The organism is Streptomyces sp. NPDC051976 (assembly GCF_040680795.1).
Taxonomy (GTDB): domain Bacteria; phylum Actinomycetota; class Actinomycetes; order Streptomycetales; family Streptomycetaceae; genus Actinacidiphila.
In genome coordinates this window covers 54,322-97,895 of record NZ_JBFAXL010000034.1, presented here as the reverse complement: position 1 = coordinate 97,895, position 43,574 = coordinate 54,322, and the positions used below count along the sequence as shown (strand labels likewise).

At 69.8% G+C, this 43,574-nt stretch carries 41 protein-coding genes and 3 pseudogenes (1 of these 44 running past the window's edge); 23 read left to right on the top strand and 21 right to left on the bottom strand.

All coding sequences use genetic code 11. The annotated features are described in order from the left end of the window. Positions 1-126: 126 nt before the first annotated feature. Entirely contained in the window at positions 127-1,578 is a 1,452-nt protein-coding gene (locus AB0M29_RS28835; protein ID WP_365387769.1) for an RICIN domain-containing protein, read from the bottom strand. A gap of 565 nt (positions 1,579-2,143) precedes the next feature. Here AB0M29_RS28835 and AB0M29_RS28830 point away from each other — a divergent pair. Together AB0M29_RS28830 and AB0M29_RS28825 are read left to right on the top strand one after the other, a co-directional pair. Further along, a complete protein-coding gene (locus tag AB0M29_RS28830) occupies positions 2,144-4,264 on the top strand; it encodes a ricin-type beta-trefoil lectin domain protein (protein WP_365387777.1) in 2,121 nt (706 codons plus the stop codon). A gap of 401 nt (positions 4,265-4,665) precedes the next feature. After that, positions 4,666-6,096, top strand: coding sequence for a glycosyl hydrolase family 28 protein (locus tag AB0M29_RS28825; protein ID WP_365387766.1), 1,431 nt, complete (start codon positions 4,666-4,668; stop codon positions 6,094-6,096). 107 nt (positions 6,097-6,203) lie between these two features. Here AB0M29_RS28825 and AB0M29_RS28820 read toward each other — a convergent pair whose 3' ends face one another. From AB0M29_RS28820 to AB0M29_RS28800, 5 genes and pseudogenes are all read right to left on the bottom strand, one after another. After that, positions 6,204-6,629: a hypothetical protein gene (locus tag AB0M29_RS28820; RefSeq protein WP_365387764.1), complete on the bottom strand. Its 426-nt coding sequence runs from the start codon at positions 6,627-6,629 to the stop codon at positions 6,204-6,206. Then, positions 6,613-7,101 (bottom strand): RNA polymerase sigma factor, encoded by a 489-nt coding sequence (locus tag AB0M29_RS28815; RefSeq protein ID WP_365387761.1) that lies wholly within the window; start codon positions 7,099-7,101, stop codon positions 6,613-6,615. The genes AB0M29_RS28820 and AB0M29_RS28815 overlap by 17 nt, the downstream gene beginning before the upstream one ends. Before the next feature lie 103 nt (positions 7,102-7,204). Further along, entirely contained in the window at positions 7,205-7,816 is a 612-nt protein-coding gene (locus AB0M29_RS28810; protein ID WP_365387758.1) for a class F sortase, read from the bottom strand. Next, positions 7,813-8,172, bottom strand: a complete 360-nt coding sequence (locus tag AB0M29_RS28805; protein WP_365387756.1) for a sortase-dependent protein — start codon at positions 8,170-8,172, stop codon at positions 7,813-7,815. The genes AB0M29_RS28810 and AB0M29_RS28805 overlap by 4 nt, the downstream gene beginning before the upstream one ends. A 398-nt stretch (positions 8,173-8,570) precedes the next feature. Beyond that, positions 8,571-8,797, bottom strand: a pseudogene (locus AB0M29_RS28800) (transposase); the annotation flags it as partial. Between the two features lie 124 nt (positions 8,798-8,921). On the opposite strand from AB0M29_RS28800, the pseudogene AB0M29_RS28795 reads away from it, so the two are divergent. Together AB0M29_RS28795 and AB0M29_RS28790 are read left to right on the top strand one after the other, a co-directional pair. Further along, a pseudogene (locus AB0M29_RS28795) lies at positions 8,922-9,344 on the top strand (ABC transporter substrate-binding protein); the annotation flags it as partial. Positions 9,345-9,641: 297 nt separating this feature from the next. Then, positions 9,642-9,920, top strand: a complete 279-nt coding sequence (locus AB0M29_RS28790; protein WP_365387753.1) for a hypothetical protein — start codon at positions 9,642-9,644, stop codon at positions 9,918-9,920. A gap of 181 nt (positions 9,921-10,101) precedes the next feature. Here AB0M29_RS28790 and AB0M29_RS28785 read toward each other — a convergent pair whose 3' ends face one another. Further along, a complete protein-coding gene (locus AB0M29_RS28785; protein WP_365387775.1) occupies positions 10,102-10,767 on the bottom strand; it encodes a TetR/AcrR family transcriptional regulator in 666 nt (221 codons plus the stop codon). 107 nt (positions 10,768-10,874) lie between these two features. On the opposite strand from AB0M29_RS28785, the gene AB0M29_RS28780 reads away from it, so the two are divergent. Next, on the top strand, positions 10,875-11,828 hold the full coding sequence (locus AB0M29_RS28780; RefSeq protein WP_365387750.1) for an SDR family NAD(P)-dependent oxidoreductase: 954 nt from the start codon (positions 10,875-10,877) through the stop codon (positions 11,826-11,828). A gap of 400 nt (positions 11,829-12,228) precedes the next feature. After that, complete coding sequence (locus AB0M29_RS28775; RefSeq protein ID WP_365387748.1) at positions 12,229-13,392, top strand: AAA family ATPase; 1,164 nt, start codon at positions 12,229-12,231, stop codon at positions 13,390-13,392. A 312-nt stretch (positions 13,393-13,704) separates the two neighbouring features. Here the strand turns inward: AB0M29_RS28775 and AB0M29_RS28770 are convergent, their stop codons facing one another. Further along, entirely contained in the window at positions 13,705-14,814 is a 1,110-nt protein-coding gene (locus AB0M29_RS28770; RefSeq protein WP_365387746.1) for an NAD(P)/FAD-dependent oxidoreductase, read from the bottom strand. A gap of 124 nt (positions 14,815-14,938) precedes the next feature. Between AB0M29_RS28770 and AB0M29_RS28765 the strand changes: the two genes are divergently transcribed. Continuing rightward, positions 14,939-15,532: a helix-turn-helix domain-containing protein gene (locus tag AB0M29_RS28765; RefSeq protein ID WP_365387744.1), complete on the top strand. Its 594-nt coding sequence runs from the start codon at positions 14,939-14,941 to the stop codon at positions 15,530-15,532. A gap of 322 nt (positions 15,533-15,854) precedes the next feature. Here the strand turns inward: AB0M29_RS28765 and AB0M29_RS28760 are convergent, their stop codons facing one another. After that, positions 15,855-16,640, bottom strand: coding sequence for a GNAT family N-acetyltransferase (locus tag AB0M29_RS28760; RefSeq protein ID WP_365387742.1), 786 nt, complete (start codon positions 16,638-16,640; stop codon positions 15,855-15,857). After that, entirely contained in the window at positions 16,637-17,065 is a 429-nt protein-coding gene (locus tag AB0M29_RS28755) for a hypothetical protein (RefSeq protein WP_365387740.1), read from the bottom strand. Before AB0M29_RS28755 ends, AB0M29_RS28760 begins: the two co-directional genes overlap by 4 nt. Before the next feature lie 872 nt (positions 17,066-17,937). Between AB0M29_RS28755 and AB0M29_RS28750 the strand changes: the two genes are divergently transcribed. From AB0M29_RS28750 to ugpC, 4 genes are all read left to right on the top strand, one after another. After that, positions 17,938-19,101 carry an ABC transporter substrate-binding protein gene (locus tag AB0M29_RS28750; protein ID WP_365387738.1) on the top strand — a complete coding sequence of 388 codons (1,164 nt, stop codon included), beginning with the start codon at positions 17,938-17,940 and terminating at the stop codon, positions 19,099-19,101. A gap of 68 nt (positions 19,102-19,169) precedes the next feature. Then, positions 19,170-20,051, top strand: a complete 882-nt coding sequence (locus AB0M29_RS28745; protein WP_365387773.1) for a sugar ABC transporter permease — start codon at positions 19,170-19,172, stop codon at positions 20,049-20,051. Beyond that, on the top strand, positions 20,051-20,884 hold the full coding sequence (locus tag AB0M29_RS28740; RefSeq protein ID WP_365387736.1) for a carbohydrate ABC transporter permease: 834 nt from the start codon (positions 20,051-20,053) through the stop codon (positions 20,882-20,884). Before AB0M29_RS28745 ends, AB0M29_RS28740 begins: the two co-directional genes overlap by 1 nt. A gap of 40 nt (positions 20,885-20,924) precedes the next feature. Further along, positions 20,925-22,115: a sn-glycerol-3-phosphate ABC transporter ATP-binding protein UgpC gene (ugpC, locus tag AB0M29_RS28735; RefSeq protein WP_365387733.1), complete on the top strand. Its 1,191-nt coding sequence runs from the start codon at positions 20,925-20,927 to the stop codon at positions 22,113-22,115. A 68-nt stretch (positions 22,116-22,183) separates the two neighbouring features. Here the strand turns inward: ugpC and AB0M29_RS28730 are convergent, their stop codons facing one another. Next, positions 22,184-22,621 (bottom strand): Fur family transcriptional regulator, encoded by a 438-nt coding sequence (locus AB0M29_RS28730; protein ID WP_365387730.1) that lies wholly within the window; start codon positions 22,619-22,621, stop codon positions 22,184-22,186. Positions 22,622-22,627: 6 nt separating this feature from the next. Beyond that, positions 22,628-23,089 (bottom strand): ATP-binding protein, encoded by a 462-nt coding sequence (locus tag AB0M29_RS28725; protein ID WP_365387728.1) that lies wholly within the window; start codon positions 23,087-23,089, stop codon positions 22,628-22,630. Positions 23,090-23,403: 314 nt separating this feature from the next. Here AB0M29_RS28725 and AB0M29_RS28720 point away from each other — a divergent pair, with 314 nt between their 5' ends. Then, positions 23,404-24,081, top strand: coding sequence for a carbohydrate-binding protein (locus AB0M29_RS28720; protein WP_365387726.1), 678 nt, complete (start codon positions 23,404-23,406; stop codon positions 24,079-24,081). Positions 24,082-24,511: 430 nt separating this feature from the next. Here AB0M29_RS28720 and AB0M29_RS28715 read toward each other — a convergent pair whose 3' ends face one another. Then, positions 24,512-25,765 carry a hypothetical protein gene (locus tag AB0M29_RS28715; protein ID WP_365387724.1) on the bottom strand — a complete coding sequence of 418 codons (1,254 nt, stop codon included), beginning with the start codon at positions 25,763-25,765 and terminating at the stop codon, positions 24,512-24,514. Positions 25,766-25,956: 191 nt separating this feature from the next. Here AB0M29_RS28715 and AB0M29_RS28710 point away from each other — a divergent pair, with 191 nt between their 5' ends. Both AB0M29_RS28710 and AB0M29_RS28705 read left to right on the top strand, forming a co-directional pair. Next, on the top strand, positions 25,957-26,301 hold the full coding sequence (locus tag AB0M29_RS28710; protein WP_365387722.1) for a hypothetical protein: 345 nt from the start codon (positions 25,957-25,959) through the stop codon (positions 26,299-26,301). 704 nt (positions 26,302-27,005) lie between these two features. Then, on the top strand, positions 27,006-28,214 hold the full coding sequence (locus AB0M29_RS28705) for an ATP-binding protein (RefSeq protein WP_365387720.1): 1,209 nt from the start codon (positions 27,006-27,008) through the stop codon (positions 28,212-28,214). 145 nt (positions 28,215-28,359) lie between these two features. On the opposite strand, the pseudogene AB0M29_RS28700 reads toward AB0M29_RS28705, so the two are convergent. From AB0M29_RS28700 to AB0M29_RS28690, 3 genes and pseudogenes are all read right to left on the bottom strand, one after another. After that, positions 28,360-28,587, bottom strand: a pseudogene (locus tag AB0M29_RS28700) (glyceraldehyde 3-phosphate dehydrogenase NAD-binding domain-containing protein); the annotation flags it as partial. An 84-nt stretch (positions 28,588-28,671) separates the two neighbouring features. After that, positions 28,672-29,283, bottom strand: a complete 612-nt coding sequence (locus AB0M29_RS28695; RefSeq protein ID WP_365387718.1) for a hypothetical protein — start codon at positions 29,281-29,283, stop codon at positions 28,672-28,674. Positions 29,284-29,437: 154 nt separating this feature from the next. After that, positions 29,438-30,277, bottom strand: coding sequence for a universal stress protein (locus AB0M29_RS28690; protein WP_365387715.1), 840 nt, complete (start codon positions 30,275-30,277; stop codon positions 29,438-29,440). Positions 30,278-30,478: 201 nt separating this feature from the next. On the opposite strand from AB0M29_RS28690, the gene AB0M29_RS28685 reads away from it, so the two are divergent. After that, positions 30,479-31,036 carry a hypothetical protein gene (locus AB0M29_RS28685; protein ID WP_365387713.1) on the top strand — a complete coding sequence of 186 codons (558 nt, stop codon included), beginning with the start codon at positions 30,479-30,481 and terminating at the stop codon, positions 31,034-31,036. A 95-nt stretch (positions 31,037-31,131) separates the two neighbouring features. Then, positions 31,132-31,704 (top strand): hypothetical protein, encoded by a 573-nt coding sequence (locus tag AB0M29_RS28680; protein WP_365387711.1) that lies wholly within the window; start codon positions 31,132-31,134, stop codon positions 31,702-31,704. Between the two features lie 28 nt (positions 31,705-31,732). Here AB0M29_RS28680 and AB0M29_RS28675 read toward each other — a convergent pair whose 3' ends face one another. After that, positions 31,733-32,278, bottom strand: coding sequence for a universal stress protein (locus tag AB0M29_RS28675; RefSeq protein ID WP_365387708.1), 546 nt, complete (start codon positions 32,276-32,278; stop codon positions 31,733-31,735). 25 nt (positions 32,279-32,303) lie between these two features. After that, complete coding sequence (locus AB0M29_RS28670) at positions 32,304-32,594, bottom strand: universal stress protein (protein WP_365387705.1); 291 nt, start codon at positions 32,592-32,594, stop codon at positions 32,304-32,306. A gap of 277 nt (positions 32,595-32,871) precedes the next feature. Here AB0M29_RS28670 and AB0M29_RS28665 point away from each other — a divergent pair, with 277 nt between their 5' ends. The 6 genes from AB0M29_RS28665 to AB0M29_RS28640 all read left to right on the top strand — a co-directional run bounded on the left by AB0M29_RS28665 (position 32,872) and on the right by AB0M29_RS28640 (position 39,450). Beyond that, positions 32,872-35,568, top strand: coding sequence for a GNAT family N-acetyltransferase (locus tag AB0M29_RS28665; RefSeq protein WP_365387703.1), 2,697 nt, complete (start codon positions 32,872-32,874; stop codon positions 35,566-35,568). A 28-nt stretch (positions 35,569-35,596) separates the two neighbouring features. After that, the gene (locus tag AB0M29_RS28660; protein ID WP_365387701.1) at positions 35,597-36,316 is read left to right on the top strand and encodes a CBS domain-containing protein; all 720 of its coding nucleotides are present in this window, start codon (positions 35,597-35,599) and stop codon (positions 36,314-36,316) included. A gap of 10 nt (positions 36,317-36,326) precedes the next feature. Beyond that, positions 36,327-36,791, top strand: coding sequence for a cyclic nucleotide-binding domain-containing protein (locus AB0M29_RS28655; protein WP_365387699.1), 465 nt, complete (start codon positions 36,327-36,329; stop codon positions 36,789-36,791). A 55-nt stretch (positions 36,792-36,846) separates the two neighbouring features. Further along, complete coding sequence (locus AB0M29_RS28650; RefSeq protein ID WP_365387696.1) at positions 36,847-37,533, top strand: CBS domain-containing protein; 687 nt, start codon at positions 36,847-36,849, stop codon at positions 37,531-37,533. 136 nt (positions 37,534-37,669) lie between these two features. Continuing rightward, a complete protein-coding gene (locus AB0M29_RS28645; RefSeq protein ID WP_365387693.1) occupies positions 37,670-38,365 on the top strand; it encodes a response regulator transcription factor in 696 nt (231 codons plus the stop codon). Positions 38,366-38,460: 95 nt separating this feature from the next. Continuing rightward, the gene (locus AB0M29_RS28640; protein WP_365387691.1) at positions 38,461-39,450 is read left to right on the top strand and encodes a nitroreductase family protein; all 990 of its coding nucleotides are present in this window, start codon (positions 38,461-38,463) and stop codon (positions 39,448-39,450) included. A 19-nt stretch (positions 39,451-39,469) separates the two neighbouring features. Here the strand turns inward: AB0M29_RS28640 and AB0M29_RS28635 are convergent, their stop codons facing one another. From AB0M29_RS28635 to AB0M29_RS28625, 3 genes are all read right to left on the bottom strand, one after another. Beyond that, entirely contained in the window at positions 39,470-41,182 is a 1,713-nt protein-coding gene (locus AB0M29_RS28635) for a GAF domain-containing protein (protein WP_365387688.1), read from the bottom strand. A gap of 81 nt (positions 41,183-41,263) precedes the next feature. Beyond that, positions 41,264-41,917: a CBS domain-containing protein gene (locus AB0M29_RS28630; RefSeq protein WP_365387686.1), complete on the bottom strand. Its 654-nt coding sequence runs from the start codon at positions 41,915-41,917 to the stop codon at positions 41,264-41,266. Between the two features lie 309 nt (positions 41,918-42,226). Continuing rightward, positions 42,227-42,922 carry a CBS domain-containing protein gene (locus tag AB0M29_RS28625; protein ID WP_365387771.1) on the bottom strand — a complete coding sequence of 232 codons (696 nt, stop codon included), beginning with the start codon at positions 42,920-42,922 and terminating at the stop codon, positions 42,227-42,229. Between the two features lie 178 nt (positions 42,923-43,100). Here AB0M29_RS28625 and pflB point away from each other — a divergent pair, with 178 nt between their 5' ends. After that, positions 43,101-43,574, top strand: partial view of a formate C-acetyltransferase gene (gene pflB, locus AB0M29_RS28620; RefSeq protein ID WP_365387683.1) — the 5' portion only. 1,788 nt of this gene lie beyond the right edge of the window; the window shows 474 of its 2,262 coding nt (coding positions 1-474); it begins with the start codon at positions 43,101-43,103; its stop codon lies beyond the right edge, outside the window.

Below are 43,574 nucleotides of genomic sequence, written 5' to 3'. Positions count from 1 at the left end.
CCTCTCCCCCCCCCCCCACAGCGCCCTCCGGCCCCCCCCCCCCGGCGGCCGCCCGCCCCATCACCGGGGCGGCGCCCGCCCCGGGGGGGCCCCGCGGCTCCCCCCCGCCGCTCTCCACCGCCTTCGTCACTGCGTCGCGAAGGCCTGGTTGGTGCCGGCCGCGGCGGACTTGCAGGTCCACTGCTCGAACTGGATGCCGTACGTGGTGGAGTTACCGGTCATGTCCAGGCACAGGCCGCTCTTGTTGTTCTTGAACTGCCACGTGCCGTCGGACAGGGCGATCGGCTGCCACAGGCTGTTGGAGGTGCCGTTCTGCGTGTATTGGATCACCTGTGCGCCCGCGGACGTCGAGGCGCCCAGCACCGCCAGGTCCGAGCCGCTGTTCTGGTTCTGCAGCTCGCCGTACCCGCCCGAGACCGGGTTGAACCGGAACTCCTGGTTGGCCTGACCCGACCCACACCCCCACTGGATCACCGCAGCACCATTGCTCACGCTCGCACCGGAGACATCCACACACAACTTGCTGTTCTGCACGACCAACTGGTGGTACCCACCCGGGAAACTCCCGCCACTGGACGAACCCCCAGTGAACGGCTGGAAGGCCGAAGTGAAGGCGCCGGCGTTCTGGCTCACGCCGCTGCACGTCGACGACGCGGTGGCCTGGCCCGCGCATCCGCCGTTGTCGCGACCCTCCGACCAGAAGGAGAGCTCGGCGATGCCCTCGGCCATCGCGTGGGACTCGACGGTGGACGCGTCGGACAAGGTGAAGATCTCGCCCGCGCTGTCGTTCTGCCCGATCATCGGCGTCACACCCAGCATCGCGTAGCCCTGGGCCAGGCTCTTGCCGTATGCCGAGGCGACCTGGCTCGCGGCGGCGTCCATTGCCTGGTTGGCGGCGCTTCCCATCTCGGTACCGGAGGTGCCGTAGTCCATCGCCATGACGTTGACGACGTTCGGGGTGAAGCCCGCGCTCTTGCCGCTGTTGAGCACGTACTGGCCGTCAGAGCTGAGACCGGTGGGGAACGCCGGCAGCGTATACGAGATCGACAGTGAGCGTCCTGCCCCCGCCGCCCACGAGCGCACCTGAGCGAGTGCCTGGTTGGTGCGGTCGACGTCGACGTGGTTGCTCAGCGCGACCGCCTCGATGTCGAAGTCGATGTGGGTGAGGTCGAACGTGGTCACCACGTTCTCGATCTGCGCCGCGGCGGCGCCGGCCGACGAGCAGGTGTTGCCCAGGTCGGTGCCACCGTTGTCGGTGGTCCAGCCGCCGAAGGAGATCGACACATCGCCGCCGGCAGCGCGCAGGTTGGCGATCTGTGTCTGCCAGCTGGAGGTGTTGTACATCGACCAGGAACAGTTCGCACCGTCGACGAACGCCAACGTGAAGAACTTGTCGCCGTAGTTGCTCGCGACCGTCGTCAGAGTCGTGTTGCTCAACCCGGCGTCCACGTACGGCGCCATGACGTGCGCGGGCCAGGAAGTGGCTGCGGATGCCGGCGCAGCGGTGGCGACGCCGAGGCCGACGGCACCGAACGCCAGGACGGCGGAAGAGGAGATCAGACGTGCAGCTCGGGGCATGAGGCATCGCCTTCCAAGGGGGGTCCGGACCGGGAATCCACGGCGGTCACGCCGGTGTGTCAACCCGTCCCGGTGATGCGCGGGGCCCCAGAATTGGCCTACACCAATCGATGTGTCAATGGTCTAGACCGACATTTATTAACAATAAGCCTAACTATCCACCACTGCACACCTGCACCGCCAGCCGCGGCACCTTCGCCCCCGCGCGCCAGTGACCTGTGGCGGCCAGGCCAAGATGTCCGCCCCCGTGTACGCGAACACCCCGCACCCACCGTGGGGCTGCGGGGGCGACCGGAGCACACCCCTGTCGGGGATCGTCTCCGACCGCCCCGACGCCGGGCGTTGAGGAATGGTCGGATGTGTTTTGTTCTTGACAGGTTGCCATCATGCGGCCACATTGGCCTACGCCATTTGAGAGCGCTCTCCGGAGTGGCCGTACTGCCACGACGCCCTCGCTCCGCTGCGATCACCGGTGCCAACAGCTGTGTCACGGAGGACTGCGATGACAAAGATGCATCCAGCGACACCAGGGCGTCATTGGTCGGTCCTCGCGCCGTTGATCGCTGTGGCCCTGCTGCTGGCCGCCGCGCTCATCGCGGTCCCGCTCACCGCGGCGCCGACGGCACGCGCCCAGGACAACGGCCTGGCCCAGAAGCCCCCGCAGGGCTGGAGCAGTTGGAGCTTCCTGCGCAGGAACCCCACGGCCTCAGCGTTCGAGGCCCAGGCCGCGGCGATGAAGAACAGCGGTCTGAGCGAGCTCGGTTACTCCTACGTCAACCTCGACGACTTCTGGTACCAGTGTCCTGGCGGCCAGGGCCCGAACGTCGACGCCTACGGGCGGTGGGTGACCGACACCTCCCGTTTCCCGGCCTCCGGCTCCACCGACGGCATCCAGGCCGTCGCGGACTACGTGCACTCTCTCGGCTTGAAGTTCGGCCTCTACGTCACGCCGGGCATCTCCCACCAGGCCGTCGCCCGCAACACGCAGATCCTGGGCACGAGTTACCACGCCGCGGACATCGCCACCAGCGCGAACGAGCGCAACTACAACTGCGGCGGCATGGTCGGCATCGACTATGCCAAACCGGGCGCGCAGCCCTTCGTCAACTCCTGGGCGAACCAGTTCGCGGGGTGGGGCGTGGACTACGTGAAGATCGACGGCGTCGGCGCCGACGACATCGGGGACGTACAGGCGTGGTCCCAGGCCTTGCGGCAGACCGGACGCCCGATCCACCTCGAACTCTCCAACCAGCTGGCCCAGTCGCAGGCCGCCACCTGGGCGCAGTACGCCAACGGCTGGCGCACCGGCGACGACGTCGAGTGCTACTGCGGCGCGAACAGCAGCAGCTTCCCGCTCACCGACTGGAACCACATCAAGCTCCGCTTCGACCAGGCTGCCTCCTGGCAGCCCTACGGCCGGCCCGGCGGCTGGAACGACTACGACTCCATCGAGGTCGGCAACGGCTCCAACGACGGCCTGACCGCACCCGAGCGGCAGACCCAGCTCAGCCTGTGGTCGCTGGCCGCTTCCCCGCTGCTGCTGGGTACCGACCTCACCGCGCTGGACCCAACCGATATGGGCTACCTCAAGAACTCCTCGGTGCTGGCCGTCGACCAGGACGGTGTCGACGCCGTACGCATCAGCGCAACCGCGACCAGCCAGGTCTTCGCCAAACGGGAGGCCAGCGGCGCGTTCGTCATCGGCCTGTTCAACACCGACACCTCGGCCGCCCACAACGTGAGCGCCGACCTTCTGCAACTGGGGCTGTACGGCAGTGTCGGCCTCACCGACCTGTGGACGGGCGCCTCGCTCGGCTCGCCCAGCGGCAGCTACACCGCCGCGAGTGTGCCACCCGGCGGCGTCGCCCTGATCCGCGCCGTCCCGACCGCGGGCACCGGCGGCACCGCCGCGCTGACCGGCGCCGCCTCCGGCAAGTGCCTTGACGTGTACGACAACCAGACCGCGCCCGGCACGAAGGTCGAGCTGTGGGGCTGCAACGGTGGGGCCAACCAGCAGTGGACCCCCACCTCGGCGGGCGAGCTGCGGGCAAACGGCGCCACCGAGTGCCTCGACGTCGTCGGCCGGGCGACCACCGATGGCACAGCTGTCGATCTGTGGCCCTGCCACGGCGGGGCCAACCAGAAATGGTCGGTCCGCTCCGATGGCACCGTCCGCGCCACCCAGTCGGATCTGTGCCTGGACACCGCCGGGTCCGGGACGTCGGACGGCACCGCCATCGCCGTGCGCACCTGCAACGGCCAGTCCTCCCAGCACTGGTCGGGCCCGCCCGTCAGCACGACCGCGGTCTACGAGGCCGAGTCCGCGGCGAACACCGACACCGGCGGTGCGGGACCGGCGGACTGCGCCGACTGCTCGGGCGGCCGGAAGGTCGGCTTCGTGGGCTCGGGCGGCACCCTCGCCTTCAACGGAGTCCAGGCCGTGACCACCGGCAGCCACCAGATCGTCGTCGCCTACTGCGACGGTGACACCACCACCGGGCGGCAGGCGTACGTGTCGGTCAACGGCGCCGCACCCCAACTGGTGTCCTTCCGGCCGACCCCCGGCTGGACCACCCCCGGCTACGCCACCGTCAGCGTGCAACTGTCCGCGGGGACCAACCAGATCACCTTCTCCAACCCCACCGCGTACGCACCGGACATCGACCGGATCGACGTCGTCGGCTGACGCGGGTCGTGCGGGCCGCCGCTGACGCCCGGGCGTGCCGTCGTCCCCGGCAGCGGGACCGGTGCGGCGCTTGAATCGTCCATCGACCACCGGTCCCCACACCAGTGGTCCGGCCGGAAGGACAAGGACTTCAGATGACGCGAACGACTGGGACGGCGCGAGGGACCCGCACGACCAGCCTGGTGTGGCCGTCGCGGTCTACGGCGCCGGCCGCCCGGGCTCGGGGCCGCGGCACGACCCGTCTCCTGGCCTCGACGTTGGCCGGCCTCCTCCTGGGTGTCGCGGCGCTCCTGGGAATCCCTCATACCGCCCAGGCCGCTTCGGCGCCCGTGGGGGCGTATCCGGTCGCGTCGATCTATCCAGCCTCGACGGACTACACGCTCACCGTCAACGGAACGTCCGTGCCCGTCACCAAGTACACCGGGTACGACATCGCGCAGTTCGCCCTGGGGACGGGCACCGCCACCATGGCGGTGACCAAGACCAACAACACCGGCATCGGCTCGTACAGCATCAGTCCGCAGAAGCTGGGCATCACCGGATCTGTCAGCGGCTCGACGCTGACCTTCACCGTGCAGAAGGACGCGTACCTGATCGTCAAGCTCGACGGCCGCCCCAACCTGGTCATCGCGGCCGACCCTGCGGAGTCCGACCGGCCGGCGTCCGGCGGGACGGGGATCTTCAACGTGCAGAGCCCGCCCTACTCGGCCCAGCCGAACACCGGCGCCTACACGACCACCGCCTTCCAGAACGCTCTCAACGACGCCGCCGCGTACGGATCAGCGAACAGAACCCAGGGCATCGCCTACGTGCCGGCCGGCGTCTACACGCTGGGCAATCTCTTTCTGCGCAGCAACCTCGCCTTGTATCTCGCCCCCGGCGCGGTGCTCCGCTACACGGGTGACCGCAGCCACTACGTGGTGACCGGGCACAAGACCTCGCAGGGACGGGACCTCACCTGGTTCCTCTCCACCCGGTACTCCTCGTCGAACATCAAGATCTACGGTCGGGGCATCATCGACGGAAACGGCCAGGCCGCACTCGCACCTTCCAACCTCGGTGTGAACCTCCTGGCCCCCGTCTACACCAACGGATTCACGGTGGACGGCATCACCTTCCGTGAGTCGAGCAGTTGGGCGGTCATTCCCCTGCGGTCGTCCAACATGACCTTCCGCAACATCAAGATGTTCAACAGGTTCGACATGGGCGAGAACGACGGCATCGACGTCATGGAATCCACACACGTCACCGTCACCCACGCGATCGGCATCGGGCTCGACGACCCCTTCAGCGCCAAGACCTGGGGCGATGTCACCGACCTCTACAGCTCCGTCCCCGGCACCGCTCGCCCGCTCGGTGACGTGACCTTCGACGACCTGCTCTCGTGGACCTACTGCTACGGCGTCAAGGTGGGCCAGGGCGTCGTCCAGCCACAGGACGGCGTCACCTTCCGGCACGTCGTCGTCTACGACGCCGCCGTGGGCATCGGCGTCCACCACAAGTACGGAACGGCCAGCGCGACGAACCTCACGTTCGACGACATCGACATCGAGCGCCTGGACTTCACCAACGACGGCAACCGCACCTGGCTGGCCATGATGACCGGAGACACCCAGGGTGTCGGCCCGGTCACCGGCGTCACGGTCTCCAACGTCCGGGTCCGCAACGCCGGCACGACCGCCGCCCGTATCAACGGCCTTCCCGGCGCCCCCATTTCGGGGGTCACCCTGAGCCACATCGTGATGCCCGGGAGCACCACCGGGGCGACCACCCTCGGGCAGATGAATCTCACCAACCTCTCGGATAACGGTCCCATCACCATCAAGCAATAGGCGAACACACGCAGCGCAGCCCGGGCAGGAGCATGCCAGCCCACGGCCGACGTCGTGCGATGGGCGGCACAACGCGCCGACGCACGGCGGGCACTGGCGCTCGTGGGTTATGGGCGGATGGGTGTGGGCGTCGGGCGGGTTCCGTTCGGCGCCGTCGATGGTTTGGCGGCTTGCGTGGCCGGAGTCATCGTCTTGGTGGGGGTGGGGGTGGGGCGGGGGCTGACGGGTTCGGGTGACGCCGGTGCGGTGTGTACGGCTGGAGTGCTGCTCGCCGGCGGCGGCGCGAGGGGGACGGTCGGGGATGCGGGGGCTTGGGCCGACTTCAGGTGGACCGGCAGCGCGATGATCGCGGCGACGGCGCACGACACGCCGATCCCGGCTGCCGTACGCAGCAGTCGACGGCGAGCTGCCCTGCGGCGGAGCGTTGAGTATCTGCCGTCGGGTGCGCTGGCGTATTCGGGGGTGGGGCGCAGGAGGACGGTGAGGGGGTCGTCGGGGTCGAAGCCCGGATCGTTGTCAGGGTGTGCGATCAAGGCTTCTCCTCAGGTGGGCGCGCAGCAGTTCGCGGGCTGTGTGGAGGTCGGACATGACCGTTCCTTCCTTGCGCCCGGTCAGCAGGGACACCTCACGGATGGGCATGTCAGCGTAGTAGTAGAGCAGGATCGGGACGCGTAGTCGTTCGGGCAGCGACTGCACGAGCATCCGTACGGTCGGGTCGGGCTGTTCGGTCTGCGGGCGGCCGACGGTTTCGGCGGTGACACGGCGGATCGTTTTCCGTTCGCGCTCCTGCTTGCGCCAGTGGTCCCGGACGAGGTTGGCCGCGGTGACGAAGAGGAAGCCCTGGGGCTCGGTCACGGTTGTCCAGCGCGCCCAGAGCCGGGTGAACGCCTCCGAGGCGATCTCGTGCGCCGTCTCGTCGTCGACGAGACGGCGGCACCAGCCGGCGAGGCGCGGGTAGACGGCGGCGAACAGTTCGGACGCTGCCTTCTCGCGGGACCCTTTCAATGCTCTCCATAGTCGTGTCTGCACGCGCAGAACTGGTGGGGACAGATCCCGGGCCGCCGGCGTACGCCCGTCGGCCCGGGATCCGGCAGTGGTCGACGACCGGTCAGGGCGTTGTCGCGCTCAGTGTGGCGAAGACGATCACGTTGTCGAGGTATCCGTCACCTGTACGAGGGCCACCGCATGTGATGAGCCGCAGTTCAGGACGGTCGACGCTCCCGTAGACCGAGTCGGTCGGGAAGTGTGCCTTGGTGACCGTACGTACCGCGTTGACGGTGAAGACCGCCGCTGTTCCGTTCTCCAGGCGCGCCACGATCCGGTCGTCCCGGTGCAGCTGCGCGAGGTGGCGGAAGACCCCGTTCCCGTAGCGGCCGACTGTGACGTGGGCGAGGATGACCGCAGGGCCGATCTGGCCCGGCGTCGGCGAGTACCGGTACCAACCTGCCTGGTCGTGCGCGCTGACCGGGGGGACCTGCACGCTGCCGTCCGGGGCCAGCCCCAGTTGCATGACCGGGGTGTCGACCCCGATGGCCGGGATCTGCAACCTCACCGGGACCGAACGCCCCAGGGCAGATGCCGCCTTCGCGGAGGGCCGCACGGACGGTGCCGTGCTCCGGGTGGGTGCGGCCGTGGCTTGTCCGGCCCGGTGGCCGCCGCAACTCACCAGCGACAGTGCGATGACGGCGGTGGCCAATGCGCGCCTGGAGGGCCAGGTCATGCCTGGGCCGACCGCCTGCGACGTACGACGAAGAACGCCGCGCCGCCGACGGCGATCACCGCGGCAGCGCTTCCGCCGATCAGCCCGCCACCGGCTCCGGCCTTCTCCGCCCGCGGCGCTACGCCGGTGTCCGGCGCTCCCTTCGGTACGACGGCGACCCCGCCCTTCACCGGGGTGGGGACCGGTGACGCCGCACGGGCCGTTGCACTCGTCGGAGTCGGGACCGGTGACGCCGCCTGGGCCGATGTGCTCGTCGGAGTCGGGGTCGGGGCCGCTCCGTCCGCGAACGCAGGCACGGTGCCCGCCAATACAGCTGTGCACGCCAGTGCCATGACGCTGGGGATGATTCGGCGCATGCTGCGCTCTCCTTCTTCGCTCCGCCCGCGCACTTGCTCAGCGGGCTCGGGGGCTTCGTGGTGGATCGAAGGAAGAGACGGGGCCGCGGACGAGCGGATTGTAAAGGAATGGCAAATCAGGGGCAGGCTGTCCGGCGGCTTGGCGACGACGTGCAAACGCTCCTGGCTGTGGATGGCCCGAGGGCAGGCTTCAGGAGCCGCCGCGGGCCGCCACCACCTTGGTGCGCGTGGGGCCAAAGTTGGCCCTCCCAGGCGGCGGACCGACAGTTCGTCATGGTGCCGCTGACGGCGGCCAGCAGGGTTCAGGCGCTGAGGGTGCCATAGCGGGCGGGGGCCCCGTTGCTATCAGCAGTGCACCAAACATGATCAGGCCCCCTCCGGACACGCCATGCCGCTATCCCCTCAGCGCGCTTGCGGTCGTAGTACGCCCGTGACGCTGGACACGAGCGCAGACTGGCCATGGAGGAGAGGTAGAAAGCCAGCAGGAGACTGCGGTGGTAGCGGCGGGGTCCGGCGCATGTTGCCGCTGACGCGGCCGGAGTCACGCGGTACCGGGGGGACCCGCGAACGCGGCCAGCAGGTCGGCAGTCCCGAAGACTTCCAGATCGCCGCCTGTGGCGGCGACGGTAGGGGGCCTGGGGGACGTTGGCGTACTGTGACAGCCCGCCGTTGCAGGCGTTGGCGTCCCGGGTCCTCTCCCAGAAGGCCACAGCTCTACTTCAACCAGGTCAACACCTGCCGGCGGCGTCTGCGGCCGGCAGGTCAAGCTCCTGGTCCGCGACCACGGCTACGACGTGCAGCACGCCGTCACCGGATACACCCAGATCCAGCCGCAGATCGCGGCGATGGCCCAACTGCTCGGCTCCGGCCAGACATCCGCGCTTCTCGACTCCATCGAGCGCGACAAGCTGCTGCCCTTCGTCGGCGGCGACTCCGCCTCCCTGCTCGGTCAGCCGCACGTGCAGCTGGTCGGCTCCCCGTACGGCATCGAGATGGTCAACGGCGGGCCCTTCCTCGGCACCGCCGCCCACCTCAAGCCCCGGGACAGGGTCGGCATGGTCTACCAGGCCGGCGACTACGGCGGCAATGCCCTCACCGGAGCCCGCTACGCCGCCAAGAGGCCGGGATCGAAATCGTCGAACAGACCATCAAGCGCACCGACACCGACATGACCGCCGCCGTGACCGCCCTGCACGCCGCCGGCGTCAAGACCATCCTGTTCAGCGGCACCCCCGCACAGACAGAAGAGGGCGTCCCGACATCGAGGCCCAGGTCCTGCGCCATGCCCAGAGCAGCGACGAGCTGTGGTCGGAGTGGGAGATGCGAGGCACCGCCCCGACCGGGGCGACGGTCGTGCTGCGTGGCCCGGGGGTGCTGACCACCCACGACGGACGGATCGCACGGGCCTCCTGCGGCAGGCCAAAGCCTCCCACCCGGTCGACGCCGTCGGCGGCATCTTCGTCACGGCGATGCACAACGAGGAGATGGGCGACTACCGGATCGAGAACCACGTCGTGGCCTTCACCGAGAACCGGGTCATCGCCTGGGTGCCCCGCCGACCCGGCCAGCGCCCGGCTGGTGACCGCTTCACCTGGAAGCTCACCCCGATCGACGACGTCCACACCGAGGTGACCCAGACCTACGACTGGGCGGCGGTCACCCACCCGGCAGAAGTGCCTCGCCTGCCGGTCGTCTCCGCCGAAGAACTCGACGCGTCGTTGACCCGCCTGGCCGCGGCGGTGGCGTAAGGCCGCCGAAGGACCCGGGCGCAGTCCCTTTACCGCATTCCGGTGTGGGGGTCGCACCCTCGTGTGGTCCCGTGACGGGCGCCCGCCCCTGACGAGCGCACGGGCGGGTGGGCAGGTGAGAGACGCTCGGACGATCGGCCCTCGGGCATTCGAAACAGCCCGAGCATGCCTGATGACCAAGTCAGCGCCGGGGTAGCGCGCCCAGGAGCGTTGCGGTCAGGGCCAGCTTCAAGGAATCCTTCAGCTCCAAGTGGAAGCGGGCCAGGTCGGGCTCGGCCTGGTAGACCGCCTGCAGGCTGGGTGGGGGGGTGCTGTACGCCGACAGCGCGCCGGCCATGACCATGGTTTGCAGGCTGAACAGTGTTGCGTTTTCGCCCAGCTCCGGCAGGTACTTCAGGATCAGGGCGGTCATGGTTGTCAGGCGGTCCAGGGAGGCGCGCTTGTAGCGGGCTACGACCTCGATGGAGACGTTGCGTTCCAGGACGCTGCCCTGTGCGCCGAAGAGGTCGCACAGCACCACGCGGCTGGAGAGTGAGCGACTGACGATCTCGGCCACCCCTGCCGCTCGTTCGGCCATGGGCGAATTTTCGTCGATGCCGGCCGCCAACTCGTCTGCCAGTTCCGTCAGCCACTCCTGCAGGAAGTGGTCCAGCAGTTCCAGCAGCACCGCCTCGCGAGACTCGAAGTAGCGCAGCACGTTCGGCTTCGCCAGGCCTACCCGACGGCTGAGCTCGTTCAGGGTGACCGCCGCCACAGGCATCTCGTCGAGCATCGCCGACGCCGTGTCCAGGATCGCCCGTCGACGCATCTCCCGCTGCTCTTCGGTTCGCGCCCGCTGGAAAGTCACGATCACCAGCCTAACTTAGGTACCTGCGGTACGTTGACAACGTACCGAAAGTACTTTAACGTCGTACACAAGATACCTTCGGTACGTTAGATAGTTGGGAGCCTGGCATGAGCGAGAAGTGGACGACGGCGAACATTCCGGACCAGCGCGGGCGGGTGGCCGTGGTGACCGGAGCCAACACCGGACTGGGGTACGAGACCGCCAAGGCGCTCGCCGAGCGCGGGGCGTCCGTGGTGCTCGCCGTGCGCAACGTAGAGAAGGGCGAACAGGCCGCGGCCCGCATGACCGGCGACGTGACCGTGCAGGCGCTGGACCTGACCTCGCTCGACTCCGTCCGGACCGCGGCGGCGGCGCTGCGGTCCCGGCTCGACCGGATCGACCTGCTGATCAACAACGCCGGCGTGATGTACACCCCGAAACAGACCACCCGGGACGGCTTTGAGATGCAGTTCGGCACCAACCACCTCGGCCACTTCGCGCTCACGGGGCTGCTGCTAGACCTGATGCTGACGGTGCCCGACTCCCGCGTGGTGACGGTCAGCAGCACCGGCCACCGCATCCGGGCCGCGATCCACTTCGACGACCTGCATTGGGAGCGTTCGTACAGCCGGGCCGCGGCCTATGGTCAGTCCAAGCTGGCCAACCTGATGTTCACGTACGAGCTGCAGCGTCGGCTGGCCGCGCACGGCACCACCGTCGCGGTGGCCGCCCACCCCGGCATGTCCAGCACCGAGCTCGCCCGCAACATCCCCGCGGCCTTCCGCCTTCCGCTCACCTGGCTCGCACCGCTGATCACCCAGAAGCCGGTGATGGGCGCGCTGCCGACCCTCCGGGCCGCCACCGACCCCGCCGCGCTCGGCGGCCAGTACTACGGTCCCGGCGGACGCAACGAGATCAAGGGTTACCCCCGGCTGGTCACCTCCAGCCCGGAGTCGTACGAGGTGGCCGTCCAGCAGCGGCTGTGGGCCGTCTCCGAAGACCTCACCGGGGTGAAGTTCCCCATCGCTGAGTCCAGGCAGAGCTCGTTTCCCTCCGGATCGGCCACCACCTCGCGTGAGTAGCAGGCGCCGGCTCGTCGCGACGCAAGCGGGCGGCGCCAAGACCGACGAGGCGCCCGCACGCCGCTTCGGGGCCGCCATCCGCTCGTTGCCATGCAGGCCGGGTGCAGCGCGTACGCCCAAGTGGGCGGTACTCGGCGGTCTCGCCCTCCGGAACCTGTTGAAGGGACATCTGCATCAGATGATCGGCGAGAAGCGGCCTACTGAGGATCAACTCGTGGAGTCGTAGGGGCGCCTCCGCGGCATCCCGTACCGCAGCAACCTGATCGACGGCTGCCTCACCGAGACAGGCCTGACCATCAATCCCCCATGACGACATGACAAGTTCAGCCTCAGTAGGTTGGACCGCATGGACCTTTTGTCGTCTCCTTACAGTTCTGCTCCCGGAGCTCCGCCTCCCCTGATGGCGGGGCGCGAACGCGAGCTCGGCCGGTTCGAGACGACCTTGAGCAGACTGGAAGCGGGGCGGTCGGCGAACACGCCGTTCCTCACCGGTTCTCGCGGCTCGGGGAAGACGTCCCTGTTCAACGCGATGACCAGCCGGGCGAAGCATCGCGGCTGGTACGTCGGCGCAGAGGCGGCCATCCCGGACACGCCACTGCCGGCGCTGATCGCCCTGCTCGCGCACGACGTCCTGCTTGCGATGAGCGCCAGGCACCGGGCCGTCGACCGGGTGAAGCGGGCCATGGGCATCCTCAAGGCATTCACCTCGGTCTCGGTCGCCGGAATCCGGCTCGACATCAACAGCGAAGCTGTCACCGGCACCGCCGACAGCGGCATCCTCGAACTGGATCTGCGCCGTCTGTTCACGGAGATCGGCGAGATCGCCCAGGCGCAATCGGTCGGGGTCCTTTTCGCATTGGACGAGGTACACGTGCTGGGTAACGACGAGTTACGCGTGCTCGACTCCGCGCTTCACCGGTCGACCCAGCGGCAACTGCCGGTGGCCTTCCTAGGCGCCGGCCTGTTCCCCTCATGGCAGGGGACCGGGTTGCACACCTTTGATCCGAGGGGCATCAGCTCCTACCGGTCGCGGAGTGCCACTCTCAGCTATACCCGCCTGGAACCCCTCACCGACGCAGAAGCACGCCGCGCGCTGTGCGAGCCAGCTGCCGAGTCCGGGGTGCTCATCACCGCCGAGGCACTGGCCAGGGCGATCGACTTCTGCGAGGGCAACCCGTGGCTTCTGCAGTTCGTCGGCGAGACCGCCTGGGAGCGCGCGCAGTCCTCACCGATCGGGATCGAGGCCATGAACAGCGCCCTCGCGGAAGTACGGCATCGACTCCACGAGTCGTACTTCCCGCGGCTTCTCCGCAGGTGCACCCCGGAGCAACGCACGATCCTTGCGGCCATGGCCCGGGAAGGCGGCACGAACGTGCCGGTCGGCACTGTGCGTGCGCCCGGCCCGGACGGACACGACAACGAATTCATCAACGACCTCGTCGACCTCGCACAGCAGGACTTCATCCAACTGCACAACAACTACTGGCTCTTCGCGGACACCACGTTCCGCATGAGTTTCTCGACTCCCGGGCTCTGCCGCTATCTGCAGTCCGCCACACGGTGAACGAGGCGACCGGCCGCCCCTACCCGGCCCACGTTCCGACGACGTTCCCCATGGCATCAACCCAGCCCGGATGAAGACTCCTTTGCGGCTGTGCGGCCAGTTGGCACATGACATTGCGAGTTCCATCTCAGTAGGTCGCGGATCCGGCGGCGGTGACAGCCCAGTGGGTGGCCGACGACGAACTCCTTCCGGATGGGGAGGAGCACGGCGAACTGGTCCCACAGGGTTCGAGCTTCGATGTGCGGTGGGGCGGCGAAGACCTACGAACGGCCTCAGTTTGGCGCCGCGGGCCCGCAGGGCGGTGGGGTCGACTCAGGAAGTCGCTGCGGGAACGAGGTGGTCGAGTCCTTGCGCACTGCCCGTCGCGGCCTCGATCGAGCGCGGCAGCATGATGCTCTCGTAGACCCGGACGGCGTCGTCGACGCTGGACTCGGTGACGAGGGCGTGGGCGAGGTCGGAGCCGTCGAGCATGGCGAGATTGGCGCCCAACCCGACCGGCGGCATCAGGTGCGCGGCATCGCCGAGCAGCGTGACACCGGGAACGTGCTGCCAGGTGTGCGGGACGGGCAAAACGAACAGCGAGCGGTTGATGAACGCGTGGTCGCTGTTGCGCAGGAGGTAGCGCAGACTCTCGTCCCAGCCGTCGAACATCCTCAGCAGCCACGTGAGCACGGCTCGCTCGTCGCCGAGGTCGATACCGGCAGCCACGTGCCAGTCCTCCGGCGCGCGGAAGGCGATGTAGGCGCGGATGTGGCCGTTGCTGTTGCGCTGGGCGACCAGGGACCTGCCGACGCCTTTCGCCAGCATCGATCCGCTGCCGACCAGCCGCGCGAGGTCGGGATGGCGGGTGTCGCAGTCGTCGAACCCGGTCTCGACGAAGGTGACACCGGTATAGCGAGGGGTGGCATGCGACAGGGCCCGGCGGACGCGCGACCAGGCGCCGTCGGCGCCGACCACCACGTCGAAGTCCTCAGCGGTGCCGTCACCGAAGAGCAGCCGGCAGGTGCCGTCCGGCAGCGGGGCGGCCGCGGTGACGGCGCGGTCCCACCGCACCGTGCCCCCGGTGAGTGAGTCCAGGAGCAGCCCCCGCAGTTGCCCCCGGTCGATCTCCGGGCGCCCGCCGGCGTCGGGTGGACCCTGATGCGCCAGGAGGGCGGCACTGGCGAAGTCGCGTACGTGCCACTCGTCGGCTTCGGGGCGGGCAAGAGCTTGGAATCGGCCGAGGAGCCCCGCCGCACGCAGGGCGGCCTGGCCGGTGTCGGCGTGCAGGTCGAGCGTGCCGCCCTGCGGACGGGCGCCGGCGGAGGCATCGCGTTCGAAGACGGTGACGGAGCGGCCGTGTTGCTGCAGGACTCGGGCACAGGTGAGGCCACCGAGACCGGCGCCGACAATCGCGATGCGGGGATCAGGCGCGGAGTTCATGGAAGTGTCCCTCGGGAGGTGGGTGAGCTGCCGGGAGGCCCGACAGCACCAAGAAAGCACACTCACAACATAAGTGCAATGACTCAACTTTTGCAGTCACTCCACATTGGGGTATGGTGGGAGAGTGACCGAACCGACCGGGCGTCGCGAGCGCAAGAAGGCCCAGACCCGCCAGTCCCTGGCCGACGCCGCACTCGAGCTCTTCCTCGACCGCGGCTACGACCAGGTCAGCGTCAAGGACATCGCCGACGCCGCCGACGTCTCGGTGACCACCTTGTTCAAGCACTTCTCCGGCAAGGAAGCCCTCGTCTTCGACCAGGACGACGACCTGGAGGCGGCGCTCGTCGCCGCCGTGCGCGACCGCACCCCCGGCACATCGATTCCCCAGGTTCTGCGCGAGCACATCCTGCTGAAGCAGACCCAGCTGGCCGTGCATGCCACGGACCCGCGGTTCGCCGACTTCACGCGCATGGTGCAGGAGACCCCCGCGCTGCGCGACTACGCCCACCGCATGTGGACGCGCCACGAAGCAGCCCTGGCGCAGGTCATCGCCGAGGCCGTCGGCGCCCCCGAGGACGACGTCACCTGCGCCGCCCTGGCTCACTTCGCCCTCGGGGCCCGGGACCTCATCCTGCGGCACGCCGATCCGCACCACGCCGCCGACGAGGCCTTCGCGCTGCTCGAACACGGCTGGGCAGCCTCCCACCCGGGCAACTGACCACGCCGGCGCGCGTCTGCCCGCGGATCCGGCCAACCGCACTGCTCGACGAACTGCGCGACAGTCCAGGGCACATGCTCGCCCTGCTGGGGCACGAGGCCATGTGCCGCCCGAGGGAGGCCACACCGCCAACGACCTCAGGCCTCTTCCGCGCCCCGAGCGACACCCAGCGCACGCAGTTCACATACCTGCTTGTGGTGGTGCGTGACGAACTGGACCGAGAGCACCGACCACTGCGCCACCCCAGCGTCTCTCGACAGGAAGATCCGTGAGGCCGCGGTCCCGACAGGCCGTCCTGCGCGTCAGCGGCCACAGGCTTCCGTCATGGCGCGGCCGGCGGTGAGTACAGCACCACTTCGCTCACCCGCTCGAACCCCAACCGGGTGTAGACGGGCTGCCCTTGGCTGCTGGCCTGCAGGGTGCAGACGGCCATCCCGTGGTCGCGCCCGATGCGCATGGCCGCCGCGGTGAGCGCCGCACCAACGCCCCGTCCGCGGTGGGCCGGATCGGTGGCGATCCAGTAGAGACCGGCCACGCCGTCGCTGATGAGGACGGCCGATGTGGCCACCGGCCGTCCGTCGATCCGCCCCACCAGCCGGACGAGCTGGCCGAGGTCAGTTGGGAGACCGGTTTCGGTCTCGATGACCGCATCCCTCAGATCGGGTCCGATGCCGAAGGACGTGGCGTAGGCGTCCACGTAATCCACCACCCGCTCACGGGTGTTCACGTGCTCGATGGTGAGTCCGGCGGGATGTGGCGGGGCGGGCACGGCGTCGAGCGACGTGGCCATGACCGGCATGCTGCCGGCCCGTCGGTATCCCCGCGCCTCCAGTGCCTGCGCCGTGCCGGCGTGGCTGTCCGGACCTATCCACCAATGCCATGGCAACCCGCTCAACCGCGTCTCCGCGTCGACCGCCGCCTCGTCCACGGGGCGCTCGACCAGCCTCAGGACGCCGTTGAGCAGCCTGTGCGGCAAGCCACTACGGTAGAGCGCCAGTTCGGCATCGAGTCCGTGCGAACCGCCCCAAGCGAACCAGTGGGCGCGGAGGTTGGCCATCTGCGGGTCGAGGTCATGGAGGGACGTGACGACCGGCTGTGGTGATGTCATGCCGGGGCCCCCGCGCCGGTGCCGACAGGGATCCGCACATCCGACAGGTGGCCGCGGAGGAACGTGCCGACGGCGACCCGTTCCGCGGACACGCCGCTACTCAGCAGCCCCCGGTATGCGGTGAGGGCGGGGAATCCGCTGCTGCGTGCGACGGCGGCCAGGTCCACCGACGAGGCGGCCGAGCCCACCGCGTAGGCACCGCCGTGAAAGCAGAGGACGGCCGCGTCGTCCCGCGTGCCGACTGTCTCCACGCAGAGTGCGGGGGCACCGCCGAGTTCCCTCGGCGTGGTCTTCACGTCTTCGGGCAGCGGGTGGGCCGTCAGCAAGTCCTCGACCAGGGTTTGCCGCACGGCCAATTCGCCACCCAGGCCGAGCGGACCGTCGCGGAGCAGGCGGTCGAAGGCGGCGCGCTGGGGTTGGCTCATGTCTGCTTCTTCTTCCGATGACGTGTTTCGAGCGGAGCGATGTTCGGGTGGTCCTACGGGAGGGGAAGATCTCCGGCGCCGCGAGGGGCTCATCTTGTCGACCCGACCGGGAAGGAGACCGACGAAGCCGGCACCGAGGACGACTGCGTTTCCGTTTGGCACACGACGTCATGCTCGGCGCTCCCTCATGCCCAGAAACAGGTCAACCGGTGTCCATCTGGTGTCCGTACACCTCGCGTTCCCTCAGTTCGGCGGCGATGCGGGCAGGCCGATACGGCCGGACCTGCCGCGCCTCATGATCCGGGAGATCGAGGCCGTCTCCACTGCATCGACCAGTCCCGTGGAGTTCGGTTCCTCCCACTCGCCATTCCTTTCGCCACCGGCCGTCCTCGCCGGAGTCATCGAGGCGGCACACTCGGTGATACAGCGGCCCGATCGGTCACGGAGCTCCCCCGCCGACGGATGCGCCATATCCATCTGCGTCGGGACCGACCGCCGCGGACCGCAACTCCTGCCCCGGACGGAAGAGCTCAGTTCACGGGCCCCGGGGTCGCACGTTCGTACCCGTGTGGGCCGATCGGGGGGCCTTGTGGGCACGGCTCAGCTTGCCTCCCGTGGAGCGGGCGTCGCATCGGTAGGTTCGCTGTGATCACACCTCGCCCGAGTAGCGGGGTGGTTTACGGAGCCCGTGGGCCATGCAGGTGACGGGATGACAACGGACGGTGGGACACGTGCCCCGACAGGGCGGTAGCAACGGAGGGCCGGCGCGGGCCGCGCGCCGGCGCGCCCGGTGGCTGCGCAGCCTGAGCGCGGTGCTCCTGTTGGTCGGCCCTGTGACCTCGTGCAGCTCAAGCAACTCGGGTGTAGTCACATTGAATTGGTACAACTTCCCCGATGACTCCGGTGCGCTGGCCGGTGCAGCCAAGGACTGCGGCGCCGCCTCGGGCGGCCGGTACCGCATCTCGTACAACAAGCTTCCGCGCACCGCGGACGGCCAGCGGCAGCAACTGGTGCGCCGACTCGCCGCGAAGGACAGCGGGCTCGACATCATGGGCCTCGATGTGACCTGGCCCGCCGAGTTCGCCGAGGCCAAGTGGATCCTGCCGTGGACAGGAGCCAACCGGCAGCGCGCCGTGGAGGGCACACTCGCGGTACCGCTGCAGACGGCGATCTGGAAGAACACCCTGTACGCCGTCCCCTACAACACCAACACCCAGTTGCTGTGGTACCGAAACGATCTTGTGCCCACACCGCCGACGACCTGGGCCGGATTGGTGAGCATGGCACGCGACCTGGCCAAGCGAGGCAAACCCCACTACGTGGAGATCCAGGGGGCCCAGTACGAGGGGCTCACCGTCTGGTTCAACACCCTCGTGGAAAGCGCGGGCGGGTCGATCCTCAACCGGGCCGCCACCGCGCCCTCCCTCGGGCCGCCCGCAGTCGCCGCGGCCACGATCATGCGGGAATTCGCCCGCTCACCGGCTGCCGATCCGTCCCTGTCCAACCAGATGGAGGACCAGAACCGGTTGGCCATGGAGTCCGGGACCGCCGCCTTCGAGATCAACTACCCTTTCGTGTATCCGTCGATGAAGGCGAACAACCCCAAGTTGTTCAAGAGCTTCCGATGGGCGGCCTACCCGGGCGTGGACGCGAACCGGCCCGCGAGACCGACCATCGGCGGCATCGACCTGGCCGTCGGCGCGTACTCCCACCACCCCGCCCTGGCCTTCGAGGCGGCGCTGTGCCTGCGCAACAGCAAGCACCAGATCAGCGCGGCGGTCACCGGCGGTCTCCCGCCGACCCTGCGCGCCCTGTACTCCGACAAAAAGCTCCAGCAGAGCTACCCGTTCGCAGACGCGGTGCTGAAGGCACTGGAGAACGGCAGTGTTCGCCCCCGGACACCCGCCTACCAGAACGTCTCCATCGCGATCTCCCACACGCTCTCTCCGCCGTCCGGTATCCAGCCCCGAGCCGACATCGACACCATCAGCGGGCAGATCCGCGACGCGCTCCAGTCGAAGGGGCTGATCCCGTGAGCGGACAGGTTTCGGGACCCGCCGCGGACTCCACTCGAGGCCCCGGCCAGGACGCCGCCCGGTCCGCGCTGTCCGAGGGCGCCCGGCAGGAGCGGCGGCTCGGCTGGTTGCTGTGCGCACCCGCGGTGGTCGTCATGCTCGCCGTCACGGCGTACCCCATCGGCTATGCGATCTACCTGTCCCTGCAACGCTACGACCTGCGCTTCCCCAGCCAGGCGAAGTGGGTATGGCTGAGCAACTACTGGGCAGTGCTCTCCTCCCCGTTCTGGTGGGAGGCGTTCTGGGTCACCCTGTTCATCACGGTCGTCTCGGTGACGGTGGAACTCGTCCTCGGATTCGCGCTGGCGCTGGTCATGCACCGCACGATCTTCGGCCGCGGACCGGTGCGTACGGCGGTCCTGATCCCGTACGGCATCGTCACCGTCGTCGCCGCCTTCTCCTGGCAATACGCCTGGACTCCGGGCACCGGCTACCTCGCCGCTCTTCTGCCCGCCGGTTCGGCACCCCTGACCGAGCACTGGCCTGCCATCTGGCTGATCATCCTCGCCGAGATCTGGAAGGCAACCCCCTTCATGGCGCTGCTCCTGCTGGCCGGGCTCGCCCTGGTGCCGGAGGAGGTCCTGCGTGCGGCGATGGTCGACGGCGCGTCGTCCTGGCAGCGGTTCGCCTTCGTGATGGTGCCGTTGATGAAGCCGGCCATCCTGGTGGCGCTGCTGTTCCGCACCCTGGACGCCTTCCGGATCTTCGACAACATCTACGTGCTCACCTCGGGTGCCCATGACACGGGCTCGGTGTCCATCCTCGGCTACGACAACCTCTTCACCTCGCTCAACCTTGGCATCGGGTCGGCGATCTCCGTGCTGATCTTCATCTGCGTGGGCCTGATCGCCTTCGCCTTCATCAAGCTCTTCGGAACCGCCGCGCCGGGCGCGAAGGGAGAGGAAGGCTGATGGCAAGCGCAGGCGCGCGACACGTCACCCGCTGGGGCGCGGTCAACCTCGTCGTAGTCGTCTACGCGCTGTTCCCTGTCTGGTGGATCGTGGCGCTGTCCTTCAAGGACCCGAGCACGCTCACCGACGGCAACTTCTTCCCGACCAAGTGGACCTGGGCGAACTACCGGGGGATCTTCGCCACCTCGGAGTTCACCCGGGCACTCGTCAACTCCATCGGTATCGCCCTGATCGCCACCACCATCGCCGTGGTGCTGGGCACCATGGCGGCCTACGCGGTGGCCAGACTGCGCTTCCCCGGCAAACGCCTGCTGATCGGCATGTCGCTGCTGATCGCGATGTTCCCGCCGATCTCCCTGGTGTCCCCGCTATTCAACATCGAGCGCAACCTGGGCATCTTCGACACCTGGCCGGGCCTGATCATCCCGTACATGACGTTCTCCCTGCCCCTGGCGATCTACACGCTCTCGGCGTTCTTCCGGGAGATCCCATGGGATCTGGAAAAGGCGGCCAAGGTCGACGGGGCCACTCCCGCCCAGGCGTTCCGCCAGGTGATCGCCCCGCTGGCCGCTCCCGGCATGTTCACCACCGCCATCCTCGTCTTCATCTTCTGCTGGAACGACTTCCTGTTCGCGATCTCCCTGACGTCGACCACCCGGGCCCGTACGGTGCCCGCGGCCATCGCCTTCTTCACCGGGAGCAGCCAGTTCCAGCAGCCCACCGGATCGATCGCCGCCGCCGCGGTGGTGATCACCATTCCCATCGTCATCTTCGTGCTGCTGTTCCAGCGGCGCATCGTGGCCGGACTGACCTCCGGTGCCGTCAAGGGCTGACCGGCAGGGACCGACCACCAGAACGAGGAGTTCCGAAAACGTGGCCGAGATCGTTCTCGAAGGCATCACCAAGCGGTTTCCCGACGGCGCGGTGGCCGTGCAGGATGTGGACCTCACAGTCGCCGACGGGGAGTTCGTCATCCTGGTCGGCCCGTCCGGCTGCGGCAAGTCCACCACCTTGAACATGATCGCCGGGCTGGAAGACATCTCCGAGGGCACCTTGCGCATCGGTGGCCAGGTCGTGAACGACAAGGCGCCCAAGGACCGGGACATCGCCATGGTGTTCCAGAGCTACGCGCTCTACCCGCACATGAGCGTGCGCGACAACATGGGGTTCGCACTACGGCTGGCGAAAACCGACAAGGACACCATCAGGCGCAAGGTGGAGGAGACCGCCCGCATCCTGGACCTCACCGAACACCTGGACCGCAAGCCCGCGAACCTCTCGGGCGGCCAGCGCCAGAGGGTAGCGATGGGCCGCGCCATCGTCCGCAGTCCCAAGGCCTTCCTGATGGACGAACCGCTGTCCAACCTCGACGCCAAACTGCGGGTCCAGATGCGTACCCAGATCTCACGGCTCCAGCACCGGCTGGGCACGACCACCGTCTACGTGACCCATGACCAGACCGAGGCCATGACACTCGGAGACCGCCTCGTCGTCATGCGCAGTGGACTCGTCCAGCAGGTCGGTACCCCGCAGGACATGTACGACCACCCGCGCAATCTCTTCGTCGCCGGATTCATCGGCTCACCGGCCATGAACTTCCTCCAGGGAAGGATGGAGGGCGACGCCGTGAGCACCGTGCTCGGCGAGCTTCCGGTGGACGCGCGGACACGCCAGACGCTGGAACGGCTCGACGCGCCCCGGGACCTCGTTGTCGGCCTGCGACCCGAGGCGTTCGAGGACGCCGCCTTCGTCGACCCCGGCCGCAGCGGATCGTCGTTCACGGCCACCGTCGACGTGATGGAATCCCTGGGATCCGACGTCTACGCCTACCTCGGCGAAGAACACTGGGAGCGGCCCGCCACCTCGGAACTGCAGGAACTGGCAGCCGACGCCGGTGTCGAGGAGACCGGGGCCCGGCAGGACCAGATCGTCACCAGGCTCAGCGCGGCAACGCGTATCCGCGAGGGAAGCCAGGCGCAACTGTGGGTGGACACCTCGGGAATGCAGCTCTTCGACCCGCGCACCGGCATGAACCTCACCCATGACCAGCCGAACGACGCCTGATCCGGCAGAGGAGTCCCGCAGGGCGAGCACAAGCAAGATCGGTGTGAACGGCCCGAACGTCGAAGCTCTCAACCGGACTCAGCGCCGCAGGCGGGGCACACGCCCCAGAACGTCACGCTGGCTTCGTCGATCGCGTACTCCTCGGGCAGTTCGGGGTCCATGCAGGGGGCCCCGCCCACCTCGCACCGCACGTCCTGCAGGACACGGCATTTTCGGCAGACGAAGTGATGGTGGTTGTCGTTGCGCTCGATCTCGTAGCGGGCGGGCTGACCGCCGATCTGGGTGATGCGGATCAGGCCGGCGTCGGTCAGCGCACGCAGCACGTTATAGGTGGCCTGGAGGGAGAGCCCGCCGGTGACAGCCTGGGCCCGGTGGCGAAGTGTGTCCGCCTCCAGGTGGTCTGATGACTCGTCGAGAACCATCAGCATGGCGATGCGCTGTACGGTCACGCGCAGTCCCGCCTCACGGAGCCGCTCCGCAGCCCTGGCCATGTGCTCCTCAGACACGGAGGCTCACCTCGTCCCCTCCGTATCGTCGCCCGTGCGCAGGTCGAACCACACACTCTTGCCGACTCGCTCCTGATCCCAGCCCCAGCGAGCAGACAGTGTCGCGACCAGTTCCAGGCCGCGACCGCACTCGTCGTCGGGACCGGCCACGATCAGCTGTGGTGGCTTCGGAGACCCGTCACTGACGAGGCAGCGCAGATCTGACGCCCGCCGCAGAGTCAGCCGGACGGGAGGACGACCATGGCGGAGGGCGTTGCCGACCAGTTCGCTGACGAGTAGCCCCGCGACGCACTGCGTGTTCCGGGGAAGCCCCCATCCGGCGAACGCGTCCGAGACCATCTCCCGAGCCAGGCCACAGGCGGTTAGCGACCACGGCATGGCCCACGGTCCCGCCGTCACCGCCGGACCGAACCGCGTCGAGTCCTCGAGATCTTGGTCATCGACGGATATGTCGCGCATCTTGATCATCCTCGAGCTGTCGCCCGCTTGTCCTATTTTTGATGTTACGCCCTTTATGGAGTCAGTCAAGAAGAGTGAATGCCCTGACGTACGCGAGCGGCCCAAGTGCGTGGAGGCGGCAACCTGCGATGGCGTGTTCAAGCGCAAGCGATGACGGAGACCCGAATGTGGCAGGTTCACGCCAATGACAACGTCGTCAGCCGAGACACCTTGACGACGACTTGGTCTAGTCCAATCATTCCCACTACGCCCTCACACCAGCCGTCCGCGGGGCGATCGATCGCGGACGGAACTCACGCACACCCATCCCCCCTGGAGCACCCATGCCTGCTCGCACCTGGCTGGCCGCGCTTCCCGCGGCCGCCTTACTCGTCGCCCTCGGCGCCACCACCGCACACGCCGGGACGGTCCCCACCGGCCCCACCGCCCTCCGGTCGGCGCCACTGTCCACCTGCACCGTCACCAGCACCCTGGCGGGAGACCACTACACCCCGCTGCAGATCGCCCAGACCGCGAAGGCCAACGGCTTCACGGGCAACGGGCTGGTCATCTCCGTCGCCGTCTCACTCGCCGAGAGCAGCGGCTGGACGCGCGCCGTCCTCGTCGACTCCGACTGCAGCCGGGACCGGGGCCTGTGGCAGATCAACTCCTACTGGCACTCCGAGGTCTCCGACGCCCAGGCATTCGACCCCAACGGCGCGGCGCAGGCGGCCTATCGGATCTCCTCGTCAGGCGGCAACTGGACGCCGTGGACCACCTACACCAGCGGCGCGTACCAGGCGTACATGGCCACCGCCCAGCAGGCCGTCAACCAGCTGAACGGCGGAGGAGGCGGCGGTACGGGGTGCGGCGCGCTCAGCCCGTGGAGTGCGTCCAACGTCTACACCGGCGGCGCCGCAGTGTCGTACAACGGCCACCGCTGGACGGCGAAGTGGTGGACGCAGGGTGACGTACCCGGCGCCAACTCACAGAACGTCTGGACCGACAACGGCTCCTGCTGACCGCGTGTCCGGACCGGCCCGGGAGTCGCCCGCACGCGACTCCCGGGTCTCGACACGTCGCGCGGCGGGCGGCCTGCTCGGCGCGGACGTAGTCACGCGGGCTGACAGCGAGCACAGGGCTGAACGTCCGTCTTGTATCTCCGGTTCCGGTCCCGTGCAGACCGCACAGGTGCGGGAGCGCCCCCATGGCCTGGCACAGACCCGGGAGCGGGACACACCACACACTTACGCCGCATCACCCACCTGCTCGGCCAGCGTCCACAACCGGCCCCCGCTCGGTGCCGGGCCGCCCGTCCCCGTTTCCGCCCACCGCCAGAACCGGGCTCCGACAGCTGGCCGCTACGGAGGGAGCACCGGCCGGTACGGCTCATGGGCAGTCAAGCCACCGGAGCAGTCTCCTGCGGTGGTGCCGTGGCCGCCGCCGCACGGGTCAGTTGGCCAGCCTCTCACGGACATCGGTGACCTGGGCACTCATGCTGTCGCGGCGGTTGGTGAGCGCCGCCAGCTCGCGCTCGGACTCCATGGCGATCCGGCCTGCTTTCGCATGCGCCTCCCCCACGATGTCCTCCGACTGGCGCACGGCGCTCTCCACGGTCTCGCGGGCGCGGCGCTCGGCGTCGCCCCGCAGCTTCTCCGCCTCCAGGCGGAGCTGCTCGGCGCGGTCCTCGATCTCCGCCAGCCACCTCTCAGCCTTGCCGCGGCGCTCCGCCAAGGCCCGCTCGGACTCCTCCTGACGCTCGGCCAGGTCGGTCTCGAGGTCCGCGGCGGCCCGGACAGCCTTCGCGCGGGTCTCCTCCCATAGCGCTTCCGCCTCCTCGCGGCGCTCGGCCGCCTCACGCCGCGCTGCCAGCCGGACCGCATCGGCTTCGGCATGCGCCCGGTCCAGCTCTTCGCGCCTGTCTTCGGCCATGCCAGCGGCTTCCGCCAACCGGCGGCGCTCTGTTGCGGCAAGCTCCTCCAACTGCTCCCGTTCCGCCTCGTCCTCGGCCTCCTCCAGCCGGGCCTCCAGCCGTTGGCAAGCTTCTCTGGCCTGGTCACGCTCCCACAGCGCCCGGGCCAGTTCTTGCTCGAGAAAGCGGATCTCCTCCCGCAGACGCTCACACTCACCGGTCAACGCGAGTTCCCTCCCCCGATAGACGGCTATCTCGGCTCCGGTGGCTCGCTGCTCCACGGCACCGCGCTCAAGTTCCCTGAGCTGCCGTTCAAGCGCTTCGCATTGCTGTTGCCGGTGGGCAACACCTTCTTCCAGATCCTTGATCTTCATCTCCGCCTGCTCCTGCTGCAGAGCAGCTTCCTCCAGCCGGTCAGACGCCTGCTGCAATTGGTACTGGCCCGGTTTGCCGGCAAGCAGCGCGTCGCCGTGCAGTTGGTACAGCCCGTTGCGGCGCTCCATGATCTCCTGCTCGGCGACCTCGCGCTCCTGGCGCTGCTGCCAGCAGTAGAGGAGAACATCCAGGAAGTGCTTGTCAGGCAACCTCTGCGCCGAAAGGTAGCGGGAGACCGTCGCGGGATTCATGTGATGCCCGATCGCGAACATCCGCAGCGACATCCCCACACCTGCAAAGTGCAGTCGCATACTCAGGGCCAGGTCACGGCTGGCTGCGCGGACTTCCGCGCCGATCGGTTTCAGTCCCGAAGGGTCCTCATCCCCGTACTCCCCTGTGGTCTGCGCACGCCCGCTCATGAGCTCCCCCTCTGCCTGAAATATGTTCCGAATCAGAGTGTTTCCGCTTCCTCCTCCCGATATCAACCCCTAAGCGTTACCACCGACATCGGCAACACCCCGACCAGACGTTCCCGTTCCGCAACACCCCCGAGGCCCTGAACGCTGGAGACCCACTCGCCGCATGACGGCCAGCCAGCACGGGAGCGATCATGAAGAACACATCGGACCGGCGGACGCTCTGTCCTGCCAGTACGCGCCAGCACTCCGGTGGCCCTCCACGCGACCACCCGCCCAGCCACACCGCCGCCCAGGAGGCCGCCATGACCACCCTGTTCCTTGCACACGTCGGCCAGTTCAACGCACTGCAACGCGTACTGCTCGTCGGACTCGGAACCCCCGCACTGACCCTGGCCATGGCAGCCTCCCTCCCCGCTCTCGCCCTCCTGCCGTTCCTCCCCCACGGCACCGAACGCACAGCCAGGCTGCTGCGCGCCCACGCGGCGTACCTGCGCACCCTGATGACAACGAGCCAACGGCAACCCAGTACCCCCTGACAGTGCCTCACCGCGATGGCCCACCAGCCCTGGTGGACAAAGCGAGCACGCACACCCTCCTGGGGCTTCGACGGGCACCGCCCCCCTGCGCGTCGCTCCCTCTACACATTGGAAGTCGCCCCGGCGCGGCCGTACCCGTCCCTCTTGATCCGCCTGACTCTGCTGACGTTGCCCTCGACTTCGCCGGAGCTCCACTTCCGGCGATGACCGCCTCGAAGTCCTGCGCCAGGCCCAAGGAGTGCCCTCACCGACCACGCCCCGCACGATCATGGTCGAAGCCCGCACGATCCCGACGCGGGAACGGCCACTGCGCCGCGCAAGCAGGTCACCAACCAGTGCGGGCGGACGCGAACTGCCGGGCACGCCCGATTCAACGGCGCCTCATCGCCTCCGGTGGGGCGGACGCGGGATGACCTGGCTCCCGGTGAACGGCGGCCCCGCCACAGCGCATCGTGGACACGCTCACGCACCTGGGGCGGCGGCCGTTCGTGGAGTTCTGGTCCCGCCACGAGAGTGGCGGGACCAACTTGTAGTGCCGGCGCACCCGGCTGCCCCCACGACGGGCGGCATGGCTGGGACGTCAGTGGGGTCCACCGCTCCGGGCAGGCAGAACGGCGCAGAGCGGGCTCGGACGAGCCACTGTTCTGGTGGTCGGCGGTCGGGAGTACCTGCCGGGCGTGCGGTGTACCCGCTAGCCTGCCGGTATGGACCCACGGGGGAGCCCTTACACGCCGGGGGCGGGCATCGGTCCCACAGTGCTTGTGGGCCGGGCCGACGTGATCGAGTCGTTCGACGTCATGCTCGACAGGCTCGCGCTGGGACGGTCGGGCACCGCTCCCCTGGTCACCGGCGCCCGCGGGTCGGGCAAGACCGTGTTGCACAACGAGCTGTTACGACGGGCTCGCAACCGCGGCTGGTACGTGGCTGCCGAGGAGGCGATCGCAGGTGCGCCGCTCCCGGCCCTCATCGCGGTCATGGCGCGGGACGTGCTTCTGCAGATGCGGGCGACGAACCGGTTGTCCGACCGTGTGAAGCGGGCACTGGGGGTGCTAAAGGCGTTCGTGTCGGTATCTGTTGCCGGCATCAAGCTGGAGATCAACACTGATCCGGTTCCTGGGACGGCGGACACCGGCATCCTCGAACTCGACTTGCGGCGGCTGTTCGTGGAGATCGGTGAGGTGGCTCGCAGCCAGGGTGTGGGCGTCCTGTTCGCTCTCGACGAGGTGCACACGCTTCCCGATGCGGCGCTGGCCACCGTGGACACGGCCATCCACGGGACCGCCCAGCGATCCCTGCCGGTCGCCTTCTTGGGCACGGGCCTCTTCCCATCGTGGAAGGGCACGGGGCTGGACGACCCGACCTCGACAGTCACGCACCGGGCGCGGACGGAGGTCGAGCGGCACGTCCGCCTTGACCCGCTCAACCACGTCTTCTCGCGGCTGGCGCTCATCGGGCCGGCTCTCGTTCAGCGGGTGCGCTACGACGACAATGCCGCCGAACTCGCCGTGCGCTATTGCCAAGGGAACCCCTGGTTGCTGCAACTGGTCGGCGACTACGCGTGGAGAAACGCGGACACCCGTCGCATCAGCTACGAGGCCGTGCGGCGGTCCCTGGCCGAGACCGAATTCCGCCTCGGCCACACGTTCTTCCCGCGCCTTCTGCACGAGTGCGACGGTGACGAACTGGAGGTTCTGCTCGCAATGGCAGGAACGGGGCAGGACACCGTGCCTGGTCATGTTCTCACCCGGGCCGATCCATCCCTCGTGGAAACACGGCTGTTGGCGCTCGGGCGGCTGGCGGAGAAGGACTTCATCGTCCTCGCCGGTTACACCAGCAATATCTTTCACAGCGCCTTCGAGGTCCAATTCTCCGTGCCTCGACTACGGGCGCACCTGAGCAATCTGCACCGGTGAGCCGACGGGCAGACCCGGACGCCGGGCCGTGGCGCATCACCGTCACCGCGGAACGCGACCCCGCAGCGCCCGTCGACCTCGTCGACTATACCCAGGCCGGCCGGGAGGAAGAGCCGTAGGCGCCGAAACCCGCTGCACCACGACAGCGCTGCCCGCCGACGGACAGGATGTGCCCGTCGTGGGTGACGCGGTGCGGGAGGCGGCCGTAGGTGGAGTCGTAGGCCAGCAGGTGCGCGAGGGTGGCGACCGGGGCGATGTCGTTGACGGCGACCACCTCGATGGCGGGGCTGGTGGCTTCGTCACGGTCGAGCAGGGCGCGCAGGTAGGTGCGGCCGATGCGGCCGAAGCCGTTGATGCCCACTCGTACGGTCATCGTGATTCTCCTTGACGTGAGTGGTGCGACGGGCGGGGGCACCGCCGTGTCGGCGGTGCCCCCGGTGGGACGGGCGGGCTGCTGCTAGAGAAGCCAGCGATTGCGGCGCACGAAGGGGATCTGGGCCCAGATGCGGCCCAGGCCCCAGGTGTTGCCCGCGTAGACGGCGGCGAGCAGGATCATGACGACCGCGTACAGCACGTGGTAGTCGACCAACGGGTTGGAGGAGAAGCTCGGCGCACCACTCGACAGGTGCTGGGCCAGGGGCCATTCCGCCGCCCACATCATGGCCATGAGGACGGCTCCGGCGGCTGCGGTGATGCGCAGGGCGATGCCGCTGACCAGGGCGAGGCCGATTCCGAGCAGGCCGAGCATGAACAGCGTGTCGGTCCAGCCCTTGCCCGCGATGTCGTGGAAGAAGGACTGCAGCGGACCGGCGGCGACGCCGGACAGGAAGCCCTTGGTGGGTGAGCCGCCGTCGGCCCAGCCCTTGCCGGAGCCGGTGGCGTAGTGCCAGCCGAACGTCTTGTCGAGGAACGCCCACAGGAAGACGAAGCCGGTAGTGATCCGCACGACCGCCGCGGCCCGCGCGGCGGTCGGGGTCATGACGGCGCCGTGCCGGGGTGCGGTCTCCGCTGCCTCGACGGTCGGCACCTGCATGCTGGAGGTGAGGCGGGATTCCTGGTGAACGGCCATGACGGCCCCCTTGCCGGTGAGTGGTGCGGGCGGTTGGTTACGGAACTACCTTGCTGCGCGTACGCCTTGCCGCGCTGGGGGCCGACGGCCCGACGCCAGGGGGCCGAACGGCTCTGCGTGCAGGGCGGGTTGGGGCTGCCGTCCACGGGTCGGCTCACGTCCGCGGCACCGGGATCACGGCCACGGGGCAGTGCGAGTGGCGCAGCAACGCGTCGGTGACCTGGCCGAGTTGAAGGCCGATGCGGGACGGCCTGCGGTGTGCGGCGATCACCACCAGGTCGGTGCCGCGCGTCGCTTCGAGGAGGGTGTGGCACGCGGTGGCCCTGACGGCTGCCGTCTCCACCGCAAGTCCGGGGACCACGCTGCGCAGCGCGGCAACGGCGTTGCCGGGCACCACGGCGGCCCTGCGCGCCTGCGCCTCGATCTCGTCGCGCACCGGTGCGGCGAGTTCCGCGCGCGCGTTCACCGGCTGCCGGTAGGTCCACGCGTGGAGCACCCGCAGTCGGCTCCCCCGCAGACACGCCTCCTCGAAGGCGAACAGCGCCGCTTCCGCGTCGGTGTCGCTCTCCACTCCCAGGAGGACCCCGCCCGATGCCTCCGTCCCCGAGGTGTGTACGCCACAGCCGCGGACGACGAGCAGCGGCCCGAGAGTCCTTGCGGCCAGACGCCGGCTCACCGAATGGAGCAGCATGCCGCCGAGACCGCCGGCCCCGCGGGAGCCGACGACGGTGAGTTCCGCCGTCCGGCTCCGCTCCTCCAGGACGTCGACGGGGTCACCCACCACCGGCACCGCCGTCACCGCCAGGTCCGGGTGACGCTCCCTGACACGGGCTGCCGCCGACCTCACCACGGGCGCCGCCTCGTCCAGATCCGCCACACAGTGGACGATCTCCAGGCGTGCCCCGCGCAGCAGGGCTTCCCTGGCCGCCGCATCCAGCGCCCGGAATGCCGCGACCGAGCCGTCCATCCCCACGGTGACCTTGCGTCCGTTCATGACCGTTCCCTCCCGTCGGTGGCTGATACCGCTCCGATCGTCGTGAGGTCCAACTGCCGGGGGCAGGGCCGTTCGAGGCCCGCCACGGGCCCGACTCGTCCCGGTGCCGGGGGCCGTTCGGCACTCGTCAGCGGCGTCGCGGCGCGCGCAGCCTGGCAGGGCGGGCCGACGGCACCGCCCTGGGGAGAGGGAGGCAACGCCATGCACAGGAGCAGGTGGCTGTGGCGCTGGCGGCACAATCCGCTGCGACAGCGTGCGTACCTGGTGGAGGCATGGGCCCTCCTGGCCGTGACGGTGCTCGCGCTCGGCGGGGCGGTGCTGACGGGGTCGGTGGTGGCAGTGGCCGCAGAACACCGTGCGGCCCGCCATTACCTGGAAGCACACCGCACGACCGCCGTGCTCACCCAGAACGCCTCGGATGCGGCGGGCTACTCCGACCTGGCCACGGCTCGGGTGCGGTGGACGGCCGCCGACGGCACGACGCGAGCCGGCCGCGCCGGCGTCGGCTCCGGCGCCAAGGCGGGGTCCCGCGTGATCATCTGGACCGACGGGGCCGGCAGGATCGTCGCGGCCCCGCCGTCTCCCGCCAAGGCACGGCTCGAAGCCGAGTTGACCGGCGCCGCCGCCGCGTGCGGTGTGTGCGTGGGCATGCTCGCCGCCTGGGAGATCGCCCGTTGCCGCACCGACCGGCGGCGCGCGCGGCGCTGGGCCGACGAGTGGGAAGTGGTCGGCCCCCGCTGGAGCCACCGCAACGCCTGAACGGCCGCGCACCGCGGTACGAGTGACCGAACGACTGCCTCTCCAGGGCCTGTTGGCCCGTTCTTCCGACAACTCGACGAGCGGACAGTGACGTCATGAACACACGCATTGTGGTACTGGGCAGCGGCAACAGCGGCACCCTCGCGGCCAACCGGCTGCGGCGGTACTGCGATGGGGACGACGTCCGGATCATCGTGATCGACCGGCGCGACACCCGCGACCAGGAGACCGACCTCCTGATGGCCCTGGGGCTGTACGGGGCGCACGCGCTCCTGGCGCCTGAGCACCTTCGTCTGCGCGACGGCATCGAGTTCCGGCACGCGGAGGCCGCCACCGTCGACCCGTACGGCCGGGAGGTCTACCTGACCGACGGGACCACCGTCGGCTACGACGTGCTCGTGCTGACCACCGGCACACCTCTCCTGCGCGGCGAGCACGGCCTCGTCCAGGTCAACCCGCTCACCCGGCGGTCCCTGGCCCACCCCGAAGTCTTCGCCCTCGGTGCGGCCGCCGCCGGCCACACCACTACCAGCCCCTCGATACACGTCCAAGCGGAGAACACGGCCCGGACCGTGCAATGGCTTCTGGCCGACGGCGAACTCCCTCGCCGCGACACCACGAGCCGCGACAGGACGGGAACGCCCGCCGCGGCCGGCCCCTTGCAGTAAACGCGGCCGGTGGCCCGCGCCACCGGGCTCACTCGTACGGGATGACGGCCACGGGGCACGCGGAGTGGTGCAGGACCGCATGGTTGACCATGCCCAGCTGCCACCCGACGCGTGCCCCGCGGCGGCCGCCCACCACCATCAGATCGCTCCTGGCGGAGGCGTCGAGCAGGACGTGGTGGGCCCGGCCCTCGGGTGTCTCGCGGCGCACGGTGACCTTCGGGAAATCCTGTGCAGCAGCTGGCAGAGCGGTGTCGAGTACGCGCTCGGCGTCCTGCGCTCCGTGCTCGGGCTCGTCCCCCGACCCGTGCCTGATTCCCGGGAGGTCATGGGCAAGGCGGTGCCATGCGTGTACGGCGTACAGCTCGGCCTCGCGGGCCTGCGCCGCACGGAACGCGAATTCCACCGCCGCCGACTCCGCGCCACCGACGCCCAGGGTCACCCGGGAGAAGTCGCCGCGGATGTTGGACGCCTCACCGCGCACCACGACGACCGGGCAGGTCGCGTAGGCCGCGACCTGCAGGCTCGTCGAGCCCAGCAGCATCCCGGTGATCGTTCCGCGTCCCCTGGTACCCACGACGATCGCGGAGGCGTTCTCGCCCTCACGGAGCAGGGCCAGGCCGGGCTCGGCGGGCCCGAGGAAGGTGCACCGTCAGCGCGGGGGCGGTCTTGGCGAGCCGCTCGGCCGCCTGGCCGACGATGCCTTCGGCCATGACGTGCCCGGCTGAGGCCTTGGTGCGGAAGTCGGGTGTGACTTCTTCGTACCGCTCCCACATGGACCCGTACACCAGCCGGAGCGGCAGGTCGAACCGGGCGGCCTCGGCCGCCGCCCAGTCGACCGCCCGCAGACTGGAGTCAGAGCCGTCAACACCGACGATCAGCGGCTTGTTCATGGCTGCACCGCCTTCCCAGGCGCACGTTCGATGCGATCACCTTCCACCCTGGCATGCCGTTCCGCCCGTGATGAGGGCCGGTTCGGCCCGTGCCCAGGGCCGGTCGGCCCCTGTCCGGAGTGAGGTCCGGCCGCGATCCGCCGCGCCGGACCGGCGGATCCGCGCACTGCGGGGCGCCGGGACCGAACGGCCCTCGCGAAGAGCCCGGACAGCCCCTGCCGCGGGTGGACCGGCGGCAGCACCGTGAAGGGGCGTCACGACACAGAAGGGGACGGCCATGACGGACACACGACTGCGGGAGACCGCGGTGCACGCCCTGCTCTCCGACGGGGAGAGCGTCGGCATCAGGCCCCTGCGGCCTGATGACCGGGACGGTGTGCTGGAGCTGTACGCCGGAATGTCGCCGGCGAGCCTGCGGCTGCGTTTCTTCGGCTTGACCCGCGATGCCGGTGCGGGGGACGTCGACCGGCTGTTCTCGACACTGTCGTCCCGCCACGCGGCACTCGTCGCCCTGCGCGGCGACCGGATCGTCGGGGTCGCCGAGTACGAGGTCACCGATGACCCGGAGACCGCCGAGATCGCGCTGGCCGTCGCCGAGGACTTCCACCACCGCGGGGTGGGCACCCTGCTGGTGGAGCACCTCGCCCATGCCGCCCGGCAGTCCGGCGTCACCGGCTTCGCCGCCGACACCCTGGCCTCGAACCACCTGATGCAGAAGTTGGTCACGGACCTCGGGCTCAGGGCCGAACGCCACCACCACGACGGTGAGGTACGGGTCACCTTCCCGCTGACGCCCGACGAGCGGTACCTGTCGGCGGTCGACCGGCGTGGCAGCACGGCCGATCTGGCCAGCCTGCGGCCGTTGCTCCGGCCGCGTTCGGTGGCGGTCATCGGCGCGGGGACCTCGCCCGGCTCCGTCGGCCGCGCCGTCCTGCGCAAGATCCATGAAGGCGGCTTCGCCGGACGACTGTACGCGGTGAACCCCCACGCCCACGCCATCTTGCGCATCCCGTGCTTCCCGTCCGTCGCCGACCTCCCCAGGACACCCGACCTGGCCGTCATCGCCGTCCCCGCGGCCGCGGTCGCGGACACCGCCGAGCAGTGCGGCGCCGCGGGAGTACGCGCGCTCGTCGTCCTGTCCTCCGGCCTCGACGCGGAACAGAGCGCCACCCTTGTCGCCGCCTGCCGGCGGCACGGCATGCGCATGGTCGGACCCAACTGCCTGGGCATCGCTGTCACGGACGAGGGCATCAGTCTGGACGCCACCTTCGCCGCACACCGGCCGCTGCCCGGCAGCGCGGGGGTCGCCGTGCAGTCCGGCGGGGTGGGCATCGCGCTGCTCGACGGGCTGACGCGGCTGGGCATCGGGGTCAGCGACTTCGTCTCACTCGGCGACAAGTACGACGTCAGCGGCAACGACATGCTGCAGTTCTGGGAGGCCGACAGCGGTACCGCGATGGCCCTGCTGCACCTGGAGTCGTTCGGCAACCCGCGCGCCTTCTCCCGGACCGCACGCCGCGTCGCACGCCGCATCCCCGTCCTCACCGTCGACGCGGGGCGCTCCGACGCCGGACGGCGTGCGGCGGCCTCGCACACCGCCGCCGCCGCGACCCCGACCATGACCCGGCAGGCGCTCTTCACCCAGGCGGGCATCACCGCGACCCGCACGGTCGCCGAACTGCTGGACACCGCCGCCCTGCTGCACGCCCAGCCGCTGCCCGCCGGGACCAGGGTGGCCGTGGTGTCGAACGCGGGCGGCGCCGCGGTACTCGCCGCCGACGCCTGCGCCGAGGCGGGGCTGACCGTACCCGAGCTGCCCGCTGACCTGATCGCCGAACTCCTCGGCATGCTTCCGGAAGGCGCCGCCGCGGCCAACCCGGTGGACGCCACCGCCGCCGTGGGCGAGCAGGCGCTGAGCGAGTGCGTCGACCGGCTGGCACAGCACGGAGCGGTCGACGCCGTGCTGGTCGTGCTGGTGCCGACGGCGCTGGCCACGGCCACCGGCGACGATCCGCGGCGGGCGCTCACCCACGCGGACCCCGGCGGCAGGCCGCGTACCGTGGCCGTGGTCCTGCTGGACCAGGCCGAGCAGGTCACGCTGCTGCACGGCAGGAACGGATCGGCCGTCCCCTCCTACGCCGACCCGCAGGCCGCCGCGCGCGCCCTGGCGCACGCCGCCGCACGGTCGGTCTGGCTCGCACAACCGCCCGGAATCCCGGCCGAGGTCACCGGCACCGACCCCAGCGGGGCGCGCGCGGTCGTCGCACAGTTCCTCGCCGAACACCCCGACGGCGGCTGGCTCGACCCGCTGCGCTGCACCGAACTGCTCGCCCACTACGGCATCGCGCAGATCCCCACGGTCCTGGCCACCGGCGAGGATCAGGCGGTGGAAGCCTTCCGCGATCTGACAGACGGCTGCCGGCGTGCGGCCATGAAGGCGTACTGGCCCGGGCTGCTGCACAAGAGCGAGCAGGGCGCCGTGCTGCTCGACCTCGACGGCGAGCCGGAGGTACGCGCGGCCTACCGGGAACTGGCGTCCCGTTTCGGTGACGTGATGACCGGAGTGGTCCTGCAGCCGATGGCCCGTCGCGGCACGGAACTGGTGGCGGGCGTGGTGCAGGACGAGGTGTTCGGGCCGCTGGTGCTGTTCGGTCTCGGCGGGACCGCCACCGAGGTGCTCGCCGACCACGCCGCCCGGCTGGCTCCCCTCACCGTCCGCGACGTGCGGGACCTCATCACCGCACCGCGCTGCGCCCCGCTGCTGTTCGGCTACCACGGCGGCGGACCGGTCGACCTGGAAGGGCTGGAACAGGTGCTGCTGCGTCTGTCGGCCCTGGCCTGCGATCTGCCGCAGCTCGCCGAGGCCGACCTGAACCCCGTCGTCGCCCGCCACGACGGCGTCCTGGCGGTGGACGTCCGCGTCCGCGTACTTCCCCGCCAGGTCACCGACCCCTACCTCCGCCGACTGCGCTGAGCAGCGGCGCTACCACCAGGAGAACACCATGAAGCATCACAAGATCGGGAACGTGATGACCAGCGACGTCGTCAGCGTCACAGAGTCGACGCCGTTCAAGGACGTCGCCCGGCTCCTCGCCGCGCACCGCATCAGCGGCCTCCCCGTCGTCGACGACGACGAGAAGGTGGTCGGCGTCATCTCCGAGTCGGACCTGCTGCTCCGTCAGGCGGAGCGGCACACCGGCGCGTCGCACCGGTGGCCGTGGCGCTCCCGGGGCGCCCGGGCCGCCGAGGCCAAGGCCGCGGCGCTGACCGCCAGCGAGCTGATGTCCACCCCCGCGGTCACCGTCCGCGCCGACGACTCCATCGCCCGCTCCGCCCGCATCATGGCCGAACGCCGGGTGGAGCGGCTGCCCGTCCTGGACGAGGAGGACCGGCTGGTCGGCATCGTCACCCGCCGCGACCTGCTGCAGGTCTTCCTCCGCCCCGACGCCGCGATCCGCGAGGAGGTCATCCAGGAAGTCCTGGTCCGCTCCCTGTGGATGGCGCCGCAGGCCGTCGGCGTCCGCGTCGAGGACGGCGTCGTCACTCTGGAGGGCCGCGTCGAACGCGAGAGCGAGGTCCAGATCGCGGGCCGGATGACCGCTCAGGTCGACGGCGTGGTGGCGGTCAGCAACCGCCTCACCGCGCGGTTCGACGACTCCGACCTCCAGCCCGTCCTGCTCAAGCAGCACGGAGTCGAGCAGGACTGGCTCCGAAGGCTCTGAAGGTGCCGTCATGAGAAGCGCCGCTCCCACCAACCTGTTCGCCGCACTGCCCTCACCAGGGCGCGAACGACTGCAGAACCTCGCCCAGGAGGTCGCCTTCCCCGCAGGCACACGGATCTTCGAGGAGGGCGGCCAGGCCGACAGGTTCTGGGTCGTCCACACCGGCTCCGTCGTCCTGGACACCCCCGTCCCCGGGCGGGCTCCGGCCCCGGTCGCCACTCTCGGTCCCGGCGACCTGCTCGGCTGCACCTGGCTCTTCCCTCCGTACACCTGGCATTTGGGCGCCGAGGCGCAGAGCGACGTGCGCGCCGAGGAGTTCGACGCCACCATCGTGCGGGCGCTGTCCCACGCCGACCTGGAGTTCGGAGAGGCGCTCGCCCGACGCGTCGCGGAGATCATCGCCCACCGCATGCAGAGCGCACGGATCCACCTGCTCGACCTGTACGGGCCGCACGACGGCCACCGCACCGGATGATCCAGAGGTCCCGAACGCCCGGGCACCGTCCAGCACTTCGAAGGAGGAACCCGCCATGACCGGCAGCCCGCACATCGTCAGCGACGTCATGACACAGGCGGTGGTGTCCGTGGACCGGGACACACCGTTCAAGGAGATCGTACGGATCCTGCAGCAGCACAGGATCAGCGCCGTGCCCGTGGTCGCCTCGAACGGAACCGTCGCTGGTGTCGTCTCGGAGGCCGACCTGCTGCCCAAGGAGGAGTTCCGCGACAGCGACCCCAGCCGCCTGGCCCAACTGCGCCGCCTGGACGACCTGGTCAAGGCCGGTTCCGTGGACGCCGCACAGTTGATGACCACGCCGGCGGTCACCGTCGAGGCGAGTGACACGCTGTCGCGGGCCGCCCGCATCATGGCGAGAACCAAGGTGAAGCGGCTGCCCGTGATCGGCCCTGACGACAGGCTGTGCGGCATCGTCAGCCGCGGCGACCTGCTGAAGGTGTTCCTCCGGGACGACGAGGAGATCGCGGAGGAGGTACGGCGGGAGATCGTGGCCTACCTCTTCCCCGGTGAGCCTCCCCCGCTCCAAGTCGCGGTCGCCGAAGGGGCGGTGACACTGACCGGCCGGGTCAGCGGCACCTCCCGGGTGCCGGTCGCCGCCCGCCTGGTGCGATCCGTGGAGGGTGTCGTCGACGTCACGTGGAACCTGGGTCGGCCGTTGCCACGGCCGGCGGAGCCACCCGTAATGGGACCGCTGTACTGAGCCTCGCGCCTCGCGTGGTCCGGACCGAACGCCCGCGCCGCGGTCCGGGTCCATTCGGCCCTAGTGCCGGACAGACCCCAGGCCGATGATCGGAGCCTGAGCCGGGATACGACAACACAACAGGTGAAGGTCCGACATGAGCGAGGCACGCCAGTTCTCACCGCAGTCCCCCATCCGGGTCTTCCTGCTCGACGACCACGAGGTGGTCCGGCGCGGCGTCCACGACCTGCTGGACGCGGAGCCCGACATCGACGTGGTCGGCGAGGCGGGAACCGCGGACCACGCACTGGCCCGCGGCCCGGCCCTGCGACCGGACGTCGCCGTCCTGGACATCCGCCTGCCCGACGGCGACGGCATCACCGTCTGCCGCGAACTGCGGTCGAACATGCCGGAACTCGCCTGCCTGATGCTCACGTCGTTCGACGACGACGACGCGCTGCTCGACGCGATCATGGCCGGGGCCGCGGGCTACGTGCTGAAGCAGATCAAGGGCTCCGACCTGGTCTCGGCCGTCCGTACCGTCGCCTCCGGCCAGTCGATGCTCGACCCCGCCACCACCGCCCGGCTGATGAGCAGCCTGCGGGCGGACGGTGCCACCGCTGAGCCCGAACAGCAGGCGCTGGCTTCGCTGTCGCCGCGCGAGCGGGAGATCCTCGGGCTGATCGGCGAGGGGCTCACCAACCGTCAGATCGGTAAGCGGCTGTACCTGTCGGAGAAGACCGTGAAGAACAACGTCTCCCGGCTGCTGGCAAAACTCGGCGTCGAACGCCGTGTCCAGGCCGCCGTCATCGCCACCCAGGGACAGCCCGCAGCCGAAGGCGGCCACCGATGAGGGCCGTCCGGACCCATCACCGGTAACCAACGGCCCTGTTCGGAGCGCACCCCGGTCCGCGAGCCTGGGAGCAGGACGACTGCGAGGAGGCCGCCATGACGACCGCAGCGCTCGACGGAACGACACTGGAGAAGCTCATCTCCGCCGCCGTGGCCGCACCCTCGATCCACAACACCCAGCCGTGGCGCTACCGGCTGGACCCCGACACCACGACCGTCGAGGTACGTGCCGCCGTTGATCGCGGCCTGCGGCACGCGGACCCCGCGGGGCGCGCGGTGCACATCTCGGTCGGCGCCGCGGTGTTCAACCTGCGTGTCGCGGTGGCGCACTTCGGCTGGGAGCCCGTGGTCCGGCTGCTGCCGCGGTCGGCGGAGCCGGACTTCCTGGCGGCCGTACGCCTGGCCGGCCCGAAGACGGGCGCCACCCCGCTCCGCCAGGACCTGTACGACGCGGTGTGGCGCCGGCACAGCAGCCGTGTCCCCTTCTCGGACCGGCCCGTACCCGCGGCGGTGCTCGCGGAGATCACGGAAGCCGCGGGCACCGAAGGGGCGCGTCTGACGCTGCCCGGACCGTCGGAGGCCGCGCGTATCCTGCAGATCACCACCGAGGCGGAACGGTTCTCCGTCGCCGACCCCCACCGCGGCGCCGAGAGCCGCTCGTGGATCCGCGACGCGGCGCCCGACGGTCTGCCGCACACGGTGCTCGGCCCGCTCGACTCCACAGGCCGCATCCCCGTACGTGACTTCTCCGCCCTGAGCCCGGACGATCACCAGCCGCCGGCGGACTTCGAGCGGCACCCCACCATCGCCGTACTGTCCACCCGGCACGACACCCGCGCCGACTGGCTCCGTGCGGGCCTGGCGCTGGAGCACGCGCTGCTGGTCGCCACCGCCCATGGCGTGCGGGCATCGCTGATGAGCCAGGCCCTGGAGTGGCCGGAACTGCGGTGGGCGCTGCGTGACCCGCGCGGTGGCCACGCGCAGGTGCAGATGCTGATCAGGCTCGGCTACGGCCCCGAGGGACCGGCCTCGCCGCGACGGCCCGTACGTGACGTGCTGGAGGCGGGCGCAGGACGTCAGCGCTGAGCAGGACCGGGGGGGCGGGCTACCGGGCGCCGGGCGCAGCGAGCGGTACCTCCCACACCAGACAGGTCCCGCCAGAGGGACCGGGGCCCGCTGTGAACGTTCCGCCCAGCCGCTCGGCGCGTACCGCCAGGTTGTCGAGCCCGCTGCGGCGGCCGTCCGGGGGCAGGCCGATCCCGTTGTCCAGGACGCGGACTGTCAACGTCCCCCTGGCCACGACGAGGGAGACCTCGACGGAGGTCGCCCGCGCGTGCCGGGCGGCGTTGGACAGCGCTTCTCCCAGCACCGCCACCGCGTCCTCCACGATCCCCGGCGGCACGTCGGTGTCGAGCAGCCCCTCCATGTGCAGCGCCGGTGTGAACCCCAGCGTCGTGGCGGCGATCTCCATACTCGTCGCCGCCCGGGCTCGCAGGCCCTGGGCCCGACGCTCGCCCTCCTTGGCCCGCAGCCCGAAGATCGTCGATCGGATGATCTTGATGGTCTCGTCGAGGTCGTCGACCGCCCGCAGCAGCCGCTCGGTGGCCTCCGGGCGATCCACGAAACGCAGCGCGCTCTGGAGCGTCATCCCCGTGGCGAAGAGCCGCTGGATGGCCAGGTCGTGCAGGTCCCGGGCGATCCGGTCGCGGTCCTCCAGCAAGGTGAGCTGCTCGGCGGAGCGCCTGCGTTCGGCCAGCTGCATCGCCAGCGCGGCCTGCCCGGCGAAGGCCAGCAGCGGGGCGGACTCGGTGTCGGAGAAGGGCACGCCCTCCTCCTCGCGAGCCAGCAGCAGAACGCCGCGCGGCCCCTCGTCCGTGACCATCGGCACCGCCATGACCGGTCCGAGTCCGCCGAACCGGGGAGGCCCCGCGGTCACCCGGGGATCCTTCTGGACCTCGGCGGTGATGATGGGTTCTCCCGCCGTGATCGCCGCCCCCATGAACGAGCCGTCCCGCGGCAGCGTCAGACTCCGGTGGAAGTCGGCGTCCGTGCCCACGGCGATCATCACCCGCAGATCGGTGCTGTTCTCGACCGGCAGGGCGATGACGCCCAGATCGGCGCCGGCGATGGCCTTGGCGTGGCGGACGATCCCCTCCAGCACATCCATCTCTTCGACGCCCGACAACAGGTCGGAGATGATCTCCGCGTTGGCCTCCATCCAGCGCTGCCGGTCGCGTGCCGCCTTGTAGAGCCGGGCGTTCTCGATCGCCACGCCGGCCGCGACCGCCAGCGTGCGCAGGACCGTCTCGTCCTCGCCGTCGAACTCGACGCCGCCCCGCTTCTCGGTCAGATACAGGTTCCCGAAGACCTCGTCGCGCACACGGATGGGCACACCGACGAAGGAGTGCATCGGCGGATGGTTGGCGGGAAAGCCGTACGAGGCCGGGTGGTCCGCGATCTCCGCGAGCCGCAGCGGCTCGGGATGCCGGATCAACTCGCCCAGAATGCCGTGCCCCGAGGGCAGCGAGCCGATGGCCTCGGTCTGCCCCGGGCTGACCCCCACCGTGAGGAACTCCGACAGCCGTGCGCCTTCGACGACGCCCAGGGCGCCGTACTCGGCGTCGACCAGGACCACCGCGGACTCCACGATCTGGCGCAGCACCTGCGGCAGATCGAGCTCGCGTCCGACGGAGAGCACCGCCTCGAGGAGGCTGTGGACCCGGTCCTGGGTTCCGCGGACCGCGTCGATCCGTATCTGCAGCTCGTCCAGCAGTTGGTCGAGCCGCAACCGGGGCAGCCGCCCGCTCTCCTCGACCACCGGGGTCCTCCGCTCGCACCAAGTCGCCGACCCTGACGTGCCAGGCACCACGTTAGCGGCCCCATGGGGCAGGACGGGCGGTTACGGTGCAGAGGCCGGGGCAGCCAGTTCGCTGTGGACGTCCACGACGCCCTCGACCGCCCGGGCCAGGCGGCTCGCTACCCGGATCAGCGCGGGCTCCAAGACCTGGCCGCCGAGGGTCACCACCCCGTCGTCGACGGCTACCGTCACGGAGGGCTCACCGGGGAACAGCGGACGGACGACCTCCCGGCGGACCTCGTCGGCGATCTCGCGATCCGTGCGGAGGAAGACCTTCAGCAGGTCGCACCGGCTGACGATCCCGCACAGGGCGCCTTCGGCGTCCGTCACCGGCAGCCTCTTGACCCGGCGCTCGGCCATGATCCGGGCGGCCTGCGCCACCGTGGCATCGGCATGGACGCAGACCGCTGGCGAGGTCATCAGATCCCCCGCGGTCACCGCCCCGGCCTTGGCGATGTCGGACAGCCTGCGGACCTCGTCGTACGTGGTGGGGTCGCTGTCCCGGAACTCCTCCTTGGGAAGCAGGTCCGCCTCGGACACCACTCCCACGACCCGGTGCTCGCCCTCCAGCACGGGCAGGGCGCTCACCTTCCACTGCTCCATCGTCTCGACGATCAGCTTGAAGGTCGCGTCCCGACCCAGTGCCACGACGGTCTGGGTCATGACCTCACTGACCGTGCGCGGTGAGGCGAACATGGCACACTCCTCCTCGATTCCTGGTCAGATCCGCTGCGGCCGGGCCGCGACATCGGCCGCGATCGACCGGGCCCAGGCGTCGATCCGGTCGCGGTCGCGGAAGTCACCGCCCCGACCCCGCTGTAACCGCGCAACTCCTGGACCACGGCGGCGGGGCGCACCTCGGCCTCGACGCCCGCTGCGGTCAGTTCTTCGCCGATCCACTGGGCGATCTCGGCGGTGCCGCCGTTCCTCGATTCGTAGGCGACCAGCACCACGGGCGTGTTCATCGCCGCCCCTCTCCCTTCCGCTCGCCGGGGCCGAGGGCCCTCACGGCAGCAGTCCTGCGCGCCGGGACGCCGGTTCGACAGCCCTCGCCTCGTCGTCGCGGTAGTCGAGCGTCTCGGTGACCTCGACGACCCCGTCGACTCCCTCGCACAGCCGGATCACAACAGGGATGAGGCTGCGGCGCTCGACGGTGCCGCGCAGCGACACGCGGCCGTCGGCGACAGTGACCAGCACCTCGTCGGGCTCGATGCCGAGGGTGCGCGCGAGGATGTCGCCGCTGATCTCCTCACGGATGACGTGGTCACGGCGGAGGAAGACCCGCAGCAGATCCGCGCGGCTGACGATGCCCACCAGCCGGCCGGTGTCGTCCACCACGGGCAGCCGCTTGACCCGTCCGTCGTCCATGACCCGTGCGGACTGCACCACCGACCACTCACGGTGGGCGACGACCGCGGGACTGGTCATCAGGCCGTCGGCGGTGGTGGCCACCGGGTGGGCGCGCCCGTCACCGGGAGTGTCGAGTACGGCCAGCAGCCCGGCCGGATCAGGCCGTGTGGACTCCCGGCGCAGCAGGTCCGCCTCCGAGACCACGCCCAGCACACGGTCGGTGTCGTCGACCACCGGCACCGCGGTGATGTCGTGGTCGGCCAAGAGCTTCGCGATCTCCTTGAAGGGCGTGTCCGCGTGGACGCTCACCACCGTGTGGGTCATCAGGTCGCTCACGGTGCGGTGCTTCAACATGGTGCCGCCTCCCTACGGGCGCAGATTGCCTCACTTCCACTCTCCCGGGCCCCGCCCGGTCCTCCTTAGGGCCGGTCGGGGCCCGGTACGGGGCCCAACGGCTCTCCCGGGTCACCGCGGCCGCGGACGACGATCGAAGCAGGAAGCGACAGGCACCATGAGGGGATGACCTTCGATGACCTTGGTGGCACACCCGGCCGAGAGCCAGGCGCAGCCCGGCTGGCGAGGATTCAGCGGTGACGGATGGCGCGAGCGCGTCGACGTCCCAGGATTCGTCCAGGCCAACTACACGCCCTACGAAGGGAACGCGGCGTTCCTGACCGGCCCGACCGCCCGCACCCGCGCGGTGTGGGAGAGGGTCGCGGCCCTGTTCCCCGAAGAGCGGCAGCGCGGCATCTACGACGTGGACACCGCCACCCCCTCCACGATCACCTCACACGCACCCGGCTGGATCGACCGCGACCGCGAGCTGATCGTCGGCCTGCAGACAGACGCCCCACTGAAGCGGTCGATCATGCCCAACGGCGGGCTGCGGATGGTCGAGACCGGCCTGCGCGCGTACGGCTACGAGCCCGACCCCATGGTCACAAAGGTGTTCGGCACCTACCGCAAGACCCACAACCATGGAGTGTTCGACGCCTACACCCCC

Excerpts from the sequence above, each read along its gene's own strand:
- AB0M29_RS28685 (WP_365387713.1), top strand. The coding sequence starts at position 30,479 with ATGCACAGGAGCAGGTGGCTGTGGCGCTGGCGGCACAATCCGCTGCGA.
- AB0M29_RS28655 (WP_365387699.1), top strand. The coding sequence starts at position 36,327 with ATGAGAAGCGCCGCTCCCACCAACCTGTTCGCCGCACTGCCCTCACCA.
- AB0M29_RS28755 (WP_365387740.1), bottom strand. The coding sequence starts at position 17,065 with ATGAGCCAACCCCAGCGCGCCGCCTTCGACCGCCTGCTCCGCGACGGT.
- AB0M29_RS28720 (WP_365387726.1), top strand. The coding sequence starts at position 23,404 with ATGCCTGCTCGCACCTGGCTGGCCGCGCTTCCCGCGGCCGCCTTACTC.
- AB0M29_RS28640 (WP_365387691.1), top strand. The coding sequence starts at position 38,461 with ATGACGACCGCAGCGCTCGACGGAACGACACTGGAGAAGCTCATCTCC.
- AB0M29_RS28770 (WP_365387746.1), bottom strand. The coding sequence starts at position 14,814 with ATGAACTCCGCGCCTGATCCCCGCATCGCGATTGTCGGCGCCGGTCTC.
- AB0M29_RS28660 (WP_365387701.1), top strand. The coding sequence starts at position 35,597 with ATGAAGCATCACAAGATCGGGAACGTGATGACCAGCGACGTCGTCAGC.
- AB0M29_RS28710 (WP_365387722.1), top strand. The coding sequence starts at position 25,957 with ATGAAGAACACATCGGACCGGCGGACGCTCTGTCCTGCCAGTACGCGC.
- AB0M29_RS28780 (WP_365387750.1), top strand. The coding sequence starts at position 10,875 with ATGAGCGAGAAGTGGACGACGGCGAACATTCCGGACCAGCGCGGGCGG.
- AB0M29_RS28725 (WP_365387728.1), bottom strand. The coding sequence starts at position 23,089 with ATGATCAAGATGCGCGACATATCCGTCGATGACCAAGATCTCGAGGAC.
- AB0M29_RS28670 (WP_365387705.1), bottom strand. The coding sequence starts at position 32,594 with ATGAACAAGCCGCTGATCGTCGGTGTTGACGGCTCTGACTCCAGTCTG.
- AB0M29_RS28775 (WP_365387748.1), top strand. The coding sequence starts at position 12,229 with ATGGCGGGGCGCGAACGCGAGCTCGGCCGGTTCGAGACGACCTTGAGC.
- AB0M29_RS28650 (WP_365387696.1), top strand. The coding sequence starts at position 36,847 with ATGACCGGCAGCCCGCACATCGTCAGCGACGTCATGACACAGGCGGTG.
- AB0M29_RS28760 (WP_365387742.1), bottom strand. The coding sequence starts at position 16,640 with ATGACATCACCACAGCCGGTCGTCACGTCCCTCCATGACCTCGACCCG.
- AB0M29_RS28665 (WP_365387703.1), top strand. The coding sequence starts at position 32,872 with ATGACGGACACACGACTGCGGGAGACCGCGGTGCACGCCCTGCTCTCC.
- AB0M29_RS28835 (WP_365387769.1), bottom strand. The coding sequence starts at position 1,578 with ATGCCCCGAGCTGCACGTCTGATCTCCTCTTCCGCCGTCCTGGCGTTC.
- AB0M29_RS28810 (WP_365387758.1), bottom strand. The coding sequence starts at position 7,816 with ATGACCTGGCCCTCCAGGCGCGCATTGGCCACCGCCGTCATCGCACTG.
- AB0M29_RS28705 (WP_365387720.1), top strand. The coding sequence starts at position 27,006 with ATGGACCCACGGGGGAGCCCTTACACGCCGGGGGCGGGCATCGGTCCC.
- AB0M29_RS28690 (WP_365387715.1), bottom strand. The coding sequence starts at position 30,277 with ATGAACGGACGCAAGGTCACCGTGGGGATGGACGGCTCGGTCGCGGCA.
- AB0M29_RS28630 (WP_365387686.1), bottom strand. The coding sequence starts at position 41,917 with ATGTTCGCCTCACCGCGCACGGTCAGTGAGGTCATGACCCAGACCGTC.
- AB0M29_RS28740 (WP_365387736.1), top strand. The coding sequence starts at position 20,051 with ATGGCAAGCGCAGGCGCGCGACACGTCACCCGCTGGGGCGCGGTCAAC.
- AB0M29_RS28680 (WP_365387711.1), top strand. The coding sequence starts at position 31,132 with ATGAACACACGCATTGTGGTACTGGGCAGCGGCAACAGCGGCACCCTC.
- AB0M29_RS28645 (WP_365387693.1), top strand. The coding sequence starts at position 37,670 with ATGAGCGAGGCACGCCAGTTCTCACCGCAGTCCCCCATCCGGGTCTTC.
- AB0M29_RS28790 (WP_365387753.1), top strand. The coding sequence starts at position 9,642 with ATGCACAACGAGGAGATGGGCGACTACCGGATCGAGAACCACGTCGTG.
- AB0M29_RS28695 (WP_365387718.1), bottom strand. The coding sequence starts at position 29,283 with ATGGCCGTTCACCAGGAATCCCGCCTCACCTCCAGCATGCAGGTGCCG.
- AB0M29_RS28805 (WP_365387756.1), bottom strand. The coding sequence starts at position 8,172 with ATGCGCCGAATCATCCCCAGCGTCATGGCACTGGCGTGCACAGCTGTA.
- AB0M29_RS28715 (WP_365387724.1), bottom strand. The coding sequence starts at position 25,765 with ATGAGCGGGCGTGCGCAGACCACAGGGGAGTACGGGGATGAGGACCCT.